The following is a 57,671-nucleotide window of genomic DNA, read 5'->3' as shown; positions in this document are numbered from 1 at the left end:
GTGCGGATCCATATCGCGAACGTCCACACCGCCTACGAGCACTCGACCCGAAGAGACATCCCAAAAACGCGGGATCAGGCTTGCGCAGGTTGACTTGCCGCCGCCCGAAGGACCCACAAGCGCAAGGGAACTACCAGCGGGAACGCTGAAACTTACATGGCTAACGGCAGGTGCTTCGGCACCCTCGTACGTAAAGCTCACGTCCTCAAATCGCACGTCGCCGCCGGCAGGGTGCTTGGGTTGGGCGGGCACGGAGAGCTGTTTGGAATCCATGACGCTTCGAATACGAGCCAGCGAATCGGCACTCATCTGAGAGGCCTCGCCCACAAACATGAGCTTGGTCATGGCCGTCGGCACCACGGCCGAAAATATCGCGTAAAACGTGAAGTTGACCATAAAGTGCGCGAAGTCCGTCTCGCCCGGCGCCAACAGCAACGCCACGGGCAGCAGGAATGCCACAAGACCATTGAGCGCGGTAAGGTTGAGTACCTGCGGACCTCGGCAGAACGTGCCCGCATAGTTTTGTGCCATGTCGGCGTATTCGGCGATCGCATCGTGGAAAGCCTTAAAGGAGTAGACCGTCTGCTGAAACACCTTGACCACGGGAATACCGCGTACGTATTCGGTGCCGGTCTTGTTCATCTTGACCAGTGCTCCCATGTAGGCCTTCATGAACTCGGCGCCTTTGCCGCCCATCATGGTGGCCATGGCGCCAAACGAAACGACGACCGAGATAAGGCATGCCGCGCCCAAGCGCCAATCGAGGGCGAAAAGCAACACGAGCAGGCCCACGACCATGGCGGCGGCGCCCGCGATATCGGGCAGCATGTGTGCGAGCAGGGTCTCGGTGGAGGCGGCGCATCCGTCTACAATACGGCGCAACTCACCGGTGGCGTGCGTGTCAAAGTAGCCAAGCGGCAGCTTAAGCAGGTGCTCGCTCGTAGTCTTGCGGATATTGGACGCGCAGCGAAACGCGGACAGATGCGTGCACATGAGCCCCACGAAATAAGCTACGATGCTTGCCAGGGCAAAACCCACGGCCCACCAGCCATACATCGCGATGTCGCAGGCTTCGCTCCAGTTAGGTGCCACGGCGATCAGATCGCGCGCGACAAGCCAAATGCACACGAACGGGCCAAAGCTCAGCAGCTGCGAGAGCGCCGAGAGCGCCATCCCCAAATACGTTAGGTATTTGCGGTCACCGGCATACGCGAGCAACTCGCCGATACCGCCGCCTTCCCTTTTTGATCCCTTTGCCATGAGATTCCTTTCTAACGGCTTGAGAGTTAACCTTAATCAACTTATCATTGACGTGTTAGCCATGGCTCACAATCAAGCCAGGCGTGGACGTTTCTGCAAAGGAAAGGGACGCTTTTGCAAATACGGCGGGCAGCGACCGACATAACCGAGCTCTATGCACCGCAATTTGAGCAGTTTGGCCTGGAGCTTACCGGCAAGGGCGCCGTCTTTACCGGCGAGGTAGCAAACGACCGGGCGCACGGACGCGCATGGATCATGCCCCTCTCCCCCACCTGCATCGTCATGGAGCATTTCATCACCCCGACGCGCGATATGTACCTGGCCGAATACACACCCGAGCCATACGCCTGCGTGAGCGAGGTCAGCGCGCCTACACTTACATGCATGCCCGAGGCTGGCATAACGCCCGCGAACCTTAAACCATTGCATGGACCGTGGCCAAACAATGCCGTTTGCAGCTTTATCCAAGATAGCTGTGGCGAGGAGTTAAGCCCGCTGGTTGCGGGGGAGCTCTACCACTCGCGCTCGGTGCTCTTTTTGCCTGGATATTTTGACGAACTGGAGCACCGCTATCCCACCGAGTTCGCGGGAATCTTTGAGGCGTTTGCCGAGTCATGGCACGAGGAAGCGACGTCTGCCATCTGCCACACGCTGCGCCGGATTAACGAGGAACGCGCCCGCACCGTAGGCGGACACGTCTATATGCAGGGCATCGTGGAGACCATGGTCGCGGAGCTCGCCTGTTCGCGCGCGGCCCACAAGCAGGCGCGGCAGGCGGCAGACACACGCGTCAGCATAACCATTGCCGAAGAAGCAACGGCAATGATTGAGCGCGCGCTCGACAAAGGCAGACATGTGGGTATCAACGAGGTGGCCGAGAGGCTCTACACAAGCCGATCCAAGCTGTGCGCCACCTTTAAGGCCCAAACCGGCGAGTCCCTAGGTGCCTACATACGAAGGCGCCGTATGGAGCGAGCACGGGACCTTTTGGCAGATAGCGCGCTCACGATAGCGCAGGTAGCAGAGCGGCTCGACTACCCTCAGCAAGCCGCCTTCGCCCAAGCCTTCAAACAATACACCGGCACCACCCCCACCGCTTGGCGAAGCAAGCATCGCTAAGGCCCAAGCTCCCTGGCCGTAACGGAGCGATTAATTAGCCACCGCCCGTCAGCTCACCCAGGATCTAAACGTCAAGATGCGCACAATCAAGCGCCTTTTTGATAAGAGGGACAGATCGATCAGCCAAATACAACGGAATGTTGAGCACCCCGTCGTCGAGCTTTAGGTTCTTAAGTGAGTAGCGGACCCTCAATGGAGTCGTCTCCGCATGCTTGTCGGCATAGTACTTAAGGCTCTTGGAGTGAACGACCTCTCCCGATTTGACCTCGACGGGAACGATTTCGTTTCCGACTTGAATCAAAAAATCGACTTCGTGCTTCGGCTTCTCGTTTGTCCAGTAACGCGGAGCAGCATCTAACTGTGAAAGTAATGCCTGAAGCACATAGTTCTCGGCGAACGAACCTTTGAACTCCGAAAATAGCGCATCCGAGATGGCAAAAGCGGACGCATCCAGCCTTGCCATGCGGCGCAGCAAGCCGACATCAAGACAGTAGACTTTAAATGCCTTGAGGTCATCGTACGCAGAGAGCGGCACACCACCGGCAGCATTAAGGCGAACCGCCGTGATGAGCCCAGCATCGGCAAGCCATTCCAGAGCATCCTCGTATTCTCGAGCACGAGCCCCCTCGCGCACCGCACCCCAAACGAACTTTTTGTTCTCGCGCGCCAACTGAGCTGGAATCGAGTTCCATATTTGTGAAAGCTTGGCGAACTGCGCACGGCCACCATGCTTGGCAAAATCGCGCTCGTAGGAATCCAAGAGATCAGACAACACCTTATCGACCTGAACGATATCGCCCGTCTCCACCCACCGGCCAAGAGCCTCTGGCATGCCGCCGCATGCAAAATAACGACGAAGATGCTCGACGAGACGGACATGGAAGAAATCGGGCACTGTCTCGATCTGATCCAGGCCGCCAAGGTATTCGTCGTAGTTTGCAGCGCCCTCGGCTTTCAGAAACTCGGAAAAGCTCATGGGGCGCATCTCCATGAACTCGACCTTTCCCACCGGAAAAGCGCTGGTCTCACGGGACAAGCGAACGCCCAACAAAGACCCTGCGCATGCGACGTGATACTCGGGGGCCTCGTCACAGAAGTATTTAAGGGCGCCGACTGCAGAAGGACAATCCTGGATCTCATCAATAATAAGCAGCGTTTTGCCGGGATCGATAGGCTGTCCAAGTGCCAGGGAAAGATTTGAGATGATCCGTCGAGGATCGCGCGTACCTTCGAAAAACTGAGCGTACTCGCTCTGTACCCCAGGTGACGGCTCCTCGAGCGTCAGATACACAAAATTGATGTACGAGGTTCGGCCGAACTCCTTAAGCGCCCACGTCTTTCCAACCTGGCGCGCCCCCTTAAGGATAAGCGGCTTACGATATTCTGACGCTTTCCAAGCGTTAAGCTTGGCAATGATATCTCGCTGCATGGACGAACCTCCCGCAAAGAAACTTCCGTAAACGTGATATTTCCCACATTTTACCCTAGGTAAAACGTGACATTTATCACATTTACGGAAGTTTTTAGCTCATTTCGCCACACTCTCATCACATTTATTGCAATGTGACAAAGGGACAGTCCCTTTGTCACCCGCACAAAAATGGACGCGCCAACGGCGCGCCCATTCACTCTATTCCATTCAGCCCCACCTGACCCGAACGGCCGAGTCGTTGCCAGAACCCGGGAGCCCCGGCAGGGCGGGTGCTTGCTCAAAATAAGTTCCGCACGCAAAGAAGGCCACTTAATGTGGCCTTCGTCTTGCGCAGGACTGTTTGAAATTTTGAGGAAGCACCCGCCCTGCCGGGGCTCCCGGGCTCCGCTTATGAGAGCGACGTTCTCAGCAACTCGTTGAAGAGCTTCGGGTTGCCCTTGCCGCGGCTCGCCTTCATGCACTGGCCCACCAAAAAGCCGATGACCTTCTGGTTTCCATCACGATACTGCTGCGCCTGATCGGCACAGTTTGCCAGCACCTCGTCCACGATCGGCTGCAGCGCGCCGGCATCGCTCACCTGACGCATACCGCGCTCGTCGACGATCTTGTTGGGGTCGTCGCCGGTCTGAGCCATGGCCTCAAAGACCTCGTGCGCTTGGTTGGAGCTGATGGCATCGGTCGCCAGCAGCTTGGCAAGGGTTGCCACCTGAGCCGGCGCGATGCCGGACTCGGCCAGCGAGACGCCTACACCCTTAAGGTAGGCGATCATCTCGTTCACCAGCAGGTTTGCAACCGTCTGAGCCTCCTTGCCAGCCATACCGGCAGCGGCGGCCTCAAAGAACTCGGCAAACTCCGGATCGCCGGCAATCTGCTCGGCATCGGCAGCCTTAATGCCAAAGTCGGCCTCAAAACGGGCGCGCTTGGCATCGGGCAGCTCGGGGATCTCGCCACGGCAGCGGTCGATGAACTCATCGTCCAGATCGAACGGCGCCAGATCGGGATCGGGGAACAGGCGATAGTCGTCGGCCGTCTCCTTGACGCGCATGACCACGGTGCGCTTACGGCTGGGCTCCCAGTGACGGGTCTCCTGATAGATGATGCCGCCCTCCTCGAGTACCTCGGCCTGGCGGCAAATCTCGTAGGCAAGGCCATCGTGCAGGCTCTTAAACGAGTTGAGGTTCTTGAGCTCGGTCTTGGTGCCCAGCTTGGTCTCGCCGCGGCGGCGCAGCGACACGTTGCCGTCGCAGCGCATGGAGCCCTTCTCCATGGAGCAGTCGGAAATGCCCAGCGTCACAAAAATGCGACGGAGCTTCTCCATAAACAGGCGAGCCTCCTCAGGTGTGCGCAGATCGGGCTCAGTCACGAGCTCAATCAAAGGCGTGCCGCAGCGGTTGTAGTCGACGAGCGACTCAGCCGCGGCGGTAATGCGGCCCTCGGCGCCGCCCACGTGCACCATCTTGGCGGCGTCCTCCTCCATGTGGATGCGCAGGATGCGGATGGGCACCGTGTAGGAACCATCCTCGCGACGCTCGGGCATCTGCAGGTTGGACGCGTCATAGCTGGCCAGGTGGCCGGCGCGCTGGTTGCCCTCGCGCATGGTCGACGTCATAGACGTGGACAGGCCCTCGGCGTTGGCCGAAGCGCTCGCCAGGCTCTGGGCCTCGGCCTCGCCAAACGCGCAGTCGGGGCGCTCGGCGGCACCGCGACCGGTCACGTCCAGATCCAGGTGACCGTACATGGCAAAGGCAACCGGACCCTGCGTGGTCTGGAAGTTCTTGGCCATATCGGGATAGAAGTAGTGCTTGCGGTAGAACATCGAGTGGCGCTGGATCTCGCAGTTGGTGGCGAGACCGGCCTTGACGATGCTCTCGATGGCGCGCTTGTTGGGCACCGGCAGGGCGCCGGGCAGGCCCAGGCACACCGGGCACACGTTGGCGTTGGGCTCGTCATCGTGGCTGAGCTTGCAGTTGCAAAACATCTTAGTATCGAGTGCGGTGAGCTCGGTATGGATCTCCAGGCCGATCACGGCCTCCCAATCCTGCAGGACCTCGGAAAGCTCCTTCATTACAGCTCGCCTCCCTTCCCGGCAAAATCGGGCGCGACGGAAAGCGCGGGCGCACCCGTGGCGGCATCGGCAAAGCCGCGCTCCAGGGCGCGGGCAAACGTGAGCAGCTGACGGTCCTTAAAGGCCGGACCCACCAGCTGGGCAGAAACGGGCAGCTGAGTATCCTCGCCCAGGCCCAGCGGCACCGAGATACCACCGTTGCCGCAAATGTTGAGCGAGATGGTGTACAGGTCGGAGAGGTACATCTGCGTGGGGTCGCTGATCTCGCCAAACTTAAAGGCCGTGCGCGGCGAGGCAGGCATGAGGATGGTGTCCACCTTGGCATACGCGGCGTCGTAGTCCTGCGTGATGAGCGTGCGGGCCTTTTGCGCAGCGTAGTAGTACTTGTCGTACACGCCCGAGCTCAGCAGGTAGGCGCCGAGCATCTGACGGCGCTTGGCCTCGGCGCCAAAGCCGTGGGCGCGCGAAAGCGAGCTCTGGTCGGACAGGTTGGCGCAGCCCTCCTCCTGGTAGCCGTAGCGAATGCCGTCGAAGCGGGCCAGGTTGGAGAACGCCTCGGCCGGGCCGATGACGTAGTAGGCGGCGATAGCGGCGTCCAGGTGCGGCAGGTCGACCTCGACCAGCTCGGCGCCCTGGTTCTGCAGCTCCTGGGCGGCGCGCTGAACAGCAGCCTTGACCTCGGGCGTCAGACCATCGGCCTCCATAAACGCGGGGATGATGCCCACGCGCTTGCCCTCGATGCTGTCGTTGAGATGCTCGGTAAAGTCGACGGCGCAATCCTGGCTGGTGCAGTCGTACGGATCGTGGCCCGCGCCGGTAAGCGCATTCATGGCCAGCGCGACATCCTCGACCGTGCGGCCAAAGGGGCCCACCTGGTCGAGCGACGAGCCAAAGGCGACCACGCCGTAACGGCTCACGGCACCATACGTGGGCTTAAAGCCCACCACGCCGCACAGCGACGCCGGCTGGCGAATGGAGCCGCCGGTGTCCGAGCCCAGCGAGAGCGCGACCTCGCCCGCGGCGACGGCGGCAGCGGAGCCGCCCGAGGAGCCGCCGGGCACGCGCTCGGTATCCCAGGGGTTGTTGGTGCGGTGGAACGCCGAACTCTCGGTGGAGCTGCCAAAGGCAAACTCGTCCATGTTGGCCTTGCCCATGGGCAGGCAGCCGGCATCGAGCATGCGCTGGACGCAGGTGGCGGTGTAGACGCTCTGGTAGTTCTCGAGCATGCGGGAAGCGCAGGTGGTGCGCGTGCCCACGAGGTTCATGTTGTCCTTAATGGTCAGCGGCACGCCCGCGAGCGGGGGCAGCGGCTTGCCTGCGGCACGGTCGGCATCCACGCGCGCAGCGGCCTCGAGCGCAAGCTCGGGCGCCACCTGCAGGAATGCTTGGACCCCGCCCTCGCGCGCCTCGATGGCGGCAAGGGAAGCCTGGGCCACCTCGGTAGCGGTAAAGTCGCCGGCAACAACGCCCGCGGCGATCCGGGCGGCGGTAAGGGAATCGAAGCTCTGCGCCATTACTCGCTCTCCCCCTCTCCCAAAATGGACGGCACGCGGAAGTAGCGGTCGCGCGCGCTGCCGGCGTTTTCGAGCGCGACGTCGAGCGGCAAATCGCGCTCGGGCTCGCGCAGGTCATCGCCCATCACGTTGGACAGGCTTCCGATAGGATGGAACGTGGGCTCCACGTCGGGCAAGTCATATTGCAAGACGGGCTCGAGCATCTGGACGGCGTCGTTCAGGTAGGACGTCATCTGGGTGAGCTCGTCATCGGTCAGTGCGATCTTTGCGTACTCGGCGATGCCGCGCACGTCTTTCTCGCTGAGTGCCATAGGCGCTCCCTTCCGCATAACAGATAAACCGCTCTAGTATACAAGGCAACGCCGCTTGGAGCAGGCGCTTTACCCAAATGCAGCGAAAACGTAACGAGGACGGCGGTTGGCAGGCTGCGGGCTGGCGGTTCTGCAGCGAAACCGCACCGTCCATAGCGAAAACCATCACAACATTCGACGCTTTTCGCCAAAATCGAGATTTTCATCGAATGTTGTGATGGTTTGGAAGCCCCGGCCACCACAAAGGTGCCTGTCCCCATTGTGGTGGTTCTGGAGAATGTCTTATGCCGAGGTCTTGGCCTTGCGGCGCTTGCGGACCGCGTGGATCACGATGTCCAGCAGCAACAGTACGATGGCCACGACCACGATAAGCACGGCAAACTCGCGCTTGCCCCAGTGGCGGCCGGCCAGCGACTTTTGCTTGTCGACGTCCTTCTTGCTGTACTTGGTGCGTACGCAATGCACCAGCAGGCGATGGTCGTTCACGCCGTAGGGCGTGCAGGTGACAAGCGTCACCTTGTCGGCGCCCGCCTCGATGGTCAGCGACTCCATCTCCTCGGGCAGCACCACCTCGGAGTCCACCATCTTGTAGGCGAGCGTCTTGTTCATGGTGTGCAGCAGCACCAGGTCGCCGGGCTCCAGCGAATGGATGTCGTCGAACATGCTTAGGTTGCGCATGCCCGAGTGCGCGGTGAGCACGCAATGCGTCGAGGCGCCGCCCACCGGCAGGCTCGTGCCCTCCAGGTGGCCGACGCCCGCCATAAGGACTTCCTCGCTCGTGCCGTGGTAGATAGGCATGCTCACGTCGATGGAGGGGATCTCGACCCAGCTCATCATGGGGTCGCGGTCAAAGATGAGCTGCTGGGCATAGGGCTCGATCTGGTCGGCGGGAAGCTCGGTGGCCTCGCCCGCCAGCTGCTCGTTAAAGGAGCGCGCCTGGAGCAGGATGCGCTCGCGCTCCTCGGCAGACAGCGCGTCCACGGTGCTGGACACCGTGCTGATCTGGTTAAACACGCCCGAGGCTTCGAGCCGGTCCAAGATCCACGGCCAGGTCATAAGGCCCACGCCAATAAGGATGATGACGATGGTGATGAGCCGGTCGGCCCAGCGCGGCAGTCGCTTGCGACGACGCTTGGGCTTTTGTTGAGATTTGGGCTGAGGGCTTGAGCCGCCGTTGGCCGCGGCGTTATTGCTCTTCATATGTTTGGCGCCCTGCACCATCGCCGGTCACTCCTTTACAGCTCAGGTTGTCTAAACAAATAATAGCCGAATTACGAGCTTCCGCGCCGGACAACGCAGCTAGACTGCACCGTCCAGTCGAGGATAAGCCAGCATTTGAGTTTTCAAAATGTCCCGGATCGGCGGGGCGATTCGGGATACAATGTCAATAGGAAACGACGCACCCCGCGTAAGTACTTTGGAGCGCGGGCGACCAGTTTCCGGTGTTATTAAATGCCCGGGCCTCTAACCCCGGGCATTCTTATTTGCGCTTGTTGCGGCGCAAATGCCTTCCACCGTCCGCACCGCGCGTGCGCCTACGGACCTTAAACCGAACCTCATACGAGTCAAGAAACGCGATGACGAACGTGCCCGCATCGGACAATGGAGGCTGGCTGCGTTATCCCAAAAAGGGGCAAACTCCAGTGCGGAATCTGCCCCGAAATGAGAATGGCAAAGCAAGAACGTCAATGGACGAGAAAAGTGTCCGCAAGTCTCATGGCCATCACATCCCACCTGCCAAAGGGATGGGTGAGCGAGCGTTACTCCTGCTCGGACTCCTCAGCCTGCTTACGGCTGCGGATGAGGTGCGCCACGCCGATGCACAGCACCGCGCCACCAGCGATCCAAGTGAAGGTCACGCCATTGAGGCCGGTGAGGGGAAGGCCGGAGCCCTGCTGGTCGACAATGATGAAACTGAGCTTACCGGTAGACGCGGTAGCCGAATTGTTCTTCACGACACCATTTGCTGCATTGATTGCAGAATCCGCACTAGGGGTAACGTCATCGCCATTCTGGTAAAGATCGCGCTTGATGGTAAAGGTCACACCGTTTGCTGCGGAGTTGTTGTAACCAGGGGCGGGCGTAACCTCCGTGAGGACGTAGGTGCCCTCGTCGAGACCGACAACGTTAAGCTTGCCGGAGTCATCAGTTGTCAGCTTAGCCTTTGCTTCATCGGTCGTCTTGACACCATTTGCCATGATAAACTTGTTAGTATCACCCTGCTCTTGCAGCGTAAACTCAACACCTTTGAGTCCCTTTGTTTCATCATCAGAACCGACCTTGGTGACATCGATACCGTAGGTGTAATCATAGGCAGGATGCTCAACCGTGGCGCCAACACCTTCGGCATGCGGATTGTTGGAATAAGTCAGCGTAACCTTATTTTTCTGGGCTTTACCAACCAAACCTTTGAATTCATCTTTGATCTTGCCATTTTCGAAAATCTTGGTGGAGTCGAGCTTGGCCTTGTACTCGACAGTCACCTTCGAGCCACTGTTCAACACAATAGAATTGCCACTCTCATCCGTGCAGCTCTTGAGATCGGTGAAGTCGACAGTTATCTTATCGTTCACGTACTTGGCGGTGTAGCAGTCAGTCTTGACCTCGGTATCACCGATCTTGACCGTGACGTCTGGCGTCGTGCTACCATCCTTAAACTTCGGCGTCATGGATTTGGGGAGCTCATCAGTGAAGGTGTACTTGTAGGTGCTGTAGGTGTTGATGTTGCTTGCAACCGTACCGGTAAGAAGATAGTCGACATAGTCGCCCATCTGAGAGTCAGCAGCCTTGTTGGGATTCTCGAATGTACCAAACGTGCCATCCACTGCGTCATCCTTGACGGCCTTGGTCACGTTGGGGACGTCCTTCTTGGGCTCCGCCTTTACATCTTCACCACCGACGACAGTGAAGATTGGCGAGGTATAGGCGTCGGTATTGCCGTTGGCCGAATCGCTAGATGTGGTCGAACCAACATTTGCAGTCACAAAGAGCCAATAGCCGGTGTTTAAAGCCTTAAAGTCTCCCTTGCTGGAATCGCCTGGGTTTGTCCAGGTTAGAGTCGAACCCTCAAGTGCGGCAGCAATCTTATCCAACGTGGAGCCAGCGTCAACCTTAGCAGTCTGGCCAACTTTATTACCGGCATTATCTTTAATGTACTTGGCCCAAGCCTGAGCGCCTGCATTCGCAGCAGGAGCCTCCGCGACGCCAGTAAATGCACCAGTCACAACACTCATAACATCAGGCGACGCCCAATCAATATCGGAAAGGGTCTTATCGCCAGACCAGGCACTTCCATCATAATTCTGCGTAACCTTTGCCTTGAAAATCTGGATGCCCTTAAAGGTTGTGTCCTTATAGGTCTTCTCGTCAATCTTTACATTGCCGTCCGTGGCCACCGTCGGCGTGCCCGCCGCAAACGCCATGGTCACCGGGGCCATCACGCCGCCGAAGCTCAGCGCTGCTGTGAGGCCGGCGGTTACTGCCAGGCGTGCGATGTTCTTGCTCATGCTCATCTTCTTTTCCTCTGCTTTCTGCTCGAATTCCATTTGATCTAAATCTGTCTGTCTGTGTCTTAGCATCTGCTTCGCTACGTCTCGCCCCGCTCTCTGTGGGGCTGCCAGCTACTCTTTATGGCTGCCACCTCCCCGCTTGACCAGGAGCGCGACCACGATGAGCGCGGCTCCGGCGACCGCTGCGGCGGCCGCGGCGTACATTGCCATATCGCCAGTCGAGGGCATAAAGCCTCCGGTGGTAATGCTAGGGGGTGCGCCGGTGGGTGTGTTGATAAGCGACGCCTCCAGGCTGCCCGTCGACCCGTCCGCGCTGTCGGCGCGCAGGGGCGACTCGGCCGTGATGGTGAGCTTGGGCTTGGCGGCGGCCACCTGGTCGACGTCCAGGCCCTCGGCCTTGACCGTCACGGAGCGCGTGCCCTCAAAGGCGGTGTAGCCCTTGGGCGCCTTGAGCTCGCGGACCTCCAGCTTGCCCGAGTCCACGCCCGAGACGGTCACGCGGCCGTCCTCGCCCGTGGTGACGGTGGCCTTGCCCTCCGCATCCCACGTGCCGTCGGCCGCCAGTGTGCGACCGCGGTCATCGGCGATACTCAGGACCGCCCCGGCAAGCGGCTTGTCGCCGTCGCTGCCGCGCTTGGTGAGCGCGAGATCCCAGGTGTAGGCGCACGCGTCATCGCTCGGCGTGCGGGTAAAGCCGGCGTCGCCGGACTGGTCGGCAAAGGGAGAGCGCGGGTAGCGCAGGTAGACCTCGTTGGGGTTGCCCTTCGCGATGCCGTGGTTGCATGCGCTGTTGAGCGGCGCGTTGTACACGGCGACCACGCGGGCGTCCGCGGTGAAGGCGTCGGCCCCGCCGAGCGCGGCGATGAGGTCGCCGGTGCGCACGGTGAAGGTCTTGCCGTCCGCCGCTACCTTGGTGGCGCACTGGGCCGTGATGTCGGTCCAGCCCTTCGCGGACTCGGTGCCGGCGCGGCCGTCCTTATTGGTCGAGACGGCGTCGAAGCCGCCGTCCGCGCTCGCCGCCACGTACACGCGCATGCTCGCGGCGACCATGGAGAGGTCGAGCCCCGCGCTCATGGTGTCGACGAACTGCACCGTATAGGTGTCGTAGGCGGTAAGACCCGCCGGGACCGTGGCCGAGAGGCGCCAGTACAGGTCGTCGGCGACCGTGGCGTCGGCGGCCTTCTGCCAGGCGGCGGTGCTGTCCTCCAGCACGTGCTTGACGACCTTGGAGGTCGCCGCCTTGGGCTTGACGGTGACGGCGCTGCCGCCGACCAGCGCCATGATCGGCGCGGTGCCGGCCTCGTCCTGGGAAATGGCGGCGTCGTCGGCGACGATGAGCCAGTAGCCACAGGACAGCTCGGCCGTCGTGCCCGCGTTAAGGGCCACGGACTCGGCGTCAGAGCTCTGGAGGGAACGAGCGAGCTGTGCGCTCAGCGCGCTCGTAAGGTGGGAATCGGTGTTGAGCCACTCGGCAGCTTCCTGCGCGGTGGTCTGGGAATTGGGCATACCGGCGCTGTGCAGCACAGGCAACACGGCATCGCGCGCGGCGTCGCTTGCCCAGGCGAGGTCGGTGGCGATCTTGGCGTCGCTGTCGCCGTCGACGACGTTGGCGCTAAAGATCTGGTAGGCGTCGTAGCTGCTCGCCACGGTGCCGCTCACCGTGATGGAACCGGTCGAGGTCGGCGCGGCCTGCGCGGAAGCGGGGAACACAACCGCGCAGGTGCCGATCAGGAGGGCAAGCAGCGCAAACATGATCGGGAAGGAGCAAACTTTCTTATTCACGACGCTTACCTCCCTTCGCATTCGCCTTGCGACGAATGTGCATCCAGGCCGCAGCAGCGCAAAGCACCGCCGCGCCGGCAAGGTACGTCAGAGTGACGCCCGACATACCAGAAAGGGGCAAAGAGGTGGAGTAGGTGTTGGTGAAGGTGGGATCGGCGGTCGGGTTTTCGCTTGGCTTGCCGCTGGCGTCGACCTCGTAGTAGGTCGGCGTGCAGTTCAGATTACCTTTGCCGTCGTCTTGAGCCGTCACCACAACCTTGAAGGTCTTGGTGTCGTTCTTGTAGCCTTCGTGCTCGGTGCCTTCGTTCTCTTTGGCGGCACATTCACGGATATAGTAGGTGACTGTTGCTTTGCCTTCAGTGAGATCTTTGACGCCAAGTGGGCCAATTGTCTGCTCAGCAAACGTCACCGTTGCCTCATTGCCCGTCCCCTTACTAGTGTATTGGGTATTGAGCACCTTCTCATTGCCACTGGCATCCTTGGTGTACAGCTCGAACTTGAACTTCTTCATCTCGCCGCCATCGACCTTCTTGGTCACCTGAGGTGTCCAAGTGCCTGAAGCCTGGTAGGGCGCAAGTTCGTTCTTAAACGCAGGGTTGGATTCATTGCCGATTCTTACGGTCGAGATGGTTTTATCTTTCGGATCTTCACTCCAGCTATAGAAGCCTGCACCGGGATCAGTGAAAGACTTTTCGTTTTTCCTTTTGACGGTGACTATGGAAGCGCTTGTATTGACCGAAAAACGTTTAATCTCAATTCCCAAGAAATTCGTTGTTTCAACTGGCTGATCGCTAACCTCTACATGTATTTTGTAAATAGACTTATCAAACTTTGTTCCTTTTTCGTTGACAGGAACTTTATCAGGGTCAGGGGGAACTTCAACAAGGTAGAGGTCGTAATTGCCCGACTGGTAGTTCGCGCCCGTATCAATGAGAATGTCTCCGTTTTCATCGACGGTAACCGCGGGCATAGCCTCGCATCCGTTTTCGTTAAGCGTGCCGTTCTCATTCCAGCATGGTGCCTTCTTTGAATTGGCAGGTGCGCCCAACAGCTTAAACTGATAGGGATGTTCTTTGAGACTCCGCTTAGCACCGTCCTTCATAAGGACTTTATTTGCCTTGACTTTGATTGCAGGATACGCGTTCAAAGCCTCGACCTTGCCAACGACAAGATCGCCGTTGGTCATGATGCCGCCGCCGTGGGTGTATGAGTAGTTGCCACTGATGACAGTGGTCGCAGCGTTTTGGGCAGCGGTCTTGGCATCATTGGTCGGATGAGCCTCAAGACCAAACATGTACTTAGCCTCGGCACCGCCGTTGGCATCGATGGTTATCTTCTCACGGTCGCATGTGCCCTTCCAGCCAGCCGAGCCACCGCCGAGCATCTTGCCAAGAACGACCGCAACCGTATTTTGGCTGTCGTCCTTGCGTACCAAGAAGAAATCCTTATGACCCTCTTCTTTGAAGGTTGAGGTAATGTAATTAGTATTTTTGTCCAAATCCTTATCATGACCACCGGCAGAGAAGTGCTCACCGTGATCCGCATTGTTGTAGATTGCAGCACCATTTGAGTGAGAGACAATCGTCTCGCCCGTAGGGCAAGCACCAACGCCGCCACCCCAGCCGCCGGCCTCATTGTTGGTAATCAACGTCTGTACGATATTGAGCTTGCCGCCCTGCTGGATAAAGATGCCGCCGCCGCCCCAGTCGCCCCCGCGACCGTTAGTGCTGCCCGTCATGGTCTTGTTGTTGGTGATGTAAACCTTGTTGGGCTTGCCCGGCTCAGTCCCAATATCGCCGGTAGTACCGGTGGAAATACGGAGACCACCGCCCTCGGCGTTTTCGGACATATTGCCTGCAATAATGCCGCCCGTCATTTTGAACTTAATCGCCTGGTTCCAAAAGCCAGCGTAGATTCCGCCGCCGGCCTCATGGGAATAATTGGCAGTAACGGAGCCACCCGTCATAGTTAGTGTGCCGTCGTGTGTGCATGCAATGCCGCCGCCACCGAGCACGCCATTGTTGTAAAGGTTATCAGTGACGCAATCGTTGACTCGGTTGTTTGTTATACAGGCAGAGCCGCTAATGGTAACGTTTGCGCGCTTGGTATAAACACCGCCACCGTAGCCACCGGCGTTGGTGTCGTCACCATTGTTGATGGTATTTCCATACGTAGCGTTGCCAGTGATAATTCCGCCTGCAAGATTCAGGGTGGCTCCAAAGTCAGCAAAGACGCCGCCGCCAGCAGCCGCCTTGTTTCCCGCGACCACACCGCCCGTCATTTCGAGTTTGGGATTCGTGCCCCCTATGCACAGGCCACCGCCCCAGCCACCGCCGTTGCCGTTGGTGACGTAACCGCCCGCGATTTTGACCGTACCCTCGGAATAAATCACATGGCCGCCGGGGCTCAGATTGGCAGCCGTGGTAATCATGCCGCCCTCGAGATTGAGTGTGCTGCCCGCTTCAACGTTGACCACATACTTTACGGAACCGCTGTCCGACGCCGCATCGATAGCGCCGAAACCCGTAACAACATGCTCGTACGTAGTCTCGGTGGTGCCAAGTCCATCTGTTGTACTGGGCGTGCTCTTAGTCTCATAGTAAGTAAGATTCTTAGGAGTGCCTTTATTAGAGTCGCTTCCCCTTTCCCACTCCATACTCGCAAGCTGACCCGCCGGCGTCTTGGCCGTATCGACTCGTCTTGGTACATCATTTGTTTTTTTGCTTAAATCCTCGATAGTGAGTGTGGCTTTGTTTTCGACCACAAAGAAGGAGTCTAAGCCGCCAGAATGGTTACAGAGCATGTTGCCGTTAAGATCGATGGTGGTGTCTTTGTTGATAGTGATCTGCTTATCCGAATAGGCATAATCCGTCAGTCGGAACTTGCCGCCATTGATAAATGCCTCAGAAACATTGCCGCTTACCTCGGTATAGTCATCGGCACTGACGGTGGCGGGAGCGTTTTCATCGTTATTTTCATCATCCGCAGGCTGTACGTCGGAAGGCTGCGTGTCGCCCTCGGCCTCCGTGTCGTCGGACGGCAGGCCTGCGGCAGCGGCGTCTTCGCCCGTGCCATTCCCGGCATCGTCACTATTCAGCTTTTTGGTATCCCCGCTGTTGGTGTTTTCTACATCAGTAGACTCAGTTGAGGAATCAGCCGCCGCCACAGTTTTCTCGGCTGCACCCGCCTCGGCATCGTTGGCAATGGCCTGCGAGATCGGGGGCATGACGAGCGACAGTACCAGGCTCAACACGGAGGCTCCGCACAAAACGCCTGCCAGTACACGGCGCGTCGCTTTATTGTTCTGCTTAGATTTGTCTGAATTCGCTTTCATCGATGTCTCCTCCCCAAGAGACCGCGATCTTGCTCTTTCACAATCAAACGTATCTGCGCAACCTGTAATTGCGCACGTTTAGTAATCCATATTGTAACGATTGTTTGAACATCTGAGCAACAAAACCGACAATTTTGTAGCGAATTCTCAATTCTCTTGACATTTTCTCAGATTTACCTTCGTTTATTCGCTATTTATTTTTTGTTTCTACTGGTAATTTAGTTGCCTATCCATTTTTTAATGGCATTAGATTAATTTGCACAACATTTTGCTCAAGAGCAAGCATCCTGTGAACAGTCGAAAGCGACCATGAGCGGTAGGACATTTACCGAGAGGAATATCCTACCAAACTGATGAGAATATCTTAAACCCATCGGTGGTTTGAAGCATGGTGTTCAGACAACAATATTTGAATTTTCACACAGATTTTCGGTATCAATTCGCCCAAATCGCCTGAGGCCACCACAAAGGCACCTGTCCCCTTTGCGGTGGTTCTGCCCCAACGCTACAGCAAATGTTCCTCGATAAAGATCGCGATGCCGTCTTCGTCGTTGCTCGCGGTTACAAAGTCGGCGGCGGAGCGGGTGGCGTCGCTGCCGTTTGCCATGGCCACGCCCACGCCGGCGTCAGCCACCATGCAGGTGTCGTTGTCCGCATCGCCAAACACGCAAATGTTCTGGAGCTCCATGTCGTTGAGCTCCGCCACGCGCACAAGGCCGCGCGTCTTGGACACGCGCGGATCCATGAACTCGTAGAGCCACTGTGTGGTTTGCAGAGCCGCCGCCTTAACGGTGTTATCGGCAAACGTCGACGCCCGCTCGATGACCCGCGGCATCACTTCGAGCGCCATGGTAAACATCACCTTGGGCTGCGGCTCGCGCAAGAACTCGGCAAAATCGACCACCTGGTAGGGCACGCCGTCGACGCGCGACAGGTGCTCGACGCACGCGTTGCTCTCGGGCACGTAGAACACGCCGTCTCGGGGGCAGACGGGTGTTGCCGGAAGGTCCGCCATGTGCTTGCAGATGCGCGCGATGGTCTCGCCCGGCAGCGGATAGCTCAGCTCGTTGATGTCATGCGCGCGGTCGATGACCTCGGCGCCACCGCAGCCCACCATCACGTCTACCAGGCCTTCGATGCCCCAGAGCTCATACATGGCCTCGGTCGCGTGGGCGTCGCGGCCGGTGCACAGGCCAAAGAGCACGCCGCGCTCACGCAGGGAGCGGATCGCCGCCACGGTGCGCGGGGACACCGTGTGCTGGCTCGTGAGCAGCGTGCCGTCGATATCGCAGAACACGGCTTTGATGTGGCTGAAGGTGGTGTCCATGGGGGCCTTTCTGGGTTGTGTGGCGGTGCTGAATGTGGTCGGAAATGGTGTACATGGTATACCAAGGCGCAGGCGCGGCCTGTCAAAGCAAAAACCACCACAAAGGTGCCTGGCCCCTTTGTGGTGGCCGGACCCGAAGGGTGGCCGGACCCGGGGCGCAAACCATCACAACATTCGACGTTTTTCGGCAAAAATCGCGATTTTCGCTGAATGTTGTGATGGTTTTACTGCCTTGCGGCACGATCCAAATGCCGGCGTCCAAACAGCAGCAACGCCGCGGGAACCGCCGTCACGACCATGCCCGCCCCTACGAGCGTCTGCTGTACGCCAAATGTCGCCGCCAGCCATGGGGCAATTGCCAGCGGGGCCACGCCGGCGAACATGTTGCCAAAACCCATGACCGAGTTCACGCGACCGAGCTGCTCGAGCGGGGCCGTCGTTTGCACGATCGTGTTGTGGAGCGGGTTGACGACGCCCCACGCCACGCCCAGGACGATCTGGCCGACGAGGGCCACGCCCACGTACGGCGTTCCCACGTAGAGCAGGCTTCCCAGACCCACGGACATAAGCGCCACAAGCAGCGTTTTTAGGTTGACCAGGTGCGGCGGCAAGCGGAGCGCGGCCACGGCGCCCAGCACCGCGCCCACACCGCTGGCCGACGAGAGCCAGCCCATCCATTCGACACCGACGTGCAGGACATCGCGGTAGTAGAACGACTCCAGCGGATCGAAAGCTCCATAGCCAAAGTTCGAGAGGAAGATGATGCAGAAAAGTAACGCGAGGACGCTGTTGGTAAAGACTGTCTTGATACTGGTCGCGAAGGTGGCGCGGGAAGATGTGTTGGGGTCGGGGCCTTGGCTGGCCTTATCCGATGTGATGTCGCCGATCGCAGGTTTGTCTTCGTGTGTGGCGGCCTGACCTGCACTTTGCCTAAAGCCCCAACCGGCGGCGAGCGCCAGTACGGTAAAGATCATCATGAGCACAAACACCGCGCGCGACGATGCAGCCGCCGCGACAAAGCCGCCCAGCGTGGGGCCAACGATGATACTCACGTTTGAAAACATGGCGATAGCGGAGTTGATGTCTTTGAGCTCGACAGGGTCGTCGGTGAGGTAGGCCGGATAGGACGTAGCGATGGGCTGGGCGAATCCCATCACAAAGCCTAGGAGTACCGCGCCGAGCAGGACGATGCCGGTCGCGCTACCAAAGGCGATGATTGCCGCGCCGGTTGCCAGCGTGTCCACGATGCTCAGCAAGAAATGACGGCACGGGCCCCAGGCGTCGAGCGCAGCGCCACCCGCAAAGGATCCCAAGATCACGAATACGTTCATAAACAGAACGGCCAGCGATGTCGCCACGACCGAGGCATCGTCTGCATAGGTAAGCGTTCCGATGACGCCGATAAAGTAGCTGGTCTGAAAACCGGTGTAGATGAGAAAGCGCATCGCCACCAGGCGCTTGGCCTGCACGGATAGCGATGGTTGAGGCTTTGAGAAAAGAGAGGCGAGCATGGAGACTCCTTGTTTCATACGAATACGGGCGGCGGGCATTCGCCACCGTCTGTCAAATCAATCTATCCGCATGAAACATTAAGGACGCATCAGGACTCTTCTCTCCGTTTTTCGCTCAGTATGAACTACTTGGTAGATTGTAAGGCATGTCCCACACATCTACCAAAGCAAAAACCACCACAAAGGTGCCTGGCCCCTTTGTGGTGGAAATGACGTTTGCCCAGATAAAACCTGCCAAAATAAACCTGTCCCTTTTTGACAGGTTTTAGGCCAGATGGTCTTGGATCAGATCGCAGATGGCTCGGGCGTCGTTGATGTTGATGGCTCGGGTCGCAAAGCCGGCGTCGAAGGCCTGGCGTGCCAGGGCCTCGTTGCAGGCAAGGGCCAGCGTGTGACCGTCGACCAGGTCGAGCGAGCTCTTGCCGCGCAGACGGTCGACACCGGATCGCGCGACGACGATGTTATCGAAGCCCTCGGTCTTGTAGCCCTCGATGATCACCACGTCGACATCGTTGTAACGCGACAGCAGCTCGCGAGCGGGCATCTCGTCCTCCTCGCGCGTGTCGGCGTACTCCGCCCAGCGTGTGGCGCAGATGAGGCCCACGTGTTTGGATCCGGCCTGGTGATGGCGCCAGGTGTCCTTAGCAGGCACATCGATATCAAAGCCGTGATGCCCATGATGCTTGAGCGAACCCACGCGCAGGCCGCGGCGGGTGAGCTCGGCAATGACCTTCTCGACGAGCGTGGTCTTGCCCGAGTTTTGGTAGCCGATAAACGCGATCGCGGGGACGGCCGGAGCGGGAGCTGCGGGCGCGACGGCGGCAGGTGCGCTTGCGGGTGCGTCGCCCGCGGCTCCCACGGCCTCAACAGCAGCGGCCTGACGCTCTGCGCGATCCCACACACCCGAGCGGCCGCCCTCCTTGTACAGCAGGCGCACGTCGACGATTTCCATACCGCGATCGACGGCCTTGCACATGTCGTAGATGGTCAGACACGCGGCACTCGCGCCGGTCAGGGCCTCCATCTCGATACCCGTCTTGCCCGTCACGCCGGCCGTAACCAGTACGTGAAAGCCGACCTGCCCGTCCGTGCGCGCCGGCGCCCAGCCCTCGGGCACGTCCTCGGCCGGCGTCCCCGCCGCAGCGATGGGCGCAATGTCGCACTTGCTCTTGGTAATGAGCAGCGGATGGCACATGGGGATGATGTCGCTCGTGCGCTTGATGGCCATAATGCCCGCCACGCGCGCGCAGGCAAGCACGTCGCCCTTTTTGGCGCGGTCCTGCAGCACCATGGCTTGCGTCTCGGGGTGCATGAGGATGGTGCCCTCGGCGATGGCGATGCGATGGGTCTCGGCCTTGTCGGACACGTCGACCATGCGCACCTCGCCCTTGGCGTCCACGTGCGTCAGCTCGTCGCGACGGGCGTCGCGGGCGGGCTCGGTGGTAGCGCTGGCAGTCGGCTGTGCGGACGCATCGGCGTTGCCAACATTCGCCGCAGCCGTGGCTTTGTGGGCAGACATCGCGGCCCTGCGAGCGGCCTTGGTGGCATCGGCGTACCTGCTCTTGGCCATATGATCATCCTCCGATTTGGGACATAAATCGTTGCGTGCCCTCAATTATCGCGTGTTCCTGCGGTTTGTGGGCCACGGCATCGCGCCAAATCGAAAGTACCTGCATATCATCACCACGGCGCAGCGCCTCACGCACCGAATACTCGGCATCGCTAAACAGGCACGGACGCACGTTGCCGTCTGCCGTCAGGCGCAGGCGGTTGCAATTCGCACAAAAATGGTTGGACATGGCGCTAATGAAGCCAACCGTTCCCACCGCGCCCGGAAAGTGCCAATAGCGCGCGGGGCCCGCGCCGGCAGGAGCGTCGTTGATGTCGAGCGGCTCGAGCTCGCCCAGTCCCGCCGCGGTGGCCCCGGCATTGATGCGCGCCCGCAACTCGTCGCTCGGCACGGTATCGCTCGCGTCCCACAGCTCGGGATTGAGCGCGGGCGCATGCGGGTCCACAGCGCAATGCGAGCTCGTGCGCTCGTCGCCGATGGGCATGTATTCGATAAAGCGCAGGTGGATGGGGCGATCGAGCGTGAGCCGCGCGAGGGCCGCCACATCCTGGTTGAGCCGGCGCACCACAACGCAGTTGACCTTAACGGGCTCAAAGCCCCAAGCCAGCGCCGCGTCGATGCCAGCCATGGTCTGCTCGAGTCGACCCAGGCGCGTGATCTTTCCAAACAGCGTAGGGTCGAGTGTGTCGAGCGAAATGTTGACGCGGTTAAGCCCGGCATCTTTGAGCTGCGGCGCCAGCTTGGGCAGCAGGGCGCCATTGGTGGTGAGCGAGATGTCCTCGATCTGCGGGATCGCGCGAATGTCGCGAATGAGCGGAATGATGCGGCGGCTGACCAGCGGCTCGCCACCCGTCAGACGCACGCGGCGAATGCCCTCCCCCGCCACCAAGCGCACAAAGCGGGCGATTTCCTCAGCGCTGAGCAGCTCGTCGTGCGCGCGGGGCGCCACGCCATCGGCCGGCATGCAATAGATGCAGCGGAAATTGCACTTGTCGGTAACGGCAATGCGCAGGTAGTTGATATCGCGGCCAAAACCGTCATGTTGCACGTGCCCGTCCACGCAACCCTCCCCTCACGCGGCGTTTTATTCTTCGGAAAACATAATACCCCACGAGAGAATCATGCCGACACCCGTACGACAGGACAGGTCGCTTCGAGCAAAACGGACTTTCCAAGCCCATCCTCAGCACAGACCATCACAACACAGACCATCACAACATTCGATGCTTTTCCCGTTTTTGGCAAAAAACGTCGAATGTTGTGATGGTCTGCCCGCCCACGGCACCCCGTAGAAGGACCAAAACACCCCTAAAGGCCGCCGTCCCAGTGCCGAATCACGAATTCTCGCAGGTCATTCTGACGTTTCTGGAACGCTTCGCTTCGGTCGCACTTAAGGCCCATAGCGAACGCGATGGCGTTCATCGCCCGGTGCAACTGCAGCTGATGGGCAAACTGAGTCCCGGTGAGGACGATCATCCTAAAGCCCAGCGCGCTCAGCACGGTCATACGCTCCGCGTCCGACGCACTGCGCTGTTTATCAAGATGGTTAGAGCCGTTGTACTCAATCCCCGTACCGCTCGCGGGCGCATATACGTCGATCTCGAAATACCCGGCCTTAGCGAGATATTTGAACTCGTTGGGAACATCGACCCGATGGTTGAGCTCAATCTTGGCGTATCCCAGCCCTCCCTGGGAACGTTTCGCTACGACCATGATTGCGGTGGCCGTCTCCATGGGCGACCGCGCGCCATCGTGCACGCGCTTGAGCACGCTGGCCGCGCGTGCAGCCCCCTGACGAGATCGGTTCTCATTGCAATAAGCAATCAAGTCGGCAACGGTATACCTCTGCCCCATCTCGACATAATCGCCTGTCGACAGATGATTCAAATGGTATCGGGCGCAGATTTCGTAGCCATATTCCAGCTGCTCGGGCTCACTCATCCACGAACCCGCCTGGACAAAGCACATGACCTCATCAACCACCAGAAGGCCCTCTGCCACCTCGATAAGATGGCCTGGAGGTACCGGCGCTCCAAACACGTGGCACCTAAATCCAGCCGGCGTCGAGCGCTCAAAATCGAAGTTGACGAGCGTATCGATATGATCGAGCTCTTCTCGTGGAATACCAAGCGAAACCAGATAGTCGGTAACGATCCCAACTGCCGTTGAAGCCCTCAGCCCCTTGGCATCGAGTCCCAATTTGGGCAGGCTCGCGGTCGGCTCCGCCTCGTTAGCAAGCGAGTCCTCATCGTATAGGCTGCTTGCTCGCGAGAGCGGCTCGGACGGGCGCGCCACGTTGTGGTACAGCCAGGCAGTCTTATGGGACAGGACAATCGGCAGGTCCATGAGCCCTCCAATGGAGTCGGATAACCAACCTTATTCCCCTGCCCACGGGTCCGCACACCTTCGTGCGCAAGAAAGCGATTCCACCCGGTCGAGTGGCAGAAAAACCATCACACCATTCGATGCTTTTCCCGTTTTTGGCAAAAAACGTCGAATGTTGTGATGGTTTGAGGCGAGGTGAGGGGCACGGAGGGGTCAAAGCATCGTGCTTGGAGCGTGACTATTTTCGCCCCACTGCCAACACAAACCTTGACTCTACAATCGTTGTAGGGTTTTCACTACACTGGTACGTAAACGAACCCAGCCAGAAAGCCCCGCCCATGGAACACGACCTCACACGCGGCAATGTCCTTAAGACCATCGCGGTCTTTGCCCTGCCTTATATGCTCTCGTACTTTTTGCAGATGCTCTACGGCATGGCCGACCTGTACATGATGGGGCAGTTTAGCGGCGCCGCCGGCATCACCGCCGTGGGCAATGGTGCGCAGACGCTCTATATCATTACCGTGACGCTCGTGGGCCTGGCCATGGGAACGACGGTCATCGTCGGCCACGCCGTGGGTTCGCGCCGCTTCGACCGCGCCGAGACCGCCATCGGCAACACCATTACGCTCTTTATGGGCGTCTCGGTGGTGCTGGCCGCTGTCCTGCTCGCACTGTGCCCGCAAATCGTGGCACTCATTGGCACGCCGGCCGAGGCGGTCGAAGGAACCGCCGCCTACCTGCGTATCTGCTTTGTCGGCATTCCGTTTATCGCCGCATACAACATTCTCTCGGCCATCTTTCGCGGCCTAGGCGATTCGCGCTCGCCCATGTACGTGATCGGCGTGGCATGCATCATCAACATCGCGCTCGATTTTCTGTTTATCGGCCACATGGGGCTCGGCCCCGTGGGCGCGGCGCTCGGTACGGTGACCGCCCAGACGGCAAGCGTTGCCCTCGCGCTCGTGTGGCTCAAGAGCCGCCGCACGAACATCCACGTTAAGCGCAGCGACCTGCGCCCCCAGCCCGAGGTGCTCGGCAGCATTCTTAAGATCGGCGTACCTGTGGCCGTGCAGGACGGCTGCATCCAGGTGGCGTTTATGTTTATCACCGTCATCGCCAACCACCGAGGGCTCGTCGACGCCGCCGCCGTGGGCCTGGTCGAGAAGATGATCAGCTTTTTGTTCATTGTGCCGAGCTCCATGGGCGCCACCGTCAGCGCGCTCACGGCTCAAAATGCCGGCGCGGGCAAAGGCGACCGCGCACGTCAGGTGCTCAAGGACGCCATGACGATCTCGATGGTGTACGGCTGCCTGATCACGGTGCTGATGTGGCTGGTGGCGCCGGCGTTTATTGGCTTTTTTGCCAAGGACCCCGCGGTAGTCGCGGCCGGTACCGGCTATATGCACAGTTATATTTTCGACGCAATCTTTGCCGGCATCCACATTTGCTTTAGCGGCTTTTTCGCTGCATACGGCAAGAGCTACATCGGCTTTGCGCACAACGTGCTGGCCGTGGCGCTCATTCGCGTGCCGGGCGCGTGGCTGCTGTCGAACGCCTATTCCGATACGCTGTTTCCCATGGGCATCGCTTCGCCGTGCGGGTCGATTTTGTCGGCAGTCATCTGTGTTGTCGCGTTTACCGTGCTCAACCGGCGCGGGGCTTTTGACAAGTTGGCAGCGTAGCGAGGCGACGCGAGCCTGGCGCCCCTCCCCTGTTTTTACCGAAAGGAGCGGTCCCATGACCGACTCGCCAACCGAACATACCGAGGGTCTGCTCCGCATTGGCGAGGTGGCGCGCCTGTTTAACCTGAGCGTGGGGACGCTACGTCATTACGAGCAGATGGGCTTGCTGGACCCGGCGCACATCGATCCGGCAAGTGGGTATCGCTACTACGGATCGCGGCAGCTCTCCACCCTCAACACCATCAGCCACCTGCGCGTTCTCAACTTGCCGTTAGCACAAATCCGCGAGTTTGTGACCACGCGCGATGTGGACCTTATGCAGCGGCAGCTGGCTCAGCAGCAGGAGCTCATCGAGCGCAAGCGCCGCGAGCTCGAACGCGTGTCACGCAAGATTGACAACCGGCTTGCGCTGCTCCACGATGCCTTGAACACCGAGCTCGATACCATTTGCACAATCGATGCGCCCGAGCTTCGCTGCGCCGTGTTGCGCGAACGCGTCAACCCTACCGACGCCTATGCGCTGGAGTGGCAGATTCGTCAGCTGCAGAAAGGCCAGCACGAGACCTTTGTCTTTCTGGGCAACTTAGGCGTCGGGATTAGCGCCGAGCGCCTGGCCGCCGGCGACTTTGACGGCTACGACGAGGTCTTTTTGCTGCTCGATGACACCGATGATTACGTGGGCGACGTCGAGACGCGACCCGCTGCGCGCTGCCTGACCACAAGCTTCCGCGGCACGCATGGGCAAGCGGGCCCGCGCTATGAGCAGCTACTCGGCTATATGCGCAAACACAACCTGACACCCGCCGGGCCCTCGCGCGAGATCGCCCTTATCGACGACATCATCAGCGACGACCCCGCGACCCATGTGACGCAGATCACGGTGCCGGTTGCCCCGTCCAAATAAGATCCGCCCGGAAGGCAGTTCAATCATGCTTTCCGGGCGGATCTTCAATTTGGTTATCGATGTCCTAAGCCTGGGGCACCTCACCGGTAGCCAAGATCTGCTCGAGTGCGTCCTCGTCCAGCACGGGTACGCCCAGCTGCTCGGCCTTGGTGAGCTTGGAGCCCGCTTTGGGACCGGCGACCAGGTAGCTCGTCTTCTTTGAAACACTACCCGAGACCTTGGCACCAAGCACCTTGAGCGCCGCGCCCGCCTCGTCGCGGGTGCGGTTGACGAGCGTGCCGGTGAGCACGAAGGTCAGACCCGCGAGCGGCTGTGCGTCGGCGAGCTCGCCCGCCACGCCGGCGTCGGCTGCGGCTTGCGCGCGCGCAGCACCCAAGTCAACCTCGAGCGACAAACCCGCCTGGCGCAGGCGCTCCAGGACGGCAAGGTTTTCGGGAACGGCCAGGAACTGCTTGACGCTTGCCGCAATCTTGGGACCGATGCCCTCGCACTTGGCGATGTCCTCTTCGCTCGCCAAGATAAGCTTGTCAATCGACAGGAATCGCTCGGCGATAACCTCGCCCACGCTCTTGCCCACGTGGCGGATACCCAGGGCAAACAGCACGCGACCGAGCGGCTGGCTCTTGGACTTGTTGAGCTCGGCGATGATTTTCTCGGCCGTCTTGTGGCCTACCGGAATGGGATCGCCCTTCTTGACGCCCTTTTTGCTGTTGGAGCTTGCATAGGTGCGGCCCGTGTCTAGACCTGCGATGTCATCGACCGTGAGCTGGTAGAAGTCTGCGACATCGTGGATCAGGCCGGCGGCGATCATCTTGTCGACGATCTCGTCGCCCAGGCCGTCGACGTCCATGCAGCCGCGGCTCACCCAGTGGAGCAGGCGCTCCTTGAGCTGCGCGGGGCAGTCGATGGACACGCAGCGGTAGGCCACCTCGCCATCCTCGTGGACCACGGGGCTGCCGCACACGGGGCAGACCTCGGGCATGTGCCAGTCGACCGAATCGGCCGGGCGCTTGTCGAGGACCGGGCCCACGACCTCGGGAATAACGTCGCCCGCCTTGTGCACGATGATGGTATCGCCCTCGCGCACGTTTTTGCGGCGGATCTCGTCGATGTTGTGCAGCGTGGCGCGCGCGATGGTGGAGCCGGCAACCGTCACCGGGTCGAACTCGGCGACCGGCGTGAGCACACCGGTGCGGCCCACCTGGATGCGAATTTCACGCAGGACGGTCTGCTTTTCCTCGGGCGGGAACTTAAAGGCAATGGCCCAGCGCGGCGCGCGGGCGGTAAAGCCCAGATCGAGCTGCTGCTGAAAGCTGTCCACCTTTACGACCACGCCGTCGATGTCGTAGTCCAGATCACCGCGGTGCTCGAGCGCCTGGGCACAGAACTCGTGAACCTCGGCCGGCGTGGCGCAACGAGCCACGTTGGGGTTGACGCTAAAGCCGGCGTTGCGCAGCCAGTCGAGAAATTCGCGCTGACTGTGGACGTGCAGCGGGTCGGTATCGGCGATGGCATAGATAAAGGTGGCCAGGTCGCGGCGCGCCGTGACCTTGGGATCCTTCTGACGCAGACTGCCAGCGGCGGCGTTGCGCGGGTTGGCGAAGGGGTCGCGGCCCTCGGCATCGGCCTCTTCATTCAGGCGAACAAAGCTGCCCTTGGGCATATAGACCTCGCCGCGCACCTCGATGGTGCGCTCGCGGTCAGCGCCCATGTGGGCGAGCGCCGCCTCGGACAGATGCATGGGCACGTCCTTGATAGTGCGCACGTTGAGCGACACGTCCTCGCCCGTGGTGCCATCGCCGCGTGTGGCTGCGCGTACGAAGGTGCCGTTTTGGTAAGTAAGCGCGACGCCCAAGCCGTCAATCTTGAGCTCGCAGGTATAGGTGACGCTACCGGCGCCGAGCGCATCCTCGGTGCGTTGGAGCCACGCGTCGAGCTCGTCCAGATCCATGGCATCGTCCATGGAATACATGCGTGCCATGTGCGTTACCGGCGTAAACTGCTCGCTCACGTAGCCGCCCACGCGCTGGGTATAGCTGTCGGGCGTTACCAGATCGGGGTAGGTCGCCTCGATTTCCTGCAGCTCAACGAGCATTTTGTCAAAGGCGGCGTCCGTGATCTCGGGCGCATCGAGCATGTAGTAGCGATAGGCGTGGTAATCGAGCTCGTGGCGCAGCTCGGCCGCGCGCGCTGCCGCCTGGGCACGGGCGTCGGTCGGTGCGGCGGCATCCGCGCTCGCGGACGTTTCGGTATCGATGTCCACACCGTCACCAAACAGGCTCGATTGCTCCATAGCGGCACTCCTTCGCTCGATTTCAAACGGATACTAGAGTACCACCGGTCGCAATGAGGCCGAATAGCGGTCTCGAACCGCACCGAAACGGCAGCCGCCAGACTGGGGTGGACAGTTAGTTCAGATACGTATAAATCCTAGAGCTGAATCAGACACGAACACCCCTGTTTCAACTAATTTGGGCTCCTCGAGACCATGTAAACGTCCCGCTCTCCCTTCCAAACACCCATTCGAGCCCCATCCCAATCAAAAATTGCTCAAAACGCATCCCAAGCTGCCCCAGATTTATACGTATCTGAACTAACTGTCCAGACCATTCCGGACCAGGCCTCTTGTCAGTCCCAAGTGATCCGTTTTCCTCCGTCCCCAACGGATCAATAAGAAAAGAGGGGCTGTCCCACACTTGTCGGGACAGCCCCCTCTGGCATCGGCATGTGCGATACGGCTCGTTAGTAACCCTGGCCGTAGCCCTGACCCTGGCCCTGCTGGCCTAACAGCTCCTCCAGGTACTGGCGCAGCTGCTCGTCGGTAATACCGCCGTTGCCGGTGTCGGTCGAACTGTCGTCCTGCTGCTGGTTCTGCAGCTCCTCATCGGAGCCCAGCTCAACCGTGACCTTTTTCTCTTCCTTGCCACGCATGAGTGTGATCTCGACCTTCTCGCCCACCTCGTGGCTGCGCAGTGCGATGATCAGGCCATCGGCGCTCGTGATCTCGTCGTCGCCCAGCTTGGTGATGACGTCGCCCTCCTGAATGCCGGCCTTGGCAGCAGGACCGTCCTCGACGACACTTGCCACATACGCGCCGCTATCGGTGCTCAGCTTGTTAGTGCGGGCGTTAAGCGCATTGACGCTCGAAAGCGTAGCGCCCATGTACGGATGCACCGGCGTCTTGCCGTCGATAATCTGGTCGGCAATGTTCTTGGCGTAGTTAACGGGAATAGCAAAGCCCACGCCCGAGCTGGAGCCCGAGTAGCTCTCGATGAGCGAGTTGATACCCACGAGCTCGCCGTTGTCGTTGACGAGCGCGCCACCGGAGTTGCCCGGGTTGATGGCGGCATCGGTCTGGATCATGTTGGCGTAGATGGTGTTGCCGCTGGTAGAGCTCATGGCCGTGGAGCGGTAGAGCGCCGAGACGATACCGGTGGAGACAGACTGCTCGTTGCCGAACGGCGAGCCGATCGCCATGACCCACTCGCCCACGTTGAGCTTGGAGGAGTCACCGATCTCGATCGGCGTGAGCTTGGAGGCGTCGGCGTCCTTGAGTTTGATGACGGCTAGGTCGCTCGAAGCATCGTTGCCCACGAACTCGGCCTCATAGGTGGTGCCGTCGTCCATGGTCACCACGTACTGGTCGTAACCATCGACCACGTGGTTGTTGGTGAGGATATGGCCCTCGGTATCGAGCACCACGCCCGAACCGACACTGCCCGAGTTATCCGACCCGTCAGCAGACTGCGAAAGCGAGCCATTCTGGCTGCCGCTCGAAGTGGCGGTAATGGAAACGACGGAGGGCAATGCCTTGGCAGATACGGCCTCGGCCAGCGTGGTGTCCTCGGAGTCGATCGTGATCTTTTGCGTCGATGAACCCGAAGCACCCGCCGTCACGGCATTCTTTCCGCCGCCGATATCGAGCGTGCCGCTCATAATGAGCGCAATGACCAGCAGGGCGCCGCAGGCGCAGCCGGCAAGCGCCGTAATAAAGATCGGCAGCTTTTTGGTCTTGGTCTTGACCACCGTGTGCTTGTTTACAACCTGCTGACCGCCCAGCGGCTGGCCGGTCTGCGTGTCGTAAGCCTGCACGTAGGGAATGTTGCTGCCGGCAGGCGTCGACTCCACCTGCACACGCGGCTGCTGCTGTGTCTCGCCGGCGTGACCCGCATCCTGGAGGCGCTGGGAATCGTTCTCGCTCATGGCTGCGATCCTTTCGTCAAATAACCAAAGGCCCGCCAAACATGTGGCGGGCCATCATTGTTCACGTTGAGTTGTACCCCAATATGCGGGCGAACGTGTATGAGAACGCAATCTTTTAGGAAGGCTTAAGTTCTGCTGCAGATTCGAGAGGAACCCGCACCTGCGTCAAGACCACCACAAAGGTGCCTGTCCCCTTTGTGGTGGAAATCTAGTCCTTAAACAGATAGCCCACGCCGCGGACGGTGGTGATGTGCGCCGCGATCTGCGGGCCCACCTTGGAGCGGATGCGTCGGATGTGCACGTCGACGGTGCGCGTGCCGCCGCAGTACTCAAAGCCCCACACGCGGTGCAGCAGCACTTCGCGACTGTAGGCACGGTTGGGGTGCGTCGCCAAAAAGCTCAGCAGCGAGTACTCCATCAGCGTCAGGTCGATGGGCTCATCATCGAGCGTCACCTGGTAGGTTGCCAGGTTGATCTCGAGGTTGTCGATGTTGAGCACATCGTCGGCGGCGACGGTCTCCTCCTCGCCCATCAGGCGCTGCGCGCGAGCCTTGAGTTCGTTGGGCGTCGCCGTGGGGCATACAAAGTCGGCATGCGCGTGATTGGGCAGACGCAGGGTGCTAAGCGCCTCGTCGTCAACGATCACCAGCATGGGGACGCCGCCGCGATCGTCAAGCCACTTGGCAATCTGATCGATGCGGTCGCTGCGGATGCCGTCGGAGTCGAGGATCAGCAGGTCAAAGTCGTGCGCCGCAGTCGGCGAATCGGGGGTTGCCAGGCTCACCTCGACACCCAGGGTGGTCGTCAAGCTGCGGGCAAACTCGTGGAAGCGCGTCGTGCGCGCCATGAACAGGGCACTCTTTTCGGACATATCGGCCTCCAAAGAAATGAGCTCAATCGTACTGGAACAAGCCAGCGCGATTAGGAGTTCGCCAGATAATGCTTAATCTCCCACTCGGTGATCGTGGACTCAAACTTATGCCACTCGTCGCGCTTCTTTTTAAGGAAGAAACTGTGGATGTGCTCGCCGAGGGCATCCTTCATAAACTGCGAGTCCTCAAACACGTCGAGCGCCTCTTTGAGCGAGCGCGGCAGCGGCGTGTAGCCGGCCTCGAGCATCTGACGGTCGGTAAGCTTGAGCGTCTCGGCCGTTGCCTCGGGCGGGAGTTCCAGCTTGCGCTCGATGCCGTCGAGACCAGCCGCCAGCGTGACGGCGTTGACCAGGTACGGGTTGGCCATGGGGTCGGGGCTACGAAGCTCGATGCGCGTGGACAGCTGCTTGCCGGGCTTGTAGACCGGAATGCGGACCATGCTCGCGCGGTTGCGCAGGCCCCACGTGGCGTACTGCGGCACGGAATCGCCGCCCGTGGTGATGCGCTTGTACGAGTTGACCGTGGGGTTAGTGATAGCGCTGATCTCGCGCGCGTGTGCCAGAATGCCGGCCATGTAGTGCTTGGCGATATCGGAGAGGTGATACTTCTCGTCGTCCTCGCCCCAAAAGACGTTGTTGCCGTCGTGGTCGAATAGCGACTGGCACAGGAACATGGCGCTGCCGTCCTCGCCCGCCAGCGGCTTGGGCATAAAGGAGGCGTGGCACCCGCTCTCGTAAGCCTGCTGCTTAATGATGAGTTTGGCCGTGGTGATGGCGTCGGACATGCTCAGGGCCTCGGCGTGGCGCAGGCTCATGCCGTGCTGCGAGCGGCCGGCGGCGTGGAAGGTATACTCCACGGGCACGGACATCTTCTCGAGCGTGAGGACCGTGTTGCGACGCAGGTCGCGGGCGGCATCGCTCACCGAAAGATCGAAGTAGCCCACGTTGTCGAGCGGCTCGGGCGTGTGCTCGTCGGGGAAATAGTAATACTCCAGCTCGGCGCCCACGTTGAGCAGATAGCCAGCCTTCTCGGCCTTGCGGAACATGCGGCGCAGGGCATCGCGTGGATCGCCGGTAAAGGGCTTGCAATCGGGAGTGCACACGTCGCAGAACACGCGGGCGACGCCGTTGTGGCTCGGGCGCCACGGCAGGATCTGGAAGGTCGAAGCATCGGGAAACGCCAGCATGTCGGCTTCCTCGGGCGTGGCAAAGCCCTCGATGGCGGAGCCGTCAAAGCCAATACCCTCCTCAAAAGCTACCTCGAGGTCCTCGGGGCTAATGGCAAAGTTCTTGAGGCGGCCGAGAATGTCGACAAACCACAAACGCACAAAGCGGATGTCACGCTGCTCTACGGAGCGGAGTACGTAATCGATGTTCTGCTGGTTCATGTCGCTCCCCTTTCTTTCGGGCGGGTTTCGACTGGTCTATATCGCAGATACTATCGCAGAAAAATGTTTCCGCAGGGTTAAAGTGTATCAAGCGCTCAAAAAACGTGTGCGAACAGGCAGTTGCGAACGAGCGGCTAGCGTTCAGATTCGGAGACAATTTGTCTACAGGCTCGTTCCAGCGCAGGGAACTCCATCGTCACTGCATCCCAAACAACCGAGCGGTCGACATTGCCGTAATCATGCGCAAGATAATTTCTCATGCCGATAATTCCACGCCATTCAATTTCGGGATGAAGCCGCTGCGAGCGTTCCGACAATTTGCCCGCTTCTTCCGTCACCCTAAGCGCACACATCAAAAGGGAGTCCGCCAACGCCCTCGTCCGCACGTCATTCGCATGCAGAAACTGGTCCTCGGTGATATCAAAAGCCTTGATGCGCTCGTTCGTTTCGGAGATGGCCTCCAAAACCTCTTGGGCGCGAAGGCTGTCTGACTTACGCGCGATCATAAAGGATCACTCCTTCGCGCTCGATTACCGCGGCAAGTTCGTCATCAAGATGATCACTAGAGACGAGATCAACCTGCCTCCCGGTTTCTTTGCGCACCGCCTCGCCAAACGCCGACAGCGCAAAAAGACCAAAGCCCTGCTCGCGATCGACTTCGAGACGCAAGTCAATATCACTATCGGCATGCGCCTCGCCACGGGCATACGAACCAAAAAGAATCACGGTTTTGATGGCGGGAATCGAGCTGGCCGCCTCGCGGACGGCGGACTCAATCTGGGCAGTATCCAAAATGCCCGTCGCGGCGCTTTCGCTCGCAGAGCTTTTACCAAGTGAAGGAACAAACGGCAGAGAGCGCTCGCGCAGCATCTGCCTCATAAACATATTGACCGCAACAGACGAAGTCATGCCAAGCTCTTCGCACAGTTCGGCAAATGAGTCTTTAATTGACGAGTCCACTCGCACACTCAGCACAGACGCAGTCATGGATACCTCCTGTATGACATTGTCTATATATTATCACACAGGCTAGCGCGAGGTCGAAGCGCGGTGTTCGATGTGGCCGGGAATCTCGATGCGCTTGGGGGCGAGCTTTGCGGCCTCGCCCACGGTGGTGGTAACAACGTCGATGCGCTCGGAAAGGCGCTCGACTACGCGCTCGGCAATGGTGAGGGTGTCCTGCGCGGCCGTGGTGACGCCGCCAAAGAGCACGTGGTTCCAGGGGTAGTCGTCAAACGTTGCGATCTTGAGCCCCGCCGGCAGCGAGGGACCAAGCTGCGCCAGCGCCTCGGTCAAACGCAGGAAAACCAGGCCGTTGACGGCGATAAGGCCGAGCCTTTTGCCCGCGTAGTCGCGGATGGTCTTGTCCAAACGGCCAACGCCCGTGGCGCCACCATCGGCCAGGGTGACGACCTCGCCCGCAAGGCCGCGGCGCGAAAGCTCGTCGGCAAAGGCCTCGGCGCGCTCTCGACGCACGGGGCTATCGTCGCTTGCCTCGGTGAGCAGGCACAGACGCTCGCTGCCCGCAGCTGCCAAGGCGTCTACCAAGCCGGCGACCAGCTCACGGTTGTTAGATGTCACCAGGTCAACACCGCCGTCGGCAACGTCGCGGTCGAGCAGCACGACGGGCAGACGTCCCGCTGCCGCGGCGATCGCCTCGTCATTGCCTCCGCAGGTGTTGACGACCAGGCCGTCCACGCCGGCATCGATAAGTCTGGTGAGCGACTCCGCTTCCTTAGCGGGGTCGTTGCCGCTAATGGCCGTCATGAGCGAGCAGCCGCGCGCCGCGGCGCTGGCGGAAAGGCCCTCGAGCATAGCGCTGGAGAACGGGTTGGCGATGTCGGCCAGGATCACACCGATGAGGTTGGTACGCGAGCTGCGCAGATTGCGCGCGGCAGCACGTGGGCGATAGCCGGTACGCTCGATGACCTCGGCAATGCGGGCACGGGTCTCCTCGGTCATTTGCCCGGGACGGTTGTTGAGATAGCGCGAGACCGTGGCCGGGCTCACGCCCGCCTCGGCGGCAATGTCCTTGATTCTCATCTGCGCCATAGCGCACCCCGTTTCCCAAAGTCGGCAGTCTGAACCATTTTAGGCATTTTTTTAAAAATCTCGCTTGCAAAACGCTGTAGGTGAGTATACTACAACTCGAAACGAAACCGATTTCGTAAACCGATTTCGGCAAGCGTTGGCGCGGAGGTGCAAAGATGTACCCTACCGTCTTGGCACCTCCGCGCCAACGCCATATCAAAGGTGTACGCACGAGCAAGAAGGAGCTGCGCGACCATGGGTAAAACGGTTCTTACCTTCGGCGAAATCATGATGAGGCTCTCGCCCAAAGATCATCTGCGCATTGAGCAGGCAACCGAGTTTGACGTCCGCTACGGTGGCGCCGAGGCCAACACCGCTCTTTCCCTGGCCTACCAAGGCGACAAGGCCGCTTACGTATCCGTTGTCCCGGCCAACCGCCTAGGCGAGTGCGCGCTGCGCTCGCTGAAGGCCTACGGCGTCGACACAACGCGCGTCGTGCGTCAGGGCGACCGTCTTGGCTCCTATGTGTTTGAGGTCGGCGCCTCGCAGCGCGGCAACGGCTGCGTCTACGACCGCAAGTTCTCTGCCATCAACATGGCCAAACGCGACGTCTTTGACTGGGACGAGATCCTCAAGGGCATCGATGTCTTCTATTTCTCCGGCGTGACCCCCGCCGTCTCCGATGAGATGGCCGCCGCCTGCAAGGAGGCACTCGCCGCCTGCCGCGCCAAGGGCATCACCACCGTGTGCGACGTGAACTATCGCGGCAAGATGTGGTCGCCCGAGAAGTCGCAGGCCACCATGAAGGAACTCCTGCCGCTCGTCGACATCTGCATCGCCAACGACGAGGATGCGCCCGCCGGCCTCGGCATGACCTGCGTCTCTGGTTCCCTTGCCCATGGCATCGAGGAGCGCGACACCTACGTCGAGATGGCCCGTCAGATCTGCGCCGAGTACGGCTGCAAAAAGGTCGCCTCGGTCGTCCGCAACATCTCTTGCGTCGAGCGCTCCATCTGGATGGGCATGCTCTTTGACGCCGAGAGCGGCGAGTACTGGTTCTCCCCTGCTCACGATGTGCACGTGCTCGAGGGCGTTGCCGCCGGCGACGCTTTCAACGCCGGCTTCGTCCATGCCCTCATCAACGACTTTGACCCGCAGGACGCCGTCAACTACGCGATTGCAGCCTCGATCCTCAAGCTCACCATCAAGGGCGATTCCAACTTGGTGACCGCAGACGAGATCGCAGCCGTGGCATCCGCCGCCGACGGTGGCACCCGCGTCGCGCGCTAGTCCGTCTCCATTCCGCGGGCCGCAGCTTTCCAATCCCATACCCCTGCGGCCCGCTCCCCGATTCCTCCGGCTGGACAAAACCACCAGTCCCATTCCGGTTTTGCCTGGCATTCCCTACATGACTGGTCGAGCAGCTGGTTTTGGAATTGCTTGAACCCCAAGCAGTGCCTCCGATAACCAATCCAAAATCGGCTCCTGACCAGCATATTTGGCAATCACGCGCCCATGCGCGCCATACATCGAAAGGAACATTGTGTTCGATCAGTTCTACACCACGCTTGAGTCCCTGGGCATCGTGCCGGTCGTCGTGCTCGACAAGGTCGAGGACGCCGCTCCGCTCGCCCACGCCCTTATGGCAGCTGGCATGAAGTCCGCCGAGGTCACCTTCCGCACCGCCTGCGCCGCCGAGTGCATCGCCGCTATGGCCGAGGCCGAGCCCGAGATGTGCGTTGGCGCCGGCACTGTCCTGACCGTCGAGCAGGTTGAGCAGGCCCGCGCAGCCGGTGCCAAGTTCATCGTCTCCCCGGGTTACAACGAGGACGTTGTGAAGCACTGCATCGACATCGACCTGCCTGTCCTTCCCGGCACCGTAACCCCCTCCGAGGTCACCGCAGCCGAGAACCTGGGCCTCAAGGTCACCAAGTTCTTCCCCGCGTCCCAGTATGGCGGCCTGAACACCATCAAGGCCCTCGCCGCTCCGTTTGTCGGTCACCGCTTTATGCCCACCGGCGGCGTGAGCACTGCCAACGTCGAGGAGTACCTGAGCTCCTCCGCCATCATCGCCTGCGGTGGCACCTGGATGGTCAAGCCGGCCCTGTTTGCCGACGGCGACTTCTCCAAGGTCGAGCAGATTGCCCGCGAGGCCATGGACGTCGTCAAGAAGGTCCGCGGCTAGGTTTAGCTCTCTATCGTGAAAGGGGGCGTGCCCTAGACCTCGCCCCCTTTCTTTTAAAGCGGCTCGGAAGCGCGCCGTTTCCGTCACGAACAAGAACCAAAACCGTCTTGTATGCTGATAGAACGTGACGGAAGCGACACGCCCCCGAGCCGCTTTGCCTACTCGGCTGGCAACCGCGCCCAGTTGAGCCACATCGACAAAAACCGAGCCATCAAAACAGCTGCGGCGCCGTCTGGAGGAATGGGCCCTTGCTTCCGGTCTTTTCCTCCAAGCGGCGCCGCAGCTTTTTCGTGCCCCGATAGTGCCCCGGCAGTTGCGGTGAGATACGGACTGCTTGCACCATCAGAGCCGCAAAACAATCCCTATTTCACCGCAACTAATGAAGGGGGCGAGTTAGATGGCCGAGTCTTTGGACAGCTCAAAATAGTCGGGATGCAAGGCGATAACCGGGCCCTGCTCCTCGGGCATCAGGTGCAGGTGCGTCTCTGCCAGATAGCTCGCCGTGTCGGTATCGCCCCCCTTAATGGCCTCGAGAATCCGGCGATGCTGCCGACGAATCGGCTCCCAATCCAAATCCTGCGACACCATACGCAACCAGTTGTATCGCTCAAAATGCGTGTTGATGCTCTTCATCCAATCCCACAACATGTGACGACCGGCAATCTCAAAACACGTCTCATGGAACAGGTTGTCCAGGTCAAAGAAACGACGTGTTTCGCTATGGTCGAGTGACTCGGACTCGGCAAGAATCTGCTCAAGCCGCTGCTTTTGCTCGGGCGTAGCAGCCGAACAACATTTAATGAGCACGCTTCTCTCGAGCTTCTCGCGCAAGAAACAGGCGTTCTCGGCGCGCTCCATGCTGATTTTTGAGACATAAGTGCCGCTTTTGGGACGCGTTTCCACCAGCTCCTGCTCACGCAGGCGCACAAAGGACTCGCGAATGGGCGTGCGCCCGATTCCCGTCTCCTTTTCCAGACCAATCGCCGAAAGGCGCGTGCCAGGCTTGAGCTCGGCATAGATGATCTTGGAGCGCAATGCGTTGTATGCCTGGTCTTGCAGGCTCTGATAATGCTGGTGTTGTTCCATAAAGCCCTCGGATGAAGCCCACGGTTTGTCGAATATCACCACGTAATACTATCGCATCGACACGCCCCAGCTCCCAATCAGTCTTTTTGGGACGGGGCTCTTTTAGCTACCCTGGCCCGCAGATCGGCCCCCTTGCCACAAAAGTGGCCCATCTACTACGTTAACACGGATAGCCTCGGCCATACCGAAAACCGTGAAAACAAAACCGCAGGTAGACAGCTTGTCGATTTTCGAAAAAGCCGACTATGGTTGACCCCTGCGGCTTAAACGTAGTAGATAGGCCCTTTTCGTGGCGCAGCACTACTGCACCCCAAATTGGCACCCCGAGCCCTCGTGAGTTGCCAACAAGCTGTTCGCCCAGCGCTTTATCCGCGCGGCATTCGGAAAATAGCACCACCGTAAGAACCCGCGAACAGCGCTATACGTTGCTATATCTCACTATACTTTGCTATATCTTGCTATACTTTGCTATATCTTGCTATATCTTGAGCAAAGGTGGCTCACATGCAAACAAACCCTTTTAAGCCCACAGCAGGTAAAACACCTCCCACGATTATCGGCCGCGAAGATGTGCTCGAAGAATTCAGTGAAGGCCTCGTCAACGGGCCTGGTGCCCCTGGGCGCCTAATGCGCATAGCCGGCGTCCGTGGAACGGGCAAGACGGTCCTCCTTGACGAGTGCTCACGTTTGGCGCAAAGCCGTGGCTGGACGGTCATAAAAGAGGTCGCAACCGAGGGACTTTGCCAGCGCATTCTCGAACAGCTGCAGCCCAAATTCCAGGCCAAACACGCCAGATTTGAGCCCACCGTAGCTGGCATATCCATCGGCAGCATAGATATTGAGCGAATCGGCCCATCGCTACGCGACGCCATGAGACAGACAATAACCAAGAATGGAAATGGCCTGCTCATCACTCTCGACGAGGTTCAAGACGCAGAGCTCGATGAGGTCCGAACGCTCTCCATTGCGATTCAGCAGGTTATCGGCGAAGACCTTGATATCGCCTTTGTTTTTGCTGGGCTGCCTTCGATGATTGAAAGCATCATCAACGGAAAGACACTTACGTTTTTGCGCCGTGCCCTCCCCTTTGATCTGAAGGCTGTGGCAGTAACCGAAGTGTCGTACTCCCTCGAGGAAACCATTGAAGCGTCTGGCATGGAGTTGCAGCCAGGTATTGCCGGCCAACTTGCCGAGGCAACGCAAGGCTATCCTTTCATGATCCAACTCGTTGGATACTACGCATGGCAGTTGGCAAGACGCGCACATACACCGATTATTGGAGAAGAAGAAGCCGAGCGCGGCATTGCAACGGCACGCGAACGCTTCTGCGCCATGGTGATTGAGCCCGCGCTGCAGCGCATTCCGCCCACGTGCATCGCTTATCTGCTGAGCATGGCGTCTTTGGGGCAGACGAGCTCGACCAGCATGGTTGCCGATGCCCTAAACAAAACGCCTCAACAGGTGAGCTCCGTCCGCAGCCGCCTGTTAAGAGAATCGATTATCGAGGCTCCTTCGTACGGCAAGGTCTCATTTGCCATCCCCTACATGCGCGACTACCTCTACGAGCACAAAGCCGAACTGGAAGTTGAACTGTAGAAACGGCAACTGCCCTGCAAGACGAAAACCGTTCCAGGAGCACTTCTTTGCCAACGCCACCGACGAGGCCATCATCGCCAAGGTCAAGGAGCTCCTGGGCCCTAATCGGACTATCTGCGCCTTCCCGTCGAACGCAGGCGGCGGCTGCCCAACACACAGGGTAGCCGCCGCTTTTTCAATCGATTGGTGCAAAGGGGTTGCCTAGAGTTCGCAGGCAACCTTGTAGCCATCGCCAATGGCATCGCGGATGTTGCCACACTTCTGGGCATCGCCCAGCACGTGGACAGCAACGCCAGCAGCGGCAAGGTCGTCGGCCAACTTGGTGTTGGGACGATAGCCCATGGCAAGCACCAGCGTATCGGCATCGGCGATGGTGTGGACCTCGCCATCCTTCTCGTAGCTGATGGCATCCTCGGTAATCTCGGTCACCTTGGCCTCGGTCAGCACGTGGACGCCCTTGGAGAGCATGCGCGTGATGAGCACCGCGCGACCGGCGCCGCCCTCGTTGGCGGCGAGCGTCTTGGTCATCTCGATAACAGTGACATCGCGATTGGCCGGCGACAGGTCGTTAACCAGCGGGGCCAGGTAATCTGCCGTCTCGCAACCGACGGTGCCGCCGCCCACGATGACGATCTTCTTGCCCGGGAAAGCCTTGCCACCCAGCAGGTCGTCAGCCGTCATAACCTGCTTAAAGCCCTGCATGAAGGCCGGAGCGATGGGCTCGGCGCCATAAGCCAGGACAACCTCGTAGCCCGCGTAGTCGCGTTGAATGTCCTCGGCAGTAAGCTCGGTGCCAAATGCGCGCTTCACGCCGGCCTCAGCCAGGCGACGATACTGATACTTGATCACGCGGGTGAGTTCCTGCTTTGCCGGCGGAACGGCCGCGATGCGCATCTCGCCGCCCGGCTCATCCTGCTTGTCAACGAGCACCACGTTGTGGCCGCGCTTGGCGGCAATGTAGGCTGCCTCCATGCCCGCAGGACCAGCGCCCACAACGAGCACGTTCTTGGCCTCGGCGGCAGGCTCGTAGCCGGCCTCGTCGCGCTCCACGTCCGGGTTGACGGTGCAGGAGATGCGCTTGCCGAACATAATGCCGTTCAGGCAGCGCAGGCAACCGATGCAGGGACGGATGTCGTCAGCGTTGCCGGCAGCGGCTTTGTTGCAGAACTCGGCATCGCACAGATTGGCGCGGCCCATCATGCAGATGTCGGCAGCGCCGTCCTCGATCAGCTCCTCGGCGATCCAGGCCTCGTTAATACGTCCGACGGTGGCGACGGGAATGTTGACGTGCTTTTTGATCTCGCGCGAGCAGGCGGCATGCGAGGCCTGCTGGGTACCGGCGGCGGGAATCGCGGAGCCGCGCTTGATGGTGGTACCGCCCGACACGTGAATCATGTCGACGCCGGCCTTCTCCAGACGACGCGAGACGTAGATCATGTCGTTGAGGGTCAGGCCGCCATCGGTGTACTCATCGCCCGAAATACGGACGTCGATGATAAAGTCCTTGCCGCAGCGCTCGCGAATCTCGGCGATGACCTCGAGCAAGAAGCGCATGCGGGCGTCGAGCGAGCCGCCGTACTCGTCGGTGCGCTTGTTGTAGAGCGGAGTCAAAAAGCCGCCGAGCATACCGTGGGCGTGCGCCGCATGGACCTCGACGCCATCGACGCCAGCCTTCTGCATACGCACGGCAGCGTCGCCAAACTGATGCGTGAGCTCGTGAATCTCGTCGACCGTGATGGGGCGCGGTGCCTCGCGGGCATAGGACGGTCCCACGAAGGACGGAGCGATCAGGCGCGGCGTGCCCGGAATGTTAAAGGCCATGTAGGCGGGGTGGAAGAGCTGCGGCATGATCTTGCAGCCATACTCGTGGACGGCCGCGGCGAGCTTTTCCCAGCCGGGGATGAACGTGTCGTCGTAGCAGCACATATCGCCCGGCAGATAGGTATAGGTGGGCTCGACCGTCACGACCTCGGTGATGATGAGGCCCACGCCGCCCTTGGCACGGGCACGGTAATGATCGACCAAATCGTCGGTCACATAGCCATGATCGGCCAGGTTGGTGGACACCGGCGGCATAAAGACGCGGTTCTTGACCTCGGTCGTACCGACCTTGATCGGGCTAAAGAGCATCGGATAGGCGGAGGACTCCATACAGGGTTCCTTTCGTTTAAGCCGCTCGGCGGCAGTTGCTAACGTACTTATCATATCAGCAACCGCCGTATCCGCGGCCAAACATACCCAAACGCCGGTCGGCTAATGAATACCGCGGCCCAAGTCTTCGGCGATTTTGTCTACGCCCTTAAGTGCAGCGCACGTCTTTTTGTTGGAGCAATGCCCCGTACAAACGCCACCCTGAGCGCAGTCGGCGCAGGTGCCCTTGCGGTAGATGCGCACGCATACCGCGACAAACGCAACGCCGATAACAGCCAGTACAACAATATCGATAGGTGCCATAGCAAGCCTCCTCTAGTTAACCATCACTTACTTTACCCCATTCTCCACCTACCAAATAGGGACGGTTTATTTTGGTCGGTTTTATCTGCGGAAACGCCATATCTCCCCCACCAAAAAGCCCGAGTGTCGCTGGGACACCCGGGCTCGTGGAAAGGGGTTAATCCTTATTCGGACTTAAGCGGAAACTGCGGCGGAAGCAGCGTTGGTCTCGTCCTCGTCGGTCCATGCATGCTTGGGCATGGGACGGAAGATCTGGAAGAGCATCGCAACCAGCAGCACGATGGCCACAACCGTCCAGATACCAAACTGTCCCAACACAAGCAGGTTGTAGAACTGGTTGATGAACAGGCCGATCACCCAAGCGAAGATGCACTCGTAACCGATGGCAATCGCGAACCACTTGCCGGAATCCATCTGGTTGCGGATGGCACCCATGGCAGCAAAGCACGGAGCGCACAGCAGGTTGAACGCGCCGAAGGCGACGCAAGCGCCCATGGTGGGGAACATGCCGGCAAACGCGGTCCACAGGCTCGGGTCGGTCTCGCCCGCGTCGGCAACGGACAGCAGCGAGCCGGCGGTGGCGACGACGTTCTCCTTGGCGACAAGGCCCGAGACGGACAGCGCTGTTGCCTGCCAGGTGCTAAAGCCAAGCGGGGCGAAGATCCAGGAGATCAGGTTACCGAGCATGGCCAGCACGGAGTAGTCCATGAACTCCTCGGAGATGCCGTCCATCGCGGGCAGGTAGCCAAAGGAACCGTTGTAGCTACCAAAGTTGGACAGGAACCAAACCACGACAGTGGACGCGAAGATGACCGTACCGGCCTTCTTGATAAAGGCCCAGCAGCGCTCCCACACGTGCAGCGCCCAAGAGCGGATCGCCGGGAAGTGGTAGGCAGGAAGCTCCATAACAAACGGCGTCGGGCGGCCGGCGAAGAGCTTGGTCTTCTTGAGCATGAGGCCCGAAGCGATGACGGCAAAGACGCCCAGGAAGTAGAAGAGCGGGCTGATCCACGCGGCGGTGGTGGAAGAATCGCCGATGATGGAGCCCATGAGCAGGGCGATGATCGGCAGCTTGGCGCCACAGGGGATGAACGTGGTGGTCATGACCGTCATGCGGCGGTCCTTCTCGTTCTCGATGGTCTTGGTAGCCATGACTCCGGGAACGCCGCAGCCCGAGGTCACGAGCATGGGGATGAAGGACTTACCGGACAGGCCAAAGCGGCGGAACACGCGGTCCATGATGAAGGCGACGCGGGCCATGTAGCCGCAGTCCTCCAGGAAAGAGAGCATCACGAACAACAGGAACATCTGCGGGACAAAGCCCATGATGGCGCCGATGCCGGCCACGATACCGTCGCAGACGAGGGAGTCAACAAGACCGCCGTCCTCGGTGCCGCCCGCCACAAGGGCGTCATGCACCGCGGTGGTGATACCCGGGACATAGGGGCCGTACTGCGCCGGGTCAACCGAGTCGGCATCGTCGCCCGCAGCCTCGACGGCTGCATCGTAGGCATCGCGGCCCTGACCGAGCACATACCAACCGTCGGTGCCAAAGAGCTGGTCGTTGGTGAAGTCGGTCACCGTGCCGCCCAGGGTAGAAACGGCGATGTAGTACACGCAGAACATGATGACGACAAAGATCGGCAAGCCCAGGATACGGTTGGTAACCACACGGTCGATCTTCTCGGAGGTGCTCATCTTGGCCGGGGCCTTGGTGAGGCACTCATCGATGATGTGCGCGATGACGCCATAGCGCTCACCGGTGATGATGGACTCGGCATCGTCGTCGCAGTCCTGCTCGCACTGGGCGACCAGCTCCTCCACGCGAGCGGCCTTCTCCTTGGTGAGGTTGATGAGCTTGCAGGCGTCTGCATCACGCTCGAACAGCTTGACGGCGTAATAGCGACGCTTGTTAGCGGGAACGCTCGCCGGCAGGTTGTTCTCGATGTGGTCCAGAACGTCCTCGATGGAGGAGTCGAACTTGTGCTCCGGCACCTCGCCCTTGGAAGCAGCGGACTTCTTAACCTGCTCGAACAGCTCCTTGATGCCCTTGTTCTTAAGGGCCGAGATCATCATGACCGGGCAGCCGAGCTTCTTGGAGAGCTTGTCCGTGTCGATCTTGTCGCCGTTCTTCTCGACCAAGTCGGCCATGTTGAGGGCAACGACCACGGGCAGGCCGGTCTCGATAACCTGAAGCGCCAGGTACAGGTTGCGCTCGAGGTTGGTGGCGTCGACCACCTGGACGACTACATCGGGCTCGCCGCTCATGAGGTAATCGCGCGAGCATTGCTCCTCGGGGCTGTAGGGGGAAAGCGAGTAGATGCCGGGGAGGTCCGTGATGGTAACGTTCTTGTCGCTTAGGAGCTTGGCTTCCTTTTTCTCAACCGTGACGCCGGGCCAGTTGCCAACGTAGCCGTTGGCGCCGGTGATCAGGTTGAAAAGCGTGGTCTTGCCGCAGTTGGGGTTACCCGCAAGTGCGACATGGATCTGAGAATCCGCCATTCAATCCTTCTTCCTTGTGTGCCTGCGCTGCTTTCTCCGCGCAGGCTGGATAATGTGCTTCAAAGTTGCTGCATTAAGTTAGAAAAACCTAACTTTATCTGCAGAAATATGCGCCGCCGGCCCTTACTGGACCTCGACGACGGCCGCCTCCTCCTTGCGGATGGAAAGCTCGTAGCCGCGCACGTTGATCTCGACCGGATCACCGAGCGGTGCAACCTTCACGACCTTAAACGACGTGCCCTTGATGAGCCCCAGGTCCATAAGGTGGCGGCGAAGCGCACCCTCACCGTGAAGCTTGACGATGGTGGAGCTCTCGCCCACCTTAACGTCACCCAACGTCTTCATTTACTTGTCCCCCTTTCAGTGCGTACAGAAATACCGTCGACTAACCGACGGTCATGATGTGCATGGCAACCTTGGAATCGATACCAAAGCGTGCGCCCAGCACGGTGACGATGATATTGGCGCCACTCGAGCTCACCACGTGGATTTCGCTGCCCTCGACAAAGCCGAGGTCCTTGAGGTGGTGCTTCATATCCTCATTGCCCTTTACACGAGACACGCGCACGGTTTCGCCCGCTTTTACCATCGAAAGCGGCATTGCCGGCATCTGCGGTCCGCAAGACATGAGTGGCTCCTAACGTCAGTTCGTCCTCAACATCGACGCGTTAAAAGTTAACCACGTCTATGTTCGCTTTAGTAAACTAACACGTGGTTAACTTTTTGGAAAGGGTCCCCATTCAGATTTCGAAAAAGTTTCCTATATGAAACAAAAGAAGCACCACAAAGACCATCTCTTTGCGGTGCCTTGTCATACCAATTTATGCAACAAAGGGGACTGTCCCCTTGTCACATTGATGCGCTTAGAGCGAGAGGTTTCTGATCGACGTGACGCAGGAGGCCTCATCCACGCCCGAAACGCGGAAGATGATGTCTTCGCCACATTCGCCGCAGAGTGCCATGAGCCCTATAACGTCGCGGCCATCGACATGACGATTGCCAATCGAAACTGACACGTCGCTACGATGCTTGGCAATGATGTCATAGAGCAGCGCAACCGGGCGGGCATGTAATCCCAACGGATCTTTAATCGTCTTTGTAAACTCGACCATGTCCCCTCCCACGACATCGCACATTCGGCCGGCCAAACCCAGCCACGTGGTAGTTATTGTAGCGTTAGATGCTTGTTGAGGGCGGGACGGAAATCGCATCCCATTTCGAGCGTCAATGATGGGACACAGTTTCCGCTGAGCGACCCTGGCGGAAAGTACATCCCATTCTGGACGCAAATTCCGGGACGCAGTTTCCTCGACGTCCGGTCACCCCATGCCCTCACAACCTCGGCGCATAAAAAACGAGGGAAGGCACGCGTCCTTCCCTCGTTACGGGCAATATGTAGCCGCTCGCCTACATCAGGCGCAGGCTGACGTCCTTGAGCTGGGCACCGCTAACGGCACTCGGGGCGCCCGACATAAGGTCAGAGCCGCTGGCCGTCTTGGGGAACGCCATGACGTCGCGGATGGAGTCGGAACCGGTAAGCAGCATGCACACGCGGTCCAGCCCCAGAGCGAAACCGCCCATCGGGGGCGCACCAAACTTGAGGGCCTCCATGAGGAAGCCGAACTGAGACTCGGCGCGCTCCTCGGTAAAGCCCAGGAGCTTGAGCATGGACATCTGCATCTCGGCGTTGTGGATACGCATACCGCCACCGCCGGCCTCAAAGCCGTCCATGACAAAGTCGTAGGTGCACGAACCGGCTGCCAGGGGATCGGCCTCGATCTTGGCGATGTCGGTCTCGGTCGGCAGGGTAAAAGGCTGGTGCTCGGCAGCATAGGCCTTGCGATCCTCGTCCCAATGGAACAGCGGGAAGTTGACGACCCACAGGAAGTCGTGACCCTCGCGCTTGATCTCAAGCGCATTGGCCATGTGCGAACGCATACCGCCCAGGATCTCATCAGAGAGCAGGCGCGGGCCGGCGGCGAACATCACAAGGTCGCCGGGCTCGACGTCCATGCGCTCGCGCAGAGCGGCCATCTCCTCGTCCGAGAAGAACTTGACGATGGGGCTGTTGATGGAGCCGTCCTCGCGGAAGGCGATCCATGCCAGGCCCTTGGCGCCAAACGTGGAGGCCACGCCGGCGAGCTTATCGATCTTGGCACGTGCCCAGGCACCGGCGCCCTTGGCGTTGATGGCCTTGACGACAGAGCCCTCCTCATTTGCGGCGGTCGCAAAGACCTTGAACTTGGAGTTGGCAAAGATGTCGGTCAGGTCGACCAGGTGCATGCCATAGCGGGTATCGGGCTTGTCGGAGCCATAGGTGTCCATGGCATCCCAGTAGTTCATGCGACGCAGCGGCGTGGGCATCTCGACACCCATGCGGCCGAAGGCATCGGACAGGACTTCTTCGAGCGCGCTCATAACATCGTTCTGGTCCACGAAAGACATCTCGATATCGACCTGAGTGAACTCGGGCTGGCGGTCGGCGCGCAGATCCTCGTCGCGGAAGCACTTGGCAACCTGGTAGTAGCGCTCGACGCCGCCGACCATAAGCAGCTGCTTCAGAAGCTGCGGGGACTGCGGCAGGGCGTAGAAGTTGCCCGGCTGGATGCGGCTGGGGACGATGAAGTCGCGGGCGCCCTCGGGCGTGGACTTGAACAGGGAGGGCGTCTCGACCTCCATGAACTCACGGTTGTGCAGTGCCTCGCGAATGGCAAAGGTAAAGTCGGAGCGCAGCTTGAGGTTGGCCATCATCTCGGGACGGCGGAGGTCCAGATAGCGATAGCGCAGGCGGGTGTCCTCGCTGGTCTCGATGCCGTCCTCGATCTGGAACGGCGGGGTGACGGACGTGTTGAGCACCTCGGCGTGGTCGGTCAGGACCTCGATCTCGCCGGTCGCGAGCTTGGTGTTGGTGGTCTCCTCGCCACGGGAGCGCACGACGCCGTGGATCTTGATGGGCCACTCGGGACGCATGGTCTCGGCGATCTTAAAGGCGTCGCCGTCGGAGTGCTCGGGGTCGAAGGTGAGCTGCGTGATGCCCTCGCGGTCGCGAAGATCGCAGAAGATAAGGCCGCCGTGGTCGCGGCGACGGCTCACCCAACCGGTGAGGGTGACCTCTTCGCCCACGTTCTCGCGGCGAAGCTCGCCGCAGGTACGGGTGTGCATGGAATGCTCGTCGATGGGACGGGTCTGGCTCATACCAGTGATCCTCCTTTATGGATCTGTGCCGCCCCGTGTCGTTCCGGGCGGCGTCGTACAGATTTGCCCAGCCTGCGTAAACCGCGCAGCCAGACATGGCGTTCTATCTTATCGCACCTGTGTCGATGTGCCGCGGAAAAGTAGCTCCTGCCCAAAGACTTGACGGAGACGAAACAATTGACGCACCGCGGCACCCGCCCGCGCTCGTCACGTGCGACAATATGCCCCAATAAAACAGCACTTGGAAAGGCCCGTCATGACTGCACGCCTCATTGTTATGGATATCGACTCCACGCTCATCAACCAGGAAGTCATCGACCTGTTGGGCGAGGAAGCCGGCGTGGGCGAGCAGGTAGCACAGATCACCGAACGCGCCATGCGCGGCGAGCTTGACTTTAAGCAGGCGCTCGAGGAGCGCGTGGGGCTGCTTGCCGGCTTGGATGAGAGCGTGTTCGAGCGCACCTTTGAGCGCGTGACGTTTACTCCCGGCGCGCTGGAGCTTGTGCGCTCGGCGCACAGCAAGGGCTGGAAGGTCGGCGTGGTGAGCGGCGGCTTCCACGAGGTCGCCGACAAGATCGTGGCCGCCGCGGGCATCGATTTTTGCCTGGCCAACCGTCTGGAAGTCGTGGACGGCAAGCTCACGGGTAAGCTGGCGGCAGACATTGTGACCAAGGAATCCAAGCTCATTCAGCTGCTGGATTGGGCGGTTGAGTGCGGTGTCGACATGGCCCACACCGTCGCGATCGGCGACGGCGCCAATGACATCCCCATGATTCAGGCCGCGGGCACGGGCATCGCGTTTTGCGCCAAGCCCAAGACGCGCGAAGCCGCCCCGTTTGCCATCGACGAGCGCAACCTGATGCTCGCCATGGATATCATCCTGCGCGACTAGTCGATCCTTCTAACAATAGAATCAGTCTGTCCTATAGTTTCCGAACAATTTTGTCTTAGTGTTCGGAAACATACCCTTTGAGTGCTAGACTTTGCGCCGTCGAAGGGAACATATATGGATAAGCGAGATCTAGAGCAGCTGCTGAGCGATGTTGCCGGCGGATCAGTCACCCCCGCCGACGCCCTTACGCGCATCCAGACGGCTCCGACTGCCGATTTGGGCTTTGCGCAGCTCGATCTTTCGCGCGGAGTGCGCCAGGGAGCCGGCGAGGTTGTCTACGGTGCCGGTAAAACCGCCGAGCAAATTGCCGCCATTATCGAGGCGCTGCGCGATGCCGGCCAGGAGCGCATCCTAGTCACACGCTTGGATGCCGAAAAAGCCGCGCGCACCGCTGAGCTTCTTGGCAACGACATCGACCTGGGATATGTCCCGGACGCCCAGCTCGCCCTGGTGGGTGGCAAGCCCTCCCCCACCGGCAACGGACACATCGTCGTCGCCTGCGCCGGCACGAGCGACCTGCCCGTCGCCGAGGAAGCCGCATTGACAGCCGAGTTCTATGGCAACGAGGTCGACCGCCTCTACGACGTAGGTGTCGCCGGCCTGCACCGCCTGCTCGCGCATGCCGAGGAACTTGCCCAGGCACAGGTGGTCATCGCCATCGCCGGCATGGAGGGCGCTCTGGCGAGCGTTGTCGGCGGTCTGGTGAGCTGTCCGGTCATCGCCGTTCCCACCAGCGTGGGGTACGGCGCGAGCTTTGGTGGCGTAGCCGCGCTGCTCGCCATGCTCAACTCCTGCGCCAGCGGCGTTTCGGTCGTCAACATCGACAATGGCTTCGGCGCCGCCTACCAGGCAAGTCTTATCAATCATCTGAGCGCCAGCACACCCCGCGCCCGTTAAGGAGCATTCCATGTCCAACCATCAGCACACGCTTATCATCGACGGCACCTCGGGCATCAGCGGCGACATGACCGTCGCGGCCCTGCTCGATCTGGGCGCCAGCGAGGAGCATCTGCGTGAGCAGCTCGCCACGCTTCCGGTCGGCGGCTTTGAGATTGCCGTTACACGTGTAAACAAGCATGGCATCGACGCCTGCGACTTTGACGTTCAGCTGGCAGAGGAGCTCGAGAACCACGACCACGACATGGCCTGGCTCTACGGCAACGAAGCAGCTGCCGAGCACACACATGAGCATGAGCATGAGCATGAGCGTGAGCATGAGCACCACCATCATGATCATGGCGAGAACGAGCACTGCCACGAGCATGACCATGAGGGCCACAGTCATGGCCACGAGGGCCACCATCGCGCCCATCACCATCACCACCGTTCTTTGGCGGACGTCACCGCCATCATCGATGGCTCGCAGCTAAGCGATGGCGCCAAGCGTCGCGCCGTCGCCATTTTTTCCGTACTCGCTGCTGCCGAGGCCAAGGCTCACGGCAAAACGCCCGAGACCGTCATGTTCCACGAGGTGGGCGCCGTCGATTCCATCGTCGACGTCTGCTCGGTCGCCATCTGCCTCGATGACCTTGGTATTGAGGACATCGTGGTCGAGTCGCTCTCCGAGGGCCACGGCACCATTCGTTGCGCCCACGGCCTCATGCCCATTCCCGTCCCTGCTGTCGTCAACCTGTGCCAGGCGGGCAATATCGCCCTCGCGCCCGCACCGGTCGCCGGCGAGCTCGTGACGCCCACGGGCGCCGCCATCGTCGCCGCACTGCGCACGTCCGAGCACCTGCCGGCCCGCTACCGCATCGAAGCCGTCGGCTACGGCGCCGGTAAGCGCCCCTACGAGGGCTGCTCCGGCACGCTCCGTTGCCTGCTTGTTCACGTGGACGCATAGCCATGGATGCCCGCAAAGAAAAAAGCCGCGCTGCCATCGTTGCGGCGTTCTCCGAGCTGCTACGCGAAGAGGACTACGGCAAGATTACCGTCGGCGACATCATCGCGCGCGCTCACGTAGGCCGCGCGACATTCTACGGCCTCTTTAAGAGCAAAGACGACCTACTGTCCGAGCTCGTGAGCGACATCTGCGCCCACGCCCTCGACGACGATGGCACACCGCTCGACGACCCACTCGTGCAAGTCGAGCATATTCTCAACAACCTCTGGGATCGTCGTCAGGGCGTACGCGCCCTCGTAGCCGGCGCCGGCTCACGCGTCTTCGCCGACTGCTTACGCAAGACCATCATGTCGCGCGCAGCCGAAACCGTCCCTACCGACCCAAGCGGCCCCGCCGCCACCATGGACCGAAGCTTCCTACTACACCACATAGCCTCAAGCTTCGTAGGAATGGTCCAATGGTGGGCCTGGCACAACTTCCAAGCCCCAAAAGAGAACGTAGCCAAAGACTACCTATCAGCCATAAAACCCCTCTTCAGCTAAGTAAGAAGCTCATCTCAAAGCACCGCCCCACCCCAAGGCGCCACGCATCCCAAAGTGTCACTCGCACTTCGATGCCCCCAACAGCAACAAGCCCCTCCCATCCAAATTCAGATATATATGTTGGGTTGCTTGTGCGAACGCAACAAAGACCCCGCAGCCGTCCGCATGGGGTAACTTCCCAGCGCACTCCGCAGGACGCAAAAAGGCTCGCCGCACAAAGTGCGCAGCGAGCCTTTTTGCATGTCCGAGGACGCGCTGGGAAGTTACCCCATGCGGACGGCGGACAACTATGTAGCCTCAGACTAGAACATGCCCAAGAAACCATGCACAAACAGCGCGGCCAGAGCAGCACCGATAAACGGAGCGATGCCAGGAACGAGCAGGCCGTACTTCCAGTTGTTGTCAGCCTTGTTCTTGATCGGCAGCACCTGATAGGCCATGCGAGGACCAAGGTCACGAGCCTGGTTCATGGCGAATCCGGTGATGCCGCCCATGCCCATGCCAACAGCCCAAACGATCAGACCGACGCAGATAGCGAGCATCAAAACGTTCTCGCCGGCGCGGCTAGCGGCAGCAAGGATGGCGCTGATGAACACAAAGGTGCAGATAGCCTCGCAGAAGAAGTTACGAGCATAGTTGGCGCCCTCGGTGGTGGGGTTGGTCGAGAAGATGTTGCGCTGGGCAATGGGGTCGACGACGCCCTCGGAAGCCTTGAACTCATCGGCATACATCAACCACGCGATCACGGCGCCTACAAAGCCGCCGAGCATATCGGCAATCATGAAGGGGATGCAGCTGCTCCACGGCACCAGACCGACGATGCACTGGGCAAGCACCATGGCGGGGTTCATGCACACGGCGCCGCCAAAGACAAACAGGCAGACCGAGATGCCAAAAGACCAGGTGGTGATGGCAAACATGTGACCGGAGCCCTGATACTTGGTGCCCTTGAGTACGGTATCGCAGTGCACGCCCACGCCAAAGATGATCATGAGGGCCGTTGCGCCGAATTCGCAGAGGAGTTTGGTAAGCATAAAACCTTATCTTTCTTGTCGGTTATAAACGATTCGTTTAGGCCGCGTACTAGTGCTGTGCGACGACAACGCCCAGGCCATCGGGAATGACGGCCACCTTGGCATCGGCACCCTTCATCTCAAAGGCGAGCTTGAGCGCCTCATCGAGGGTGTTAACCGGCGTCATGTGCATATCCTTGATCATCTGGTGATCGCACAGGTCGGTAACCATGATCACAGGGTGATGCGCGAGGATGCGGGCAAAGATCTGGCTCGTCCACTGGTCGGGCAGGGTCTCGTCCTTAGGACGGTCGATGCAGGCGCGCTCAAACTCTGCCGGATCATTGTCGGCGATGTTGTGATAGAAGCCCTCGCCACCGTGACCGTCGGCACAACCGGCGACATCGATGATCACGCCGCCCTCGGGAAGTGTGGCCTCTGCAGAGCACATGCCCTTCACGGCCTGATAGATGTTCTGGTCGAGCGGGTAGCCGCCATTGGTGGTGATGGCAATCTCGCACTCAACGGGCTCAACGCCGGCAAGGCTCTTCACGAACTCGCAGCCAGCCTCGTGCGCCTTGTGGATGTCGCCGGCAAAGGAGCCGATGACCTCGTGCTTGCCGTTGAGCACCACGTTGAGCACAAAGGCAAGGTGAGCCATCTCGGCAGCGGCAAACATGTCCTCGCTCACGTGGTTGTGGCACAGGTTGCCGGCACGCGAATGGGAATCGTTCACAAACTGACCGTTGTGGTTGTACATGATGGTCTTGTAGCTGGCGATACCAGGCAGGACGGACTTGCGGCTACCAGAGAAACCGGCAAAGAAGTGCGGCTCAATAAAGCCCTCGGCAAGCAGCAGATCGCAATCGGCAGCAATCTTGTTGATGATGCACTCGCCGCCAGAAGGCAGGGTGCCGATCTTTTTCATCATGCTGTCGTCAGTCGCGACGTGCATAACGATTTCCTCGTTGGCAACGATCTCCTCGCCGTACTTGTTGACGAGCTCCTCATGCGTCGACGGACGATGCATACCCGTAGCAACCAGAATGCGAACGCGCGCCTCGGGCGCAGCGGAATGGATGTGATGCAGCAGAATAGGCATCGTCACACGCGAGGGAACGGGACGCGTATGATCGGAGCTAATAATGACGATATCCTTCTTGCCAGCACAAAGCTCCTCGAGCGAAGGCGAGCCATAAGGGTTGGCAAGCGACTCCTCTACCAGCTCTTCCTGCGATTTTGTAGTCTTAAACTCGTTTTGATGACCTTCCATCACACCCGCGAAGTTCTTATCCTCGAGCTCCAGATGCAACGTCTTGTGGTCAAACGGCAGTTCACATTCAAACAATGACGAGCGCCCTCTTCCTTTTCAACTGACACACTAGATAAACCGTTGGAAGGATACGCCGCTCACCGAAAAACACCACCGTCCACCGACTCATTAACACAACGTTCATATTTGACCCACAACAAAACAGCCGCGATCCCAAACGGGACCGCGGCAGTCACAGCTGTAAGGCGCGAAGCGCACCTTATTCTCATCAGCTTAATCCCAGAAGACCGAGGACGAAGGGATCCGATGGGTTTCCCTCTGAATGCACTCCGCAGCACGAAGCCCCCTTATCCGCAGCTCCGAAGGAGCAGGATAAGGGGGCTTCAAGTGCGAGGACGCATTCAGAGGGAAACCCATCGGGTCCCGGTGAGAGCCACAGGGCTATCGATTACCCCGTGTTCTGCAAACCTGCCGAGACGCCGGTCACAGTCGAAAGAATCAGGCTCATGTACTCGGCCTTCTTCTCCTCGGCCATCTCGTCCTGGTTCATACGCACCTCGCGAAGGGCGCGTACCTGGGCGATGGACAGGGCGTCGACGTAGGGGTTGCGCACGCGGACGGCGCAGCCGAGCACGCGACGACGCTGCAGCGGCCACTCATCACCGACGATGGCAAGGACCCACTTACGCGTGAGCTGCATCTCGGTGAAGACCTTCTCGGACAAATCATCGCGGTCGCCCAGGTGCAGATACATCTTGGCGATGCGCTGATCGGTCTTAGCAATCGACATCTCGATGTTGTCGATAAAGGTGCGGAAGAACGGCCACTCCTGGTAGGCAGCCTTGAGCTGGTCAAGATCGCCCAGCTGCTCGCAGGCGGTGCCCAGGCCGTACCAAGCGGCCAGGTTAATGCGCGCCTGGCTCCAGCTGAAGATCCACGGAATGGTACGCAGGTCATCGAGCGACTTGGCGCCCAGGCCGCGCTTGGCGGGACGCGAGCCGATCGGCAGCAGACCGACCTCGGTCAGCGGCGTCACGGTCGAGAACCATGGTGTAAAGTCCTCGGTGTTCAGCAGGTCCAGATAGCGCTCGTGGCTTGCGGCGTTGAGCTTCTCTGCCATATCCCAGAACTTCTGCGTGGTCTCGGTGTTGGTCTTCTCGACACTCGGGGCCGACTGCAAAAGCGTTGCGGCGGCAACGGACTCAACATGGCGCTGAGCCAGCGTGCGGTTGCCGTAACGGGCAAAGATGACCTCGCCCTGCTCGGTGAGCTTAAAGAAGCAGTTGACCGAACCCTTGGGCTGCGCCAGCACGGCCTTGTTGGCCGGGCCGCCGCCACGGCCCACGGCACCGCCGCGACCGTGCATGAGCACCAGGTCGATATCGTTCTTCTCTGCCCACTTGGCGATGCGCTCCTGCGCAGAATGCAGCGCGAGCATGGCCGTGGTAGGACCGGCGTCCTTGGAGGAGTCGGAATAGCCCAGCATAACCTCCATGCGGCGGTTGGTCTGAGCAAGGCGCTTCTGTACCACGGGCAGCGTGAGCATCTGGTCGAGCACGTCGACGCAGCCCTCGAGGTCCTCGAGCTGCTCGAACAGCGGGATCACGTCGAGCTCGGGGACATCCTCCTCGTGCGCAAAGGACAGGTGGGCAAGCTCAAAGACATCGGCCACATGCTGGGCGCTCTTAGTGAACGAGATGATGTAGCGGTGCGCCATCTTCTTGCCGTAGCGCTTTTGGATGGAACCGATAGCGCGGAAGGTATCGATGACCTCGCGCGTCATGGGCTGCAAATCGCCATGGATACCGTTCTCGTGGATATCCTTAAGGGCGCGGGCATGCACCACGGAGTGCTGACGGAACTCCATCTCGACCATATGGAAGCCGAAAGACTCGACCTGCCAGATGATGGTCTGGACCGGGCCGTAGGCGGCACGGACGGCACCGCAGGCAGCAAGCGAACGCTGGACGACGCGCAGGTCATCCAGGAATTCGTCGGCACTGTGATACATGGTGTCGGTGATGCGGCGCACGGTGGCGTTCAGGCGGTCGGCCATGACGAGCATGACGGCGCGATGCGGCTCGTGCTCGGAGATCAGCTCGGCGCGGGCCGTGTACCGAGGGCTCATCTCGACCTGATGGTTCCACAGGTTAATGAGCTCGGCAGAAGGCTTGCTGTAGGTGGTCTCGAGCGTGAGGTTGCGGCCGATGCGGCGGCACTTGTCCTCGAGCTTGAGCACCATGTGCGTAAAGTACTTGGCGGCGACCTCACGGCTCACCTTGGCGGTGACGTTGGGGTTACCGTCGCGGTCGGAACCGATCCAGCTGCCGGGATGGAAGAACGCCGGGCACAGCGGCGGCACGGTACCGGCCTTGTCGCCCAGCACCCAGTCGTCAAAACGACGATAGATAACGGGGATGACGTCGAACAGCGTGTTATCAAAGATGTCGATGATGGTATCGGCTTCCTCGACCGGCGTGGGCTTCTTGAGCGCGATGGGGCTCGTACGCACCAGGGCGTCGATCTCCTGCAGCATATGACGCTCGTTCTCCACCAGGTCGGAGCCGCCCAGACGCGGACGCTCCTCCAGCAGGTTGGAGATACGGCGAATCTTGCCCTCGACGGCCTTGCGACGGGCCTCAGTGGGATGCGCGGTAAAGACGGGATGGAACTCAAGCTTGCCGAGCAGCTCGTTGGCGCCCTCGACGCCCAGCTCATTCACCAGCTGGTGATAGGCGACGGTAAGCTCGTTGGCGGGATCGACCTCGGTATCGGTCGACGCACCGGCCTCGCGCTCGCGCAGCTGCGCCACACGGTAGTTCTCCTCCGACAGGTTTGCCAGATGGAAGAAGCTCGTAAAGGCGCGGACAATGACCTGCTGCTTATCGAGCGGCAGGCTGTCGATCAGATCGACGACCTCACGAAATGCCACGGCAGTGGGCTCGTCGGCGGTGGGCACGCCCTGCTCGTCGACGGCCTCGTCGGCAGCGCGGGTACCGGGGTTACCGGCATTGGCCACAATCTCGGCCGACAGGATCTTGTCGAACAGGTCCGCGATCTCAGGATCATACTCGCTAAGCACACGACGCTCCAGGCGCAGGAACAACGCCAGATTGTCGCGCAGCTCCTCGGGGATCTCGATCTCGGCGAGACGCTCCCTGGACTCGGCATTCGAGCCGATTCGGTTAACGAGGCGGTTGACCACGGCAGCGACGCGCGCCGCGGCTTCGGGTACAGACTGGTTGCTTAGGTTCTCAGCCACGTTTCCTCCCATTCCTCCTTCTATGCACGTAACATGCGGTATTCATTATAGGCGCTTGAGAAATACTTTCGACACTGATTGCGCTTTACCACACAAAAGTATTTTCTGCATTGCAAGGGTTTTTGCTCTAAATGGTCGTATTTCTCGGTGGACGGCATACACAAACGGGGGCATTCCGCATAAATGCGAAACACCCCCGTAACAATCGCTCGGCGCAAGCGGGACATGTTAGCGGGCCCGCAGCTCAAAAATCATACGCTACAGACGCTCGCGAACCGCCTCGACGACGTTGGCCAGATCGACGAGAACCTCGTCATGGCTCTGCATGTCGCGCACCTTGACCTTGCCGGCGGCAAGCTCGTCGCCACCCAGAACCAGGATGAGCTTGGCGCCTACCTTATCGGCCTGCTTAAACTGGGCCTTGAGCGAACGGCCCTGATAGTCGGCCTCGGTCACGATGCCTGCGGCGCGAAGCTCCTGCGTAATGGCAAAGACGTTCTGGCGCAGTTCCTTGCCGGCATTGGCGACATAGACGCACGGGGCCTCATCGGCACCCAGATCGCTGCCAAAGGCCTGCAGGGCCAGCAGGGCGCGCTCAAAACCGACGGCAAAGCCGACGCCCGCCGTGGGCTTGCCACCCTCGAGCTCGACCAGGCCGTCGTAGCGGCCGCCGCCACCGATGGAGCCGACGCCGGCGCCGGGGGCCTCGACCTCAAAGACAGTACGGGTGTAGTAGTCCAGGCCGCGCACCAAGGTGGGATCCTCGACATACTCGATACCGGCGGCATCCAGATAGCGCTTGACCTGCTCGTAGTGCTCGCGGCACTCGTCGCACAGGTTGTCACCCATCAGCGGAGCCTCGGCCATGATCTCGCGGCAGTGGTCGTTCTTGCAGTCGAAGGCACGCAGCGGGTTGAGCTCGGCGCGCTCGCGGCACTCGTCGCACATCTCGTCGGCGTGATCGAGGATAAACTGCTTGACCTGCTCGCGATAGGCCGGACGACACTGGGCGTCACCCATCGAGTTGATGAGCAGACGAAGCTTGGAAAGATCGAAGCCCAGGCGCTTGTAGAACTCCATGAGCATGATGATGCACTCGGCGTCTGCCGCCGGATCGGGAGCGCCGAGCCACTCGATACCCACCTGGTGGAACTGGCGCAGGCGGCCCTTCTGGGGACGCTCGCCGCGGAACATGGCCTCGGCGTAGTACGCCTTAAACGGCGTGGAGCCCTGGGGCACCAGGTTGTTCTCGACGACGGCGCGCACCACGCCGGCCGTGCCCTCGGGGCGAAGTGCCAGGCGCTGCTTGGGCTTGAGTTTGGTGTCGGTGCCCTCGGTAAAGACGCGCTCCAGGTTGGCACCGCTGAACACGCGGAACATTTCCTTGCGTACGACGTCGGTCGACTGGCCGATACCGTGGACAAACACGTCCACCTGCTCGATCGCGGGCGTCTCGATGGGTTTAAAACCAAACGGCTCGAACACGCCGGCCGCAATCTGCTGCATCTTTTGCCAGGCGCGCATCTCGGCGCCGATAAGGTCGCGGGTTCCCTCCGCCTTCTGTGCCTGCATGGGCAAACACCTTTCTTTTGTATCGCGTCATAGGTAACGGTCATTATACGGCACAAACACAAACAGCGGCGGCGCGTCTGACCGAACGAGGGTATGGGGACTCGTTCGGCCAGAC

The 57,671-nt window shown here is 60.1% G+C and carries 43 protein-coding genes (1 of these 43 running past the window's edge); 10 read left to right on the top strand and 33 right to left on the bottom strand.

What is annotated here, in order from left to right:
- Positions 1 to 1,260, bottom strand: partial view of an ABC transporter ATP-binding protein gene (locus PMX21_RS01680; protein ID WP_271757593.1) — the 5' portion only. The gene continues 567 nt to the left of window position 1, outside the view; the window shows 1,260 of its 1,827 coding nt (coding positions 1–1,260); its start codon is at positions 1,258 to 1,260; its stop codon lies beyond the left edge, outside the window.
- A 114-nt stretch (positions 1,261 to 1,374) separates the two neighbouring features.
- Here PMX21_RS01680 and PMX21_RS01675 point away from each other — a divergent pair, with 114 nt between their 5' ends.
- A complete protein-coding gene (locus tag PMX21_RS01675; protein WP_271757591.1) occupies positions 1,375 to 2,379 on the top strand; it encodes a helix-turn-helix domain-containing protein in 1,005 nt (334 codons plus the stop codon).
- A 64-nt stretch (positions 2,380 to 2,443) separates the two neighbouring features.
- Here the strand turns inward: PMX21_RS01675 and PMX21_RS01670 are convergent, their stop codons facing one another.
- From PMX21_RS01670 to PMX21_RS01610, 13 genes are all read right to left on the bottom strand, one after another.
- Positions 2,444 to 3,808: an ATP-binding protein gene (locus PMX21_RS01670; protein ID WP_271757589.1), complete on the bottom strand. Its 1,365-nt coding sequence runs from the start codon at positions 3,806 to 3,808 to the stop codon at positions 2,444 to 2,446.
- Between the two features lie 391 nt (positions 3,809 to 4,199).
- Positions 4,200 to 5,876, bottom strand: a complete 1,677-nt coding sequence (gene gatB, locus PMX21_RS01665) for an Asp-tRNA(Asn)/Glu-tRNA(Gln) amidotransferase subunit GatB (RefSeq protein ID WP_271757587.1) — start codon at positions 5,874 to 5,876, stop codon at positions 4,200 to 4,202.
- The gene (gene gatA / locus PMX21_RS01660; protein WP_271757585.1) at positions 5,876 to 7,390 is read right to left on the bottom strand and encodes an Asp-tRNA(Asn)/Glu-tRNA(Gln) amidotransferase subunit GatA; all 1,515 of its coding nucleotides are present in this window, start codon (positions 7,388 to 7,390) and stop codon (positions 5,876 to 5,878) included. Before gatA ends, gatB begins: the two co-directional genes overlap by 1 nt.
- On the bottom strand, positions 7,390 to 7,701 hold the full coding sequence (gene gatC, locus PMX21_RS01655) for an Asp-tRNA(Asn)/Glu-tRNA(Gln) amidotransferase subunit GatC (protein ID WP_055287082.1): 312 nt from the start codon (positions 7,699 to 7,701) through the stop codon (positions 7,390 to 7,392). The genes gatA and gatC overlap by 1 nt, the downstream gene beginning before the upstream one ends.
- Positions 7,702 to 7,983: 282 nt before the next feature.
- Positions 7,984 to 8,901, bottom strand: coding sequence for a class C sortase (locus PMX21_RS01650; RefSeq protein WP_271757583.1), 918 nt, complete (start codon positions 8,899 to 8,901; stop codon positions 7,984 to 7,986).
- 560 nt (positions 8,902 to 9,461) lie between these two features.
- On the bottom strand, positions 9,462 to 11,207 hold the full coding sequence (locus PMX21_RS01645; protein WP_271757580.1) for a SpaA isopeptide-forming pilin-related protein: 1,746 nt from the start codon (positions 11,205 to 11,207) through the stop codon (positions 9,462 to 9,464).
- Positions 11,208 to 11,321: 114 nt separating this feature from the next.
- Positions 11,322 to 12,992, bottom strand: coding sequence for a SpaA isopeptide-forming pilin-related protein (locus PMX21_RS01640; RefSeq protein ID WP_271757576.1), 1,671 nt, complete (start codon positions 12,990 to 12,992; stop codon positions 11,322 to 11,324).
- Positions 12,985 to 16,326: a Spy0128 family protein gene (locus PMX21_RS01635; protein WP_271757574.1), complete on the bottom strand. Its 3,342-nt coding sequence runs from the start codon at positions 16,324 to 16,326 to the stop codon at positions 12,985 to 12,987. The genes PMX21_RS01640 and PMX21_RS01635 overlap by 8 nt, the downstream gene beginning before the upstream one ends.
- Positions 16,327 to 16,831: 505 nt before the next feature.
- Positions 16,832 to 17,653: an HAD family hydrolase gene (locus PMX21_RS01630; protein ID WP_271757526.1), complete on the bottom strand. Its 822-nt coding sequence runs from the start codon at positions 17,651 to 17,653 to the stop codon at positions 16,832 to 16,834.
- 224 nt (positions 17,654 to 17,877) lie between these two features.
- Positions 17,878 to 19,164 (bottom strand): MFS transporter, encoded by a 1,287-nt coding sequence (locus PMX21_RS01625; RefSeq protein ID WP_271757523.1) that lies wholly within the window; start codon positions 19,162 to 19,164, stop codon positions 17,878 to 17,880.
- Between the two features lie 265 nt (positions 19,165 to 19,429).
- A complete protein-coding gene (mobB, locus tag PMX21_RS10065) occupies positions 19,430 to 20,734 on the bottom strand; it encodes a molybdopterin-guanine dinucleotide biosynthesis protein B (RefSeq protein WP_271757521.1) in 1,305 nt (434 codons plus the stop codon).
- 4 nt (positions 20,735 to 20,738) lie between these two features.
- Positions 20,739 to 21,794, bottom strand: a complete 1,056-nt coding sequence (gene moaA, locus PMX21_RS01615) for a GTP 3',8-cyclase MoaA (RefSeq protein WP_271757519.1) — start codon at positions 21,792 to 21,794, stop codon at positions 20,739 to 20,741.
- Positions 21,795 to 22,042: 248 nt separating this feature from the next.
- A complete protein-coding gene (locus tag PMX21_RS01610; protein ID WP_271757517.1) occupies positions 22,043 to 23,080 on the bottom strand; it encodes a hypothetical protein in 1,038 nt (345 codons plus the stop codon).
- A gap of 317 nt (positions 23,081 to 23,397) precedes the next feature.
- Here PMX21_RS01610 and PMX21_RS01605 point away from each other — a divergent pair, with 317 nt between their 5' ends.
- Positions 23,398 to 24,744 (top strand): MATE family efflux transporter, encoded by a 1,347-nt coding sequence (locus PMX21_RS01605; RefSeq protein ID WP_055286026.1) that lies wholly within the window; start codon positions 23,398 to 23,400, stop codon positions 24,742 to 24,744.
- Positions 24,745 to 24,799: 55 nt separating this feature from the next.
- A complete protein-coding gene (locus tag PMX21_RS01600) occupies positions 24,800 to 25,648 on the top strand; it encodes a MerR family transcriptional regulator (protein ID WP_271757514.1) in 849 nt (282 codons plus the stop codon).
- Positions 25,649 to 25,712: 64 nt separating this feature from the next.
- On the opposite strand, the gene ligA is transcribed toward PMX21_RS01600, so the two are convergent.
- The 7 genes from ligA to PMX21_RS01565 all read right to left on the bottom strand — a co-directional run bounded on the left by ligA (position 25,713) and on the right by PMX21_RS01565 (position 34,162).
- On the bottom strand, positions 25,713 to 27,941 hold the full coding sequence (gene ligA, locus PMX21_RS01595) for an NAD-dependent DNA ligase LigA (RefSeq protein WP_271757512.1): 2,229 nt from the start codon (positions 27,939 to 27,941) through the stop codon (positions 25,713 to 25,715).
- 449 nt (positions 27,942 to 28,390) lie between these two features.
- Positions 28,391 to 29,851: a S1C family serine protease gene (locus PMX21_RS01590; protein WP_271757509.1), complete on the bottom strand. Its 1,461-nt coding sequence runs from the start codon at positions 29,849 to 29,851 to the stop codon at positions 28,391 to 28,393.
- A 208-nt stretch (positions 29,852 to 30,059) separates the two neighbouring features.
- Positions 30,060 to 30,722: a response regulator transcription factor gene (locus tag PMX21_RS01585; RefSeq protein ID WP_271757507.1), complete on the bottom strand. Its 663-nt coding sequence runs from the start codon at positions 30,720 to 30,722 to the stop codon at positions 30,060 to 30,062.
- 50 nt (positions 30,723 to 30,772) lie between these two features.
- The gene (locus PMX21_RS01580; protein ID WP_227790008.1) at positions 30,773 to 32,110 is read right to left on the bottom strand and encodes a glutamine synthetase family protein; all 1,338 of its coding nucleotides are present in this window, start codon (positions 32,108 to 32,110) and stop codon (positions 30,773 to 30,775) included.
- Positions 32,111 to 32,244: 134 nt separating this feature from the next.
- The gene (locus PMX21_RS01575) at positions 32,245 to 32,616 is read right to left on the bottom strand and encodes a HepT-like ribonuclease domain-containing protein (RefSeq protein WP_195621797.1); all 372 of its coding nucleotides are present in this window, start codon (positions 32,614 to 32,616) and stop codon (positions 32,245 to 32,247) included.
- Positions 32,603 to 33,097, bottom strand: coding sequence for a type II toxin-antitoxin system RelB/DinJ family antitoxin (locus tag PMX21_RS01570; protein ID WP_271757505.1), 495 nt, complete (start codon positions 33,095 to 33,097; stop codon positions 32,603 to 32,605). The genes PMX21_RS01575 and PMX21_RS01570 overlap by 14 nt, the downstream gene beginning before the upstream one ends.
- A 42-nt stretch (positions 33,098 to 33,139) precedes the next feature.
- Positions 33,140 to 34,162, bottom strand: a complete 1,023-nt coding sequence (locus tag PMX21_RS01565; RefSeq protein WP_271757503.1) for a LacI family DNA-binding transcriptional regulator — start codon at positions 34,160 to 34,162, stop codon at positions 33,140 to 33,142.
- Between the two features lie 234 nt (positions 34,163 to 34,396).
- Here PMX21_RS01565 and PMX21_RS01560 point away from each other — a divergent pair, with 234 nt between their 5' ends.
- Entirely contained in the window at positions 34,397 to 35,431 is a 1,035-nt protein-coding gene (locus PMX21_RS01560) for a sugar kinase (protein ID WP_195240513.1), read from the top strand.
- Between the two features lie 253 nt (positions 35,432 to 35,684).
- Positions 35,685 to 36,326, top strand: a complete 642-nt coding sequence (eda, locus tag PMX21_RS01555; protein ID WP_055286010.1) for a bifunctional 4-hydroxy-2-oxoglutarate aldolase/2-dehydro-3-deoxy-phosphogluconate aldolase — start codon at positions 35,685 to 35,687, stop codon at positions 36,324 to 36,326.
- A 393-nt stretch (positions 36,327 to 36,719) separates the two neighbouring features.
- On the opposite strand, the gene PMX21_RS01550 is transcribed toward eda, so the two are convergent.
- Positions 36,720 to 37,412, bottom strand: a complete 693-nt coding sequence (locus PMX21_RS01550) for a GntR family transcriptional regulator (RefSeq protein WP_271757502.1) — start codon at positions 37,410 to 37,412, stop codon at positions 36,720 to 36,722.
- Between the two features lie 504 nt (positions 37,413 to 37,916).
- Between PMX21_RS01550 and PMX21_RS01545 the strand changes: the two genes are divergently transcribed.
- Entirely contained in the window at positions 37,917 to 39,008 is a 1,092-nt protein-coding gene (locus tag PMX21_RS01545) for an ATP-binding protein (RefSeq protein ID WP_271757499.1), read from the top strand.
- A gap of 201 nt (positions 39,009 to 39,209) precedes the next feature.
- Here the strand turns inward: PMX21_RS01545 and PMX21_RS01540 are convergent, their stop codons facing one another.
- The 7 genes from PMX21_RS01540 to aspS form a co-directional block, all read right to left on the bottom strand.
- Positions 39,210 to 41,159, bottom strand: coding sequence for an NAD(P)/FAD-dependent oxidoreductase (locus tag PMX21_RS01540; RefSeq protein WP_271757497.1), 1,950 nt, complete (start codon positions 41,157 to 41,159; stop codon positions 39,210 to 39,212).
- A 102-nt stretch (positions 41,160 to 41,261) separates the two neighbouring features.
- A complete protein-coding gene (locus tag PMX21_RS01535) occupies positions 41,262 to 41,462 on the bottom strand; it encodes a hypothetical protein (RefSeq protein ID WP_195443947.1) in 201 nt (66 codons plus the stop codon).
- A gap of 174 nt (positions 41,463 to 41,636) precedes the next feature.
- Positions 41,637 to 43,964, bottom strand: coding sequence for a ferrous iron transporter B (gene feoB / locus PMX21_RS01530; protein ID WP_271757494.1), 2,328 nt, complete (start codon positions 43,962 to 43,964; stop codon positions 41,637 to 41,639).
- Positions 43,965 to 44,087: 123 nt separating this feature from the next.
- Positions 44,088 to 44,309 carry a FeoA family protein gene (locus tag PMX21_RS01525; RefSeq protein WP_006234774.1) on the bottom strand — a complete coding sequence of 74 codons (222 nt, stop codon included), beginning with the start codon at positions 44,307 to 44,309 and terminating at the stop codon, positions 44,088 to 44,090.
- Positions 44,310 to 44,349: 40 nt separating this feature from the next.
- A complete protein-coding gene (locus PMX21_RS01520) occupies positions 44,350 to 44,592 on the bottom strand; it encodes a FeoA family protein (RefSeq protein ID WP_040358815.1) in 243 nt (80 codons plus the stop codon).
- Between the two features lie 235 nt (positions 44,593 to 44,827).
- A complete protein-coding gene (locus tag PMX21_RS01515) occupies positions 44,828 to 45,076 on the bottom strand; it encodes an HPr family phosphocarrier protein (RefSeq protein ID WP_238022489.1) in 249 nt (82 codons plus the stop codon).
- Positions 45,077 to 45,371: 295 nt separating this feature from the next.
- Positions 45,372 to 47,159, bottom strand: coding sequence for an aspartate--tRNA ligase (gene aspS, locus PMX21_RS01510; RefSeq protein ID WP_035136850.1), 1,788 nt, complete (start codon positions 47,157 to 47,159; stop codon positions 45,372 to 45,374).
- 256 nt (positions 47,160 to 47,415) lie between these two features.
- Here aspS and serB point away from each other — a divergent pair, with 256 nt between their 5' ends.
- The 4 genes from serB (at position 47,416) to PMX21_RS01490 (ending at position 50,436) form a co-directional block, all read left to right on the top strand.
- Positions 47,416 to 48,051: a phosphoserine phosphatase SerB gene (gene serB, locus PMX21_RS01505; protein WP_117563673.1), complete on the top strand. Its 636-nt coding sequence runs from the start codon at positions 47,416 to 47,418 to the stop codon at positions 48,049 to 48,051.
- 114 nt (positions 48,052 to 48,165) lie between these two features.
- A complete protein-coding gene (larB, locus tag PMX21_RS01500; RefSeq protein ID WP_271757488.1) occupies positions 48,166 to 48,948 on the top strand; it encodes a nickel pincer cofactor biosynthesis protein LarB in 783 nt (260 codons plus the stop codon).
- A gap of 10 nt (positions 48,949 to 48,958) precedes the next feature.
- Positions 48,959 to 49,894, top strand: a complete 936-nt coding sequence (gene larC, locus PMX21_RS01495) for a nickel pincer cofactor biosynthesis protein LarC (protein WP_271757484.1) — start codon at positions 48,959 to 48,961, stop codon at positions 49,892 to 49,894.
- Positions 49,895 to 49,896: 2 nt separating this feature from the next.
- Complete coding sequence (locus tag PMX21_RS01490) at positions 49,897 to 50,436, top strand: TetR/AcrR family transcriptional regulator (RefSeq protein WP_271757481.1); 540 nt, start codon at positions 49,897 to 49,899, stop codon at positions 50,434 to 50,436.
- A gap of 302 nt (positions 50,437 to 50,738) precedes the next feature.
- Here PMX21_RS01490 and larD read toward each other — a convergent pair whose 3' ends face one another.
- The 4 genes from larD to hisS form a co-directional block, all read right to left on the bottom strand.
- Entirely contained in the window at positions 50,739 to 51,470 is a 732-nt protein-coding gene (larD, locus tag PMX21_RS01485) for a D/L-lactic acid transporter LarD (protein WP_271757478.1), read from the bottom strand.
- Positions 51,471 to 51,519: 49 nt separating this feature from the next.
- Positions 51,520 to 52,797, bottom strand: coding sequence for a nickel-dependent lactate racemase (gene larA, locus PMX21_RS01480; RefSeq protein WP_022093875.1), 1,278 nt, complete (start codon positions 52,795 to 52,797; stop codon positions 51,520 to 51,522).
- Positions 52,798 to 53,170: 373 nt separating this feature from the next.
- Positions 53,171 to 55,984, bottom strand: a complete 2,814-nt coding sequence (locus tag PMX21_RS01475; protein WP_416378164.1) for a phosphoenolpyruvate carboxylase — start codon at positions 55,982 to 55,984, stop codon at positions 53,171 to 53,173.
- 258 nt (positions 55,985 to 56,242) lie between these two features.
- Positions 56,243 to 57,556 carry a histidine--tRNA ligase gene (gene hisS, locus PMX21_RS01470; protein WP_117763585.1) on the bottom strand — a complete coding sequence of 438 codons (1,314 nt, stop codon included), beginning with the start codon at positions 57,554 to 57,556 and terminating at the stop codon, positions 56,243 to 56,245.
- Positions 57,557 to 57,671: the final 115 nt, after the last annotated feature.

This window comes from Collinsella aerofaciens (assembly GCF_028209885.1).
In the GTDB taxonomy this organism is placed as follows: domain Bacteria; phylum Actinomycetota; class Coriobacteriia; order Coriobacteriales; family Coriobacteriaceae; genus Collinsella; species Collinsella aerofaciens_BA.
This window is presented reverse-complemented; position numbering and strand designations above follow the sequence as displayed.

Bases quoted from the DNA above. Each gene is read 5' to 3' on its own strand.
- PMX21_RS01670 (WP_271757589.1), bottom strand. From the start codon at position 3,808: ATGCAGCGAGATATCATTGCCAAGCTTAACGCTTGGAAAGCGTCAGAA.
- gatB (WP_271757587.1), bottom strand. From the start codon at position 5,876: ATGAAGGAGCTTTCCGAGGTCCTGCAGGATTGGGAGGCCGTGATCGGC.
- gatA (WP_271757585.1), bottom strand. From the start codon at position 7,390: ATGGCGCAGAGCTTCGATTCCCTTACCGCCGCCCGGATCGCCGCGGGC.
- gatC (WP_055287082.1), bottom strand. From the start codon at position 7,701: ATGGCACTCAGCGAGAAAGACGTGCGCGGCATCGCCGAGTACGCAAAG.
- PMX21_RS01650 (WP_271757583.1), bottom strand. From the start codon at position 8,901: ATGAAGAGCAATAACGCCGCGGCCAACGGCGGCTCAAGCCCTCAGCCC.
- PMX21_RS01645 (WP_271757580.1), bottom strand. From the start codon at position 11,207: ATGAGCAAGAACATCGCACGCCTGGCAGTAACCGCCGGCCTCACAGCA.
- PMX21_RS01635 (WP_271757574.1), bottom strand. From the start codon at position 16,326: ATGAAAGCGAATTCAGACAAATCTAAGCAGAACAATAAAGCGACGCGC.
- PMX21_RS01630 (WP_271757526.1), bottom strand. From the start codon at position 17,653: ATGGACACCACCTTCAGCCACATCAAAGCCGTGTTCTGCGATATCGAC.
- PMX21_RS01625 (WP_271757523.1), bottom strand. From the start codon at position 19,164: ATGCTCGCCTCTCTTTTCTCAAAGCCTCAACCATCGCTATCCGTGCAG.
- mobB (WP_271757521.1), bottom strand. From the start codon at position 20,734: ATGGCCAAGAGCAGGTACGCCGATGCCACCAAGGCCGCTCGCAGGGCC.
- PMX21_RS01610 (WP_271757517.1), bottom strand. From the start codon at position 23,080: ATGGACCTGCCGATTGTCCTGTCCCATAAGACTGCCTGGCTGTACCAC.
- PMX21_RS01605 (WP_055286026.1), top strand. From the start codon at position 23,398: ATGGAACACGACCTCACACGCGGCAATGTCCTTAAGACCATCGCGGTC.
- PMX21_RS01600 (WP_271757514.1), top strand. From the start codon at position 24,800: ATGACCGACTCGCCAACCGAACATACCGAGGGTCTGCTCCGCATTGGC.
- ligA (WP_271757512.1), bottom strand. From the start codon at position 27,941: ATGGAGCAATCGAGCCTGTTTGGTGACGGTGTGGACATCGATACCGAA.
- PMX21_RS01590 (WP_271757509.1), bottom strand. From the start codon at position 29,851: ATGAGCGAGAACGATTCCCAGCGCCTCCAGGATGCGGGTCACGCCGGC.
- PMX21_RS01585 (WP_271757507.1), bottom strand. From the start codon at position 30,722: ATGTCCGAAAAGAGTGCCCTGTTCATGGCGCGCACGACGCGCTTCCAC.
- PMX21_RS01580 (WP_227790008.1), bottom strand. From the start codon at position 32,110: ATGAACCAGCAGAACATCGATTACGTACTCCGCTCCGTAGAGCAGCGT.
- PMX21_RS01575 (WP_195621797.1), bottom strand. From the start codon at position 32,616: ATGATCGCGCGTAAGTCAGACAGCCTTCGCGCCCAAGAGGTTTTGGAG.
- PMX21_RS01570 (WP_271757505.1), bottom strand. From the start codon at position 33,097: ATGACTGCGTCTGTGCTGAGTGTGCGAGTGGACTCGTCAATTAAAGAC.
- PMX21_RS01565 (WP_271757503.1), bottom strand. From the start codon at position 34,162: ATGGCGCAGATGAGAATCAAGGACATTGCCGCCGAGGCGGGCGTGAGC.
- PMX21_RS01560 (WP_195240513.1), top strand. From the start codon at position 34,397: ATGGGTAAAACGGTTCTTACCTTCGGCGAAATCATGATGAGGCTCTCG.
- PMX21_RS01550 (WP_271757502.1), bottom strand. From the start codon at position 37,412: ATGGAACAACACCAGCATTATCAGAGCCTGCAAGACCAGGCATACAAC.
- PMX21_RS01545 (WP_271757499.1), top strand. From the start codon at position 37,917: ATGCAAACAAACCCTTTTAAGCCCACAGCAGGTAAAACACCTCCCACG.
- PMX21_RS01540 (WP_271757497.1), bottom strand. From the start codon at position 41,159: ATGGAGTCCTCCGCCTATCCGATGCTCTTTAGCCCGATCAAGGTCGGT.
- PMX21_RS01535 (WP_195443947.1), bottom strand. From the start codon at position 41,462: ATGGCACCTATCGATATTGTTGTACTGGCTGTTATCGGCGTTGCGTTT.
- feoB (WP_271757494.1), bottom strand. From the start codon at position 43,964: ATGGCGGATTCTCAGATCCATGTCGCACTTGCGGGTAACCCCAACTGC.
- PMX21_RS01525 (WP_006234774.1), bottom strand. From the start codon at position 44,309: ATGAAGACGTTGGGTGACGTTAAGGTGGGCGAGAGCTCCACCATCGTC.
- PMX21_RS01520 (WP_040358815.1), bottom strand. From the start codon at position 44,592: ATGTCTTGCGGACCGCAGATGCCGGCAATGCCGCTTTCGATGGTAAAA.
- PMX21_RS01515 (WP_238022489.1), bottom strand. From the start codon at position 45,076: ATGGTCGAGTTTACAAAGACGATTAAAGATCCGTTGGGATTACATGCC.
- aspS (WP_035136850.1), bottom strand. From the start codon at position 47,159: ATGAGCCAGACCCGTCCCATCGACGAGCATTCCATGCACACCCGTACC.
- serB (WP_117563673.1), top strand. From the start codon at position 47,416: ATGACTGCACGCCTCATTGTTATGGATATCGACTCCACGCTCATCAAC.
- larB (WP_271757488.1), top strand. From the start codon at position 48,166: ATGGATAAGCGAGATCTAGAGCAGCTGCTGAGCGATGTTGCCGGCGGA.
- larC (WP_271757484.1), top strand. From the start codon at position 48,959: ATGTCCAACCATCAGCACACGCTTATCATCGACGGCACCTCGGGCATC.
- PMX21_RS01490 (WP_271757481.1), top strand. From the start codon at position 49,897: ATGGATGCCCGCAAAGAAAAAAGCCGCGCTGCCATCGTTGCGGCGTTC.
- larD (WP_271757478.1), bottom strand. From the start codon at position 51,470: ATGCTTACCAAACTCCTCTGCGAATTCGGCGCAACGGCCCTCATGATC.
- hisS (WP_117763585.1), bottom strand. From the start codon at position 57,556: ATGCAGGCACAGAAGGCGGAGGGAACCCGCGACCTTATCGGCGCCGAG.